The 57,671-nt window shown below is 36.2% G+C and carries 55 protein-coding genes and 1 riboswitch (2 of these 56 cut by a window edge); of the genes, 7 read left to right on the plus strand and 48 right to left on the minus strand.

What is annotated here, in order from left to right:
* The 6 genes in view from MOO47_RS00360 to parE are tightly spaced (at most 43 nt apart) and all read right to left on the minus strand, a layout consistent with a single transcriptional unit that may run on beyond the window.
* On the minus strand, nt 1–116 hold the beginning of the coding sequence (locus MOO47_RS00360) for an ROK family protein (RefSeq protein ID WP_249512875.1). It extends 793 nt beyond the left edge of the window; 116 of the gene's 909 nt are visible here — the first part of the coding sequence; it begins with the start codon at nt 114–116; its stop codon lies off the left edge, out of view.
* A gap of 18 nt (nt 117–134) precedes the next feature.
* On the minus strand, nt 135–1,367 hold the full coding sequence (locus MOO47_RS00365) for an ArgE/DapE family deacylase (protein ID WP_249512876.1): 1,233 nt from the start codon (nt 1,365–1,367) through the stop codon (nt 135–137).
* A 35-nt stretch (nt 1,368–1,402) separates the two neighbouring features.
* Nucleotides 1,403–2,332 (minus strand): manganese-dependent inorganic pyrophosphatase, encoded by a 930-nt coding sequence (locus MOO47_RS00370; protein WP_249512877.1) that lies wholly within the window; start codon nt 2,330–2,332, stop codon nt 1,403–1,405.
* A gap of 43 nt (nt 2,333–2,375) precedes the next feature.
* Nucleotides 2,376–3,344 carry a LysR family transcriptional regulator gene (locus MOO47_RS00375; protein WP_249512878.1) on the minus strand — a complete coding sequence of 323 codons (969 nt, stop codon included), beginning with the start codon at nt 3,342–3,344 and terminating at the stop codon, nt 2,376–2,378.
* Nucleotides 3,345–3,373: 29 nt separating this feature from the next.
* A complete protein-coding gene (gene parC / locus MOO47_RS00380; protein WP_249512879.1) occupies nt 3,374–5,821 on the minus strand; it encodes a DNA topoisomerase IV subunit A in 2,448 nt (815 codons plus the stop codon).
* Nucleotides 5,822–5,832: 11 nt separating this feature from the next.
* Nucleotides 5,833–7,827, minus strand: coding sequence for a DNA topoisomerase IV subunit B (gene parE / locus MOO47_RS00385; RefSeq protein ID WP_249512880.1), 1,995 nt, complete (start codon nt 7,825–7,827; stop codon nt 5,833–5,835).
* A 106-nt stretch (nt 7,828–7,933) separates the two neighbouring features.
* Between parE and plsY the strand changes: the two genes are divergently transcribed.
* Nucleotides 7,934–8,560 carry a glycerol-3-phosphate 1-O-acyltransferase PlsY gene (gene plsY / locus MOO47_RS00390; protein WP_249513575.1) on the plus strand — a complete coding sequence of 209 codons (627 nt, stop codon included), beginning with the start codon at nt 7,934–7,936 and terminating at the stop codon, nt 8,558–8,560.
* 75 nt (nt 8,561–8,635) lie between these two features.
* On the opposite strand, the gene MOO47_RS00395 is transcribed toward plsY, so the two are convergent.
* The 16 genes from MOO47_RS00395 to MOO47_RS00470 all read right to left on the minus strand — a co-directional run bounded on the left by MOO47_RS00395 (nt 8,636) and on the right by MOO47_RS00470 (nt 24,395).
* Nucleotides 8,636–9,325 carry a methionine ABC transporter permease gene (locus tag MOO47_RS00395; protein WP_249512881.1) on the minus strand — a complete coding sequence of 230 codons (690 nt, stop codon included), beginning with the start codon at nt 9,323–9,325 and terminating at the stop codon, nt 8,636–8,638.
* Nucleotides 9,325–10,380: a methionine ABC transporter ATP-binding protein gene (locus MOO47_RS00400; protein ID WP_249512882.1), complete on the minus strand. Its 1,056-nt coding sequence runs from the start codon at nt 10,378–10,380 to the stop codon at nt 9,325–9,327. The genes MOO47_RS00395 and MOO47_RS00400 overlap by 1 nt, the downstream gene beginning before the upstream one ends.
* Before the next feature lie 10 nt (nt 10,381–10,390).
* On the minus strand, nt 10,391–11,731 hold the full coding sequence (locus tag MOO47_RS00405) for a M20/M25/M40 family metallo-hydrolase (RefSeq protein ID WP_249512883.1): 1,341 nt from the start codon (nt 11,729–11,731) through the stop codon (nt 10,391–10,393).
* A gap of 10 nt (nt 11,732–11,741) precedes the next feature.
* Nucleotides 11,742–12,569: a MetQ/NlpA family ABC transporter substrate-binding protein gene (locus MOO47_RS00410; protein ID WP_249512884.1), complete on the minus strand. Its 828-nt coding sequence runs from the start codon at nt 12,567–12,569 to the stop codon at nt 11,742–11,744.
* A gap of 390 nt (nt 12,570–12,959) precedes the next feature.
* The gene (locus MOO47_RS00415; RefSeq protein ID WP_249512885.1) at nt 12,960–13,814 is read right to left on the minus strand and encodes an aldose 1-epimerase family protein; all 855 of its coding nucleotides are present in this window, start codon (nt 13,812–13,814) and stop codon (nt 12,960–12,962) included.
* A gap of 17 nt (nt 13,815–13,831) precedes the next feature.
* Complete coding sequence (gene hslU, locus MOO47_RS00420; protein ID WP_249512886.1) at nt 13,832–15,229, minus strand: ATP-dependent protease ATPase subunit HslU; 1,398 nt, start codon at nt 15,227–15,229, stop codon at nt 13,832–13,834.
* A gap of 14 nt (nt 15,230–15,243) precedes the next feature.
* Nucleotides 15,244–15,768: an ATP-dependent protease subunit HslV gene (gene hslV, locus MOO47_RS00425; RefSeq protein ID WP_249512887.1), complete on the minus strand. Its 525-nt coding sequence runs from the start codon at nt 15,766–15,768 to the stop codon at nt 15,244–15,246.
* Nucleotides 15,769–15,789: 21 nt separating this feature from the next.
* Nucleotides 15,790–17,901: a type I DNA topoisomerase gene (gene topA, locus MOO47_RS00430; RefSeq protein WP_249512888.1), complete on the minus strand. Its 2,112-nt coding sequence runs from the start codon at nt 17,899–17,901 to the stop codon at nt 15,790–15,792.
* A gap of 72 nt (nt 17,902–17,973) precedes the next feature.
* The gene (gene dprA, locus MOO47_RS00435; RefSeq protein ID WP_249512889.1) at nt 17,974–18,810 is read right to left on the minus strand and encodes a DNA-processing protein DprA; all 837 of its coding nucleotides are present in this window, start codon (nt 18,808–18,810) and stop codon (nt 17,974–17,976) included.
* 37 nt (nt 18,811–18,847) lie between these two features.
* Nucleotides 18,848–19,627, minus strand: a complete 780-nt coding sequence (locus MOO47_RS00440) for a ribonuclease HII (RefSeq protein ID WP_249512890.1) — start codon at nt 19,625–19,627, stop codon at nt 18,848–18,850.
* Entirely contained in the window at nt 19,614–20,462 is an 849-nt protein-coding gene (gene ylqF / locus MOO47_RS00445) for a ribosome biogenesis GTPase YlqF (protein WP_249512891.1), read from the minus strand. The genes MOO47_RS00440 and ylqF overlap by 14 nt, the downstream gene beginning before the upstream one ends.
* A gap of 3 nt (nt 20,463–20,465) precedes the next feature.
* A complete protein-coding gene (locus MOO47_RS00450) occupies nt 20,466–21,860 on the minus strand; it encodes a S41 family peptidase (RefSeq protein ID WP_249512892.1) in 1,395 nt (464 codons plus the stop codon).
* A 14-nt stretch (nt 21,861–21,874) separates the two neighbouring features.
* A complete protein-coding gene (locus tag MOO47_RS00455; protein WP_249512893.1) occupies nt 21,875–22,105 on the minus strand; it encodes a YozE family protein in 231 nt (76 codons plus the stop codon).
* 8 nt (nt 22,106–22,113) lie between these two features.
* Complete coding sequence (locus MOO47_RS00460; RefSeq protein WP_249512894.1) at nt 22,114–22,719, minus strand: YpmS family protein; 606 nt, start codon at nt 22,717–22,719, stop codon at nt 22,114–22,116.
* A 4-nt stretch (nt 22,720–22,723) separates the two neighbouring features.
* Nucleotides 22,724–23,497 (minus strand): GDSL-type esterase/lipase family protein, encoded by a 774-nt coding sequence (locus tag MOO47_RS00465; RefSeq protein WP_249512895.1) that lies wholly within the window; start codon nt 23,495–23,497, stop codon nt 22,724–22,726.
* Between the two features lie 52 nt (nt 23,498–23,549).
* Nucleotides 23,550–24,395 (minus strand): DegV family protein, encoded by an 846-nt coding sequence (locus tag MOO47_RS00470; protein WP_249512896.1) that lies wholly within the window; start codon nt 24,393–24,395, stop codon nt 23,550–23,552.
* A 119-nt stretch (nt 24,396–24,514) separates the two neighbouring features.
* On the opposite strand from MOO47_RS00470, the gene trhA reads away from it, so the two are divergent.
* The gene (trhA, locus tag MOO47_RS00475) at nt 24,515–25,180 is read left to right on the plus strand and encodes a PAQR family membrane homeostasis protein TrhA (RefSeq protein WP_249512897.1); all 666 of its coding nucleotides are present in this window, start codon (nt 24,515–24,517) and stop codon (nt 25,178–25,180) included.
* Here the strand turns inward: trhA and MOO47_RS00480 are convergent.
* From MOO47_RS00480 to dnaE, 20 genes are all read right to left on the minus strand, one after another.
* Complete coding sequence (locus MOO47_RS00480) at nt 25,131–25,664, minus strand: dihydrofolate reductase (RefSeq protein ID WP_249512898.1); 534 nt, start codon at nt 25,662–25,664, stop codon at nt 25,131–25,133. The two genes, trhA and MOO47_RS00480, sit on opposite strands and share 50 nt — an antisense overlap.
* Before the next feature lie 10 nt (nt 25,665–25,674).
* On the minus strand, nt 25,675–26,622 hold the full coding sequence (locus MOO47_RS00485) for a thymidylate synthase (protein ID WP_249513576.1): 948 nt from the start codon (nt 26,620–26,622) through the stop codon (nt 25,675–25,677).
* Nucleotides 26,623–26,630: 8 nt separating this feature from the next.
* Complete coding sequence (locus tag MOO47_RS00490) at nt 26,631–28,511, minus strand: ABC-F family ATP-binding cassette domain-containing protein (protein ID WP_249512899.1); 1,881 nt, start codon at nt 28,509–28,511, stop codon at nt 26,631–26,633.
* A gap of 42 nt (nt 28,512–28,553) precedes the next feature.
* Nucleotides 28,554–29,741, minus strand: coding sequence for a CCA tRNA nucleotidyltransferase (locus tag MOO47_RS00495; protein WP_249513577.1), 1,188 nt, complete (start codon nt 29,739–29,741; stop codon nt 28,554–28,556).
* On the minus strand, nt 29,731–31,002 hold the full coding sequence (locus tag MOO47_RS00500) for a tetratricopeptide repeat protein (protein WP_249512900.1): 1,272 nt from the start codon (nt 31,000–31,002) through the stop codon (nt 29,731–29,733). The genes MOO47_RS00495 and MOO47_RS00500 overlap by 11 nt, the downstream gene beginning before the upstream one ends.
* A 138-nt stretch (nt 31,003–31,140) precedes the next feature.
* Entirely contained in the window at nt 31,141–31,416 is a 276-nt protein-coding gene (locus tag MOO47_RS00505) for an HU family DNA-binding protein (protein ID WP_249512901.1), read from the minus strand.
* A gap of 153 nt (nt 31,417–31,569) precedes the next feature.
* On the minus strand, nt 31,570–32,883 hold the full coding sequence (gene der / locus MOO47_RS00510) for a ribosome biogenesis GTPase Der (RefSeq protein ID WP_249512902.1): 1,314 nt from the start codon (nt 32,881–32,883) through the stop codon (nt 31,570–31,572).
* A gap of 84 nt (nt 32,884–32,967) precedes the next feature.
* The gene (gene rpsA, locus MOO47_RS00515) at nt 32,968–34,164 is read right to left on the minus strand and encodes a 30S ribosomal protein S1 (RefSeq protein ID WP_249512903.1); all 1,197 of its coding nucleotides are present in this window, start codon (nt 34,162–34,164) and stop codon (nt 32,968–32,970) included.
* A gap of 71 nt (nt 34,165–34,235) precedes the next feature.
* Entirely contained in the window at nt 34,236–34,901 is a 666-nt protein-coding gene (cmk, locus tag MOO47_RS00520; protein WP_249512904.1) for a (d)CMP kinase, read from the minus strand.
* Nucleotides 34,902–34,953: 52 nt separating this feature from the next.
* Nucleotides 34,954–35,568 (minus strand): LysM peptidoglycan-binding domain-containing protein, encoded by a 615-nt coding sequence (locus MOO47_RS00525; RefSeq protein WP_249512905.1) that lies wholly within the window; start codon nt 35,566–35,568, stop codon nt 34,954–34,956.
* A gap of 72 nt (nt 35,569–35,640) precedes the next feature.
* Entirely contained in the window at nt 35,641–36,177 is a 537-nt protein-coding gene (locus tag MOO47_RS00530; protein ID WP_249512906.1) for an ECF transporter S component, read from the minus strand.
* A 60-nt stretch (nt 36,178–36,237) separates the two neighbouring features.
* A riboswitch (FMN riboswitch) is annotated at nt 36,238–36,355 on the minus strand.
* Between the two features lie 4 nt (nt 36,356–36,359).
* Entirely contained in the window at nt 36,360–37,082 is a 723-nt protein-coding gene (locus MOO47_RS00535; RefSeq protein ID WP_249512907.1) for a pseudouridine synthase, read from the minus strand.
* 12 nt (nt 37,083–37,094) lie between these two features.
* On the minus strand, nt 37,095–37,649 hold the full coding sequence (gene scpB / locus MOO47_RS00540; RefSeq protein ID WP_249512908.1) for an SMC-Scp complex subunit ScpB: 555 nt from the start codon (nt 37,647–37,649) through the stop codon (nt 37,095–37,097).
* A 1-nt stretch (nt 37,650) separates the two neighbouring features.
* Nucleotides 37,651–38,379, minus strand: a complete 729-nt coding sequence (locus MOO47_RS00545) for a segregation and condensation protein A (RefSeq protein WP_249512909.1) — start codon at nt 38,377–38,379, stop codon at nt 37,651–37,653.
* Between the two features lie 9 nt (nt 38,380–38,388).
* Nucleotides 38,389–38,754, minus strand: a complete 366-nt coding sequence (locus MOO47_RS00550) for an N-acetyltransferase (RefSeq protein WP_249512910.1) — start codon at nt 38,752–38,754, stop codon at nt 38,389–38,391.
* A 2-nt stretch (nt 38,755–38,756) separates the two neighbouring features.
* On the minus strand, nt 38,757–39,623 hold the full coding sequence (locus MOO47_RS00555) for a CvfB family protein (RefSeq protein ID WP_249512911.1): 867 nt from the start codon (nt 39,621–39,623) through the stop codon (nt 38,757–38,759).
* Nucleotides 39,624–39,636: 13 nt separating this feature from the next.
* Nucleotides 39,637–40,098 carry a DUF441 domain-containing protein gene (locus MOO47_RS00560; protein ID WP_249512912.1) on the minus strand — a complete coding sequence of 154 codons (462 nt, stop codon included), beginning with the start codon at nt 40,096–40,098 and terminating at the stop codon, nt 39,637–39,639.
* Nucleotides 40,099–40,224: 126 nt separating this feature from the next.
* Nucleotides 40,225–41,994 carry a pyruvate kinase gene (pyk, locus tag MOO47_RS00565; protein ID WP_249512913.1) on the minus strand — a complete coding sequence of 590 codons (1,770 nt, stop codon included), beginning with the start codon at nt 41,992–41,994 and terminating at the stop codon, nt 40,225–40,227.
* 60 nt (nt 41,995–42,054) lie between these two features.
* Nucleotides 42,055–43,014, minus strand: coding sequence for a 6-phosphofructokinase (gene pfkA, locus MOO47_RS00570; RefSeq protein WP_249512914.1), 960 nt, complete (start codon nt 43,012–43,014; stop codon nt 42,055–42,057).
* 83 nt (nt 43,015–43,097) lie between these two features.
* Nucleotides 43,098–46,403, minus strand: a complete 3,306-nt coding sequence (gene dnaE, locus MOO47_RS00575; RefSeq protein WP_249512915.1) for a DNA polymerase III subunit alpha — start codon at nt 46,401–46,403, stop codon at nt 43,098–43,100.
* A 94-nt stretch (nt 46,404–46,497) separates the two neighbouring features.
* On the opposite strand from dnaE, the gene MOO47_RS00580 reads away from it, so the two are divergent.
* Nucleotides 46,498–46,689: a YjzD family protein gene (locus MOO47_RS00580; protein WP_249512916.1), complete on the plus strand. Its 192-nt coding sequence runs from the start codon at nt 46,498–46,500 to the stop codon at nt 46,687–46,689.
* Nucleotides 46,690–46,815: 126 nt separating this feature from the next.
* Here MOO47_RS00580 and rpmF read toward each other — a convergent pair whose 3' ends face one another.
* The 5 genes from rpmF to obgE form a co-directional block, all read right to left on the minus strand.
* A complete protein-coding gene (gene rpmF / locus MOO47_RS00585; protein ID WP_249512917.1) occupies nt 46,816–46,998 on the minus strand; it encodes a 50S ribosomal protein L32 in 183 nt (60 codons plus the stop codon).
* 123 nt (nt 46,999–47,121) lie between these two features.
* The gene (locus MOO47_RS00590; protein WP_249512918.1) at nt 47,122–47,928 is read right to left on the minus strand and encodes an SDR family NAD(P)-dependent oxidoreductase; all 807 of its coding nucleotides are present in this window, start codon (nt 47,926–47,928) and stop codon (nt 47,122–47,124) included.
* A 5-nt stretch (nt 47,929–47,933) separates the two neighbouring features.
* A complete protein-coding gene (rnz, locus tag MOO47_RS00595; protein ID WP_249512919.1) occupies nt 47,934–48,869 on the minus strand; it encodes a ribonuclease Z in 936 nt (311 codons plus the stop codon).
* A gap of 16 nt (nt 48,870–48,885) precedes the next feature.
* Complete coding sequence (locus tag MOO47_RS00600; RefSeq protein ID WP_249512920.1) at nt 48,886–50,796, minus strand: acyltransferase family protein; 1,911 nt, start codon at nt 50,794–50,796, stop codon at nt 48,886–48,888.
* A gap of 26 nt (nt 50,797–50,822) precedes the next feature.
* Nucleotides 50,823–52,106 (minus strand): GTPase ObgE, encoded by a 1,284-nt coding sequence (gene obgE, locus MOO47_RS00605; protein ID WP_249512921.1) that lies wholly within the window; start codon nt 52,104–52,106, stop codon nt 50,823–50,825.
* 171 nt (nt 52,107–52,277) lie between these two features.
* Here obgE and MOO47_RS00610 point away from each other — a divergent pair, with 171 nt between their 5' ends.
* From MOO47_RS00610 to MOO47_RS00625, 4 genes are all read left to right on the plus strand, one after another.
* Nucleotides 52,278–53,036 carry a DeoR/GlpR family DNA-binding transcription regulator gene (locus MOO47_RS00610; RefSeq protein ID WP_249512922.1) on the plus strand — a complete coding sequence of 253 codons (759 nt, stop codon included), beginning with the start codon at nt 52,278–52,280 and terminating at the stop codon, nt 53,034–53,036.
* Nucleotides 53,033–53,950 carry a 1-phosphofructokinase gene (pfkB, locus tag MOO47_RS00615; protein ID WP_249512923.1) on the plus strand — a complete coding sequence of 306 codons (918 nt, stop codon included), beginning with the start codon at nt 53,033–53,035 and terminating at the stop codon, nt 53,948–53,950. The genes MOO47_RS00610 and pfkB overlap by 4 nt, the downstream gene beginning before the upstream one ends.
* 18 nt (nt 53,951–53,968) lie before the next feature.
* Nucleotides 53,969–55,894 (plus strand): PTS fructose transporter subunit IIABC, encoded by a 1,926-nt coding sequence (locus MOO47_RS00620; protein WP_249512924.1) that lies wholly within the window; start codon nt 53,969–53,971, stop codon nt 55,892–55,894.
* Nucleotides 55,895–55,958: 64 nt separating this feature from the next.
* Nucleotides 55,959–56,579: a copper homeostasis protein CutC gene (locus MOO47_RS00625; RefSeq protein WP_249512925.1), complete on the plus strand. Its 621-nt coding sequence runs from the start codon at nt 55,959–55,961 to the stop codon at nt 56,577–56,579.
* On the opposite strand, the gene uvrC is transcribed toward MOO47_RS00625, so the two are convergent.
* Nucleotides 56,576–57,671 carry the 3' portion of an excinuclease ABC subunit UvrC gene (uvrC, locus tag MOO47_RS00630; RefSeq protein WP_249512926.1) on the minus strand. 686 nt of this gene lie beyond the right edge of the window, so 1,096 of the gene's 1,782 nt are visible here — the last part of the coding sequence; its start codon lies off the right edge, out of view — the gene reads right to left on this strand; it ends in the stop codon at nt 56,576–56,578. The two genes, MOO47_RS00625 and uvrC, sit on opposite strands and share 4 nt — an antisense overlap.

The raw sequence follows: 57,671 nt of genomic DNA on the forward strand, positions 1-57,671 counted from the left end.
AAACCTGTCAGGGGCGTTGCACATTTATCTTGACTAACAACTTGTCCCTTTCGATCTAGCAAGGCATATTTGATGTTCGTACCGCCAACATCAATGCACAAAAATTGTTTACTCATTATCTTTTAGTCACCGTTCTAATCCTTAAAAAAGGCAATAATTAATTTTTGGTAGATTTCAATAAAGTCTTGATACATCTCTAAACTAACATACTCGTTGTCTTGATGTGGATTATCATTGCCTGGACCAAACATGACATAATTAGCCCCTGTTGGTTTATCAATTAACAACTTGGAAGCATCGGTACCACCAGAAACGCCCATTGTTAATAACTGATCTTTGGAAAACTCCATACCAGATAAAGATGCCATTTGTTGCAACTTCTGTAAATTTTCCGCAGTATAATGCTGATCTTTACTATATTGTTTCAAATAAGGTTGAGCAATTTGTTGAATCAATTTAATAATCTTGGAATCTTTCTTACCTACGATTGGCACAATATCCATACCAATTTCCATACTAATTTCGCCATTTGTGGACTGATTATATTGATCAATCTGTTGTTGAATTATAGCCAAAATCTTTTGATTATCTAATTCTGGAATTGTACGAATATTCAATACTGCTTCAGCAAATCCCGGAATAGCATTATCCTGGCTACCACCATGGAAAGTATCAATATTAAAGACCGTGTCACCTAAGACTTCATTAGTAGCATCATCAATTGCTTGTTGCATGCTTTCTTTAATGTTATTGAGGACATTAATTAAATGTTCTACAGCATTATTCCCCAATTTAGGCATGGAACTATGTGCTGCTTTACCACGTGATTTAATATGCAAATCTAATTCACCCTTACTAGCATAAGGCACGCGAAAACCAGATGGTTCAGCAACTAGTAAAGTATCGACGTCATTCATATAACCGGCTTCAAACAATTTTTGAGCACCTTGTTGACCAACTTCTTCACCAGCTGTAGCTAATAAGCGCACTGTACCATTTAAAGGAACTTGTTGTTCTTTTAATTCCATTAGTGTAATCACTAAAGCGGCCAAGCCGGCTTTCATATCAGTAGATCCTCGACCATATAAACGATCGCCTTTTTGAGTCAATTCAAAAGGATCTGTTTGCCAATTTTCTCGCTCTACATCGACTACATCCATATGCCCAGTTACAGCTAGAACTGGCTTGCCAGAACCAATTTCAGCAACTAAATTGGCCCGATCACCATCTAACGGTAAAATTTCACTATTAATTCCCACCGTTTGCAATAATGATTGTAAATATTCTGCAACTTGTTTTTCATGATCATTGACTGAAGGGATACTAATTAATTTTTGTAAAATCTCTAACTTTTGTGAATTTTTCATTATTTTCGCCTACTTTTTATCAAGATATTTAGATTTTAAAATTGTTCTTGTAAAGGAGGGACAATTTGTTTCTTACGTGAAACTACACCAGGTAATTCCATTAAATTATCATTTAATTGCTTGCCAAAAGCTTGCTCAGCCTTAGCTAATAAAGTATGTTCACCAACAGCAAGTAATGTCGTCTCACTGTTTAAAACATTAGTAATAGCTAATAAAAACAGATCATAATTATTATTAGTAGAACTATTATTCATAGCTTGTACAAATTCATTTTTGCGTGCTACAGCTTCGGGTAAATCGACCACATTAATCTGGGCAATACGAACTTGGGCAGTACTCATTTCAAAAGTCTTTGCATCTTCATCAATCAAATCTTCAGCCGTTTTATCAGCAATATTGGCACCAGCTTTAAGCATTTGCAAGCCATAAGCTTGATAATCTTCGCCAGCAATTTCAGCTAAAGCACGCACTGCTGTTTTATCTTGTTCAGTGGTAGTAGGAGATTGCAACAACAAAGTATCAGAAATAATTGCTGATAGCATCAAACCCGCTAACTGAGCCGAAATGGTGATCTGTTTTTCATTGTACATTTCCCACAAAATCGTGCTAGTACAACCTACTGGTTCAGCACGATAATATAAGGGTGCCACCGTTTCAAAATTAGCAATTCGGTGATGATCTACCACATTAGTCACCGTCACGTTAGCAATGTCTGCCACACTTTGTTGAGCTTCATTATGGTCAACTAACATCACAGCGGTGACTTCTGGGGCAGCATTTTCAATGATGCGCGGAGCTTTTTGATCAAAATGATCCAAAACAAACTTGGTTTCGTCGTTCAATTCACCTAGAGCTACCGCCTCTACATCTTTGCCTAATTTATTTTGCAAATTGGCTAGTGCAATTGCCGCTACAATTGCATCTGTATCTGGATTCTGATGTCCAAAAACTAGTTCTTTACTCAAAAAAATCCCTCCAAATAAAATTATTCATAATCATACAACAATTTTAACGCATTACAGAATCTTTTAAACGTTGTTGATACGATTTATCATGTACAAATTGGTCCCACGCATTCAAAAAAGTAGCAATCCGCGGAATATTAGCCTTTTCTTTACGATAGACAAAATCTAATTCGAAATCAAACTGTGGTTCAATATAAGTTTTATGCAAACTAATTTTTGAACGGTTAGCTCGAACAAAACTTTCAGGTAAAACAGCACAAGCTTTTTTCTCACGCGCAAAGCGTAATATTTGATGTGGTGAAGCAAAAAGCGCTAAACTACGAGGTGGATTCACTAATTTATTCTTGAATTGTTCGTTTAATAATTCTGTTAAATAATAATTACTTGGATAACTGACCCACGGTTTAGAAGCGGCATCTTCTAAAGTGATCGTGTCAGCATTCTCCCATTCAGAATTATTGTGCAATAAGATGAGCTGTTCATGATAGATACTTTTTGTCCGATAAGGCTTCCAGTTCTTAATGGAAGAATCGGGCAAATACATAATAGCTAAATCTAATTGATTATTCTCCAGTTCATCCCAAAGTTCACGCCGAGTCAATAACATCAATTCCACCACGACATCGGGTTGCAAATTGTTATACCAAATAATAAATTCTTCAAACACACTATCTTCTATAGTCGATAACATGCCAATTTTAATAGCACCAGTGGATGATAATGTGGATTTTTGAATCTTGTCAATGGCGGTATACATCGTAGTGTACATCTCGCCAACTGATTGCAAAAGAATGCGTCCGGCATCAGTCAGATGGATTTGCTTACCTACCGAATAAAACAGGGGGGTACCAATATTTCGTTCAATTTTTTTAATTTGTTGTGTTAACGCTGGCTGCGTAATTCCTAGGGAACGCGCCGTTTTTGTGTAGTTTAAATTTTCTGCCAATTTAGCAAAATAACTTAAAGATTTAGATGTAAAAACATGTGTAAAATTATCTTTACCAACAGTCATATACTAATTACATACCTCACTTATTTTTCTTACACCGTAGGTGAAGATTTTTTCACTTGGATTATTGTTCCATCATGAGCAATATCAACTACAAAAGAGCCATTTGAATAACGATCAACCGTTGAAAATTCTGTCATTGCTAAATGGACTTGATAATTATTTGCAGTCTTAATATCTAATATATCATTTTTCGCAAATAATGAAACAAATTTTATCATGTGAGGATTTTTTTTCAATTCACGTAAAGTTAATATACCTCGACGACCACGAGTCGTTAATGGCAATTCTGTCAATCTCATTTTTTTGAAAGCACCACGTTGCGTCAAAATACCGATAAATTCAGTATCACTTTCTGACGTAACTAAAACAAAACTCACAATTTCATCTGCCGGTTTCAAAGCTAAAAATTTGACTCCGGCAGCTTTTGGTCCAACTGTTGGTACTTCCGTGAGCAAAAAACGCAATGCGTAAGCGTGCTTAGTAAAGCCAATTATTTCTATAGCTGGATCTATAGTAGCAATATAACTAACTTGTACTACTGCACTACTGTCTTGGTGCATTTTCATTGCCATTGTGGGACGCGAACGATAAGTTCGACCTGGCAAAAGTTCATTAAAACTAACTTGCTTAATGTAGCTATCATTAGTAGCTAAAACAAAATTACCAGCTTGCTCTAAATCTGCAAAAATAAATGCATTCACAATAATTTCATCTTTAGCCAAAGACATTAACTGGGAAATATGTTGCCCTGTTTCTTTCCACTTAGTATCGATTAATTCATGAATTGGTCGATAAATAAGATTTCCCTTATTAGTGAATAAATAAAGATGCGACAAGGTGGATGCTTCACTATTTAAAACAATCTCATCGTTATCTTTCAAACCATTATCTTGTGGCGTTGAAGCTTGATAGGAACGCAAACTACTACGCTTCAAATAACCTTGTTGACTCACTAGAACACGCACTGTTTCATCACCCACAAGTACACGTCGATCAATTTTGATTTCTTCTACTTGATCTTGTACTTGGGTCAAGCGTGGCATAGCAAATTCTTTTTTCAAGGCTTTGATTTCTGTTTTAACTACTAATAATAATTCTTTTGGATCTGCAATTATTTTTTGAAAATGCGTAATTTTAGCTTGTAGTTCCGCCTGTTCTTTTTGTAACTCACTAACATCAGTATTCGTTAAACGATAAAGTTGCAAAGACACAATAGCTATAGCTTGTTCTAGCGAAAAATTATAAGTTTTCGCCAAATTATTTTGCGCATCTTGCTTGTTTTTGCTAGTTCTTATTGTAGAAATTACTTGGTCTAAAATATTCAAAGCTTTAATCAAACCATCCACAATATGCAACCGTTGTTGCGCTTTGGTTAGATCAAATTGCGTGCGTCTCAAAACAACATCTTGCTGATGTTTAACATAGGCTTTTAAAATTGGTAATAAACCTAGCTGTTGTGGACGCATGCCTAAAATAGCTACCATATTAAAATTGTACGTAATCTGCAAATCAGTATTTTTGTACAAATAATTCAAAACACTTTGAGCATCAACTTCGCGCTTCAATTCAATCACAATCGATAATCCGTGGCGATCTGTTTCATCACGTACTTCCGCAATACCTTCTATTTTATGCGCCAAGCGAATTTCATCTATTTTTTTGACTAATTGAGCCTTATTAACTTCATAGGGAATTTGCGTAATTACAATTTGTTGGCGATGCCCGCGCAACTCTTCAATATTAGTTTTCGAGCGCAGCACCACTTTACCGCGACCACTTTTATAAGCCTGTTTAATACCTTCAATCCCTTGTAAAATACCTCCAGTGGGAAAATCCGGTCCCTTTACATATTTCATAGCCTGCTCTAGCGTTAAATTAGGATTATCTATTAAAGCAATTGCAGCATCGATTACCTCACCCAAGTTATGTGGCGGAATTTCTGTAGCATAGCCAGCCGAAATACCAGTGGCACCATTAACCAATAAATTTGGCAATCGCGCCGGTAATACAGTTGGCTCTTCTTGCGTATCGTCAAAATTGAGTACCATATCGACAGTATTTTTATCAATATCTTGTAACATTTGTTGAGAAATTTTGCTGAGACGTGCTTCCGTATAACGCATGGCAGCAGGTGGATCACCATCCATAGAACCATTATTACCATGCATTTCAATCAAAGGAGCGCGTAATTTCCAGTCTTGACTCATCCGAACCAATGCTTCATAAATCGAACTATCACCGTGCGGATGAAAATTACCCATTACGTTTCCCACAGATTTAGCAGATTTTTTAAAAGACTTCTCATAGGTATTATGATCTTGAGCCATTGCATACAAAATCCGACGTTGTACTGGTTTTAAACCGTCACGAACATCAGGTAAGGCTCGTTCTTGAATAATATATTTGGAATAACGTCCAAAACGATCACCCATAATTTCTTCGAGGGACAGCTCTTTAATTCTTGCATCATCAACCATTATTTTGCCTCTTATTTATGATTTAATTGTTCTTTCAAATCTTGTTCACCGATACCAGCAGTTTTAGATTCATCGCTATCTAAAATACTGCCGTCGTCTTCTAAATTAAATTTAACGTTTTCTTCTATCCATTGCCTACGCGGTGCTACCTTGTCACCCATCAAAGTGGTGACCCTTCTTTCTGCTAATGCAGCATCATCAATGCGCACACGCACCAAGGTTCTAGTTTGCGGATTCATAGTCGTTTCCCACAATTGATCTGCATTCATTTCACCCAAACCTTTAAAGCGCTGCAAATTATAACCATTGCCAATCTTTTTAGTGACCTGAGTCAACTCTGTATCTGTCCACGCGTATTCAATTTGGGTTTTACCAGCACGACTTTTTTGTAATTTATATAGCGGTGGTAGTGCAATATACACTTTGCCAGCTTCTACTAAAGGACGCATATATCGATAAAAAAAGGTCAACAACAAAATTTGGATGTGTGCACCATCAGTATCCGCATCAGTCATAATAATAATTTTATCGTAATTGCTGTCATTCACGTTAAATTCAGCACCAACACCAGCACCGATAGTATAAATCATCGTATTAATCTCTTCATTTTTGAAAATGTCATCCAATTTAGCTTTTTGCGTATTCAAAACTTTGCCCCGCAACGGCAAAATTGCTTGAAATTTTCGATCGCGACCTTGTTTAGCCGAACCACCAGCAGAATCACCCTCAACTAAATATAATTCATTTTTTTTGGCGTTATGGGATTGCGCTGGTGTTAATTTACCAGATAAAACACCTTGATCTTTTTTCTTTTTTTGACCGCGACTATTTTCTCGTGCTTTACGAGCCGCTTCACGCGCTTGCCGAGCTTTCAATGCTTTTTTAACTAAAGTTTGTCCAAATTCACCATTTTCCAGTAAATAAAAGGTCATTTTTTCATAAACTAAATTATCGACTGCACTGCGCGCTTCTGGTGTTCCCAACTTACCCTTAGTCTGTCCTTCAAATTGCAACAAATCTTCCGGAATTCGCACCGATAAAATCGCACTTAAGCCTTCACGTACGTCGCTGCCTTCCAAATTCTTATCGTTATCTTTGAGCAAACCACTTTTACGAGCATATTCATTAAAAGCTTTTGTCAGCCCAGAGCGCATTCCAACTTCATGGCTACCGCCGTCATTAGTGCGCACATTATTGACAAAAGATAAAACACTTTCAGAGTAACCGTCATTGTACTGTCCAGCAAATTCAATTTCAATCTTGTTTTTGGTGCCTTCAAAATAAAAAACATCTTCAATAGTATCCTTGCCTTCATTGAGATACTTAACAAAAGATTGAATTCCATCTGCATAACAATAATTTTCAGTTGTCTCTTGTCCAGCGCGTTCATCAGTTAAAGTTATCTTAACTCCTTTAAGTAAGAAAGCTGATTCCCGCAGACGTTCTGCTAGCGTATTAAAATTGAAAGTAGTAGTTTGAAAAATCGTATCATCAGGCTTAAAAGTAATTGTCGTTCCGTTAGCTTTTTTAACCTCGCCAATTTTTTTCAGTGTCCCGACTGGTTGACCGCCATTTACAAATTCTTCTTCATATGCAATGTGCTCACGCACTACTTCAACTTTGAGCCATTTAGACAGTGCGTTAACTACTGAAGAACCAACTCCATGCAAACCACCAGAAGTTTTATAATTATTCTCAGAGAATTTACCGCCAGCATGTAGCACCGTCAAAATCACTTCAATGGTTGGAATACCTGACTCGTGCATCCCTGTTGGCATACCTCTTCCCTGATCTTCAACTTTAACCGAATTATCGATTTGAATGGTGACCTTGATCTCGCGACCAAAGCCAGCCAAAGCTTCATCGACCGCATTATCAAAAATTTCATACACTAAATGATGTAAGCCACGTGCGTCAGTAGAACCTATATACATTCCCGGTCTTTTTCGCACCGCCTCTAAACCATGTAAAATTTGGATCGATGAATCGTTATAATTACTTGTCATATAAACTCACTTTCAAAAAAAACAGAATATTTAAGCATTTTGTATTAAAATATAGCTTTAGGATTAGTATCAATCAGGCTAGTTCCTGATCACGGAGGTTTTATTGTTGTTAAAAATCGCAATCTGTTTTATTTTAGCATATCTGATTGGATCATTTCCCTCAGCTTATGTTATTGGCAAAGTATTTTTCAAACAAGATGTTCGCCAGCTTGGTAGTGGTAATATTGGTACGACAAATACTTTTCGAGTTTTTGGTGTTCTACCCGGAATTACAGTATTAGCTTTAGATATTTTTAAGGGAACTTTAGGTGCCAGTTTACCGATGTTTTTCCAAGTTCCCGGCAAACAATGGATGATTATTATTGGTTTAGCAGCCGTTTTAGGACATTGTTTTCCCATCTTTTTGCATTTTCATGGTGGCAAAGCAGTGGCTACCGCTTCTGGTATTTTATTAGCCTACAATCCACCATTATTTTTGTTTGCCTTTTCAATGTTTACAATCATTGTATTATTGACTAGCACAGTCAGCATTGCCAGTTTAATTTCTTTGCCGGTTTTAACCATTGCCATTATCCCTACACATGATCCGTATTTTTTAGCTGCAGGCATTTTGGTGACGATTATTGTTTATTGGCGTCATTTATCCAACATTAAGCGTATTTTCAGTCATCAAGAAAATATTATTCATGTTGGTTTAGTTTACTATTTAAGTCAAAAAAAAAGTAAAAAATAGCAATATTATAGTTTTATTTTGATAAAGAACAATTAAAAATGATGTGCTGGTTTAAAAAGCCAACACATCATTTTTTTAATGTTTCAATCTTCTAATCAGCCAATCTCCTAAACCTTGTACAATAAATACTAAGACTAAAATTAAGATCATAGCAACAAACGTTACATCATTTTGAAACCGCTGATAACCTACTGCAATAGCCATATTGCCCAGACCGCCTCCTCCGACAGCCCCAGCCATCGCTGTTAAGCCAATCAAACTAATCAAAGTTAATGTCCCTGATCGTACCAACTCAGGTAATCCTTCTTTTAAATAGACATGATAAATAATTTGCCATGAAGTCATTCCCATTGCTTGTGCCGCTTCTAAGACACCTGGATCAACTTCTAAGAGCGCTAATTGTACTTGACGAGCAAAAAAAGGTGCCGTCCCAACAATCAAAGGCACTAAAGCTCCAGTTGGTCCAATAGTCTGCCCAACAATTAATTTAGTAAAAGGACCGATAACCGCTAACAAAATGACAAATGGAATGGAACGAACCAGATTGACAATCTTATCTAAACAATAATAAAAACGTGGATGCGGTAAAATACCGTCATCAGCAATGACTACCAAAATAATTCCCAAAATCAAACCCAAAATACCTGCGAAGAGCGCACTCACAAAAGTCATATAAAGGGTTTGGTAAATGGCACCTACAAAACCATTATCACCACTCCAATTTACTACAACATTAGGAAACCAAGAATTAATTATTTTTTGCATTAGTGTACCTCAATTTGTGTTAAATCAATTTTTTGTACGCTGATCCCTAGCTGATCTAAATAAGCTAAAGCTGCCACAATGTCTTCTTTAGAACCAGCAAACTCAACTAGCATAATGCCAACAGTCGTGGCCTGCAATTGTTCAATATTACTAAATAAAATATTCGCTTGTAAATTAAACTTTTTATATAGTTCAATTACGATTGGATCATTAGTTACTTGCCCAACATAATTGAGCTGATAAACTTCTGTAGCTAGATTAGATTGCTTGATTTCTTGAAGCGCGGAAGATAATTGCGTCGCTGAATTAACAAATTGCTGAGCAATCTTAGTTTGTGGATGCCCAAAAATTTGAAGCAAACTGCCGCGTTCGATAATTCTACCTTGGTCCATGACGGCTACGTTTTGACAAATTTGCTTAATAGCATCCATTTCATGCGTAATTACCACAATTGTAATCTGTAATTTTTTATTCAGATATTTTAATAAATTTAAAATTTCAGTCGTGGTCTCTGGGTCTAAGGCACTAGTCGCCTCATCAGAAATCAAGATTTGTGGATCATTAGCTAAGGCTCGAGCAATTGCTACTCGCTGCTTTTGCCCACCAGACAACTGACTTGGATAACTAGTTGCTTTATCACTTAAACCAACTAATTCTAATAAATGAGTAACTTTTTGTTTACGTTGTTTAGCGGTAAATTTTGAACCCAACAATGGAAAAGCAACATTACTAAACACTGTACGGGCTTCCATTAAATTAAAATGTTGAAAAATCATACCAATTTTTTTACGCGCCTGTCGTAATTCAGCAACAGACAATTGTAAGAGATCTTGACCATTCACGTGCACTGTTCCATGAGTTGGTGTTTGTAATAAGTTAATTACTCGTACTAAAGTACTTTTACCAGCACCAGAATAACCAATAATACCGTAAATATTGCCTTGTTGAACAGTTAAATCCACTTGGTTGACAGCCCGAACAGTTTGCTCATGACTATGACTACCAAAATCTACATCAATATTTCTCAATTTAATAATCGCATTATTTTCTGTCATCTAACTTTTCCTATACTTTGTTTAAAAAATCAACAAAAAACTCAATAAATTCTAAATAATCACGTAATCTAATATTTTCATTAGGTGCATGTGGACCTGATTTGCTATAGCCCACACCACAAGATAAAATATCGGCTTGCGTATAGTAATGCAACAAATGCATCGGGCCCGTTCCTGCACTAGATGGCAGTACTGCAACTTGTTGATCACCATAAAATTGTTTGGCAGTAGTAATTAATTTTTGTGCCATATCACTCTGCAAGTCCCAACGATAAGCTTTCTCACCTAACAAATATTGCACTTTAATATCTGTGAAGCCTTGACTAGCTAAATAAGTAGTTAACTTGTCAAAAATAACTTGTGGATCTTGATCTGGGACCAGACGAAACTCCAGTTTCGCTTGTGCTTGCTTTGGAGTCACCGTTTTAACACCGGATCCCTGCCAACCACCGCTCAGACCCTCAATATTAATTGTCGGTGCAAAAGCTAAATTATAATTAATGCTCTTATTTTGTAATAGTGGTACTTGTAAATTCCACTTGTTAGTTAGATTAGGCACTTGATTTTCTTGCACTAATAGTTCTTCTGTCACAGAAGGTGGAACCACTTCATCATAAAATCCCGGAATTTTAATTTGTCCGTCAACACTTCGCAAACTTTTAATAGCTTCTACCAAACGCCAAGCAGCACTGTCAACTACTGCAGCATACGATGAATGTAGATCAATATCAGCAGTGACAGCAGTCAGTTCAAAACAAAGAACCCCCTTATTGCCACCTTCAATCGTAAACTGTTCAAATTCATTTTTAGCGCCCGACTCCCACAAAATCAAGTCGGCAGCTAATAAATCATGATATTTTGCTAAGTAATCACCTAAATGTTGACTAGCAATTTCTTCTTCACCTTCCAACAAAAACTTAATATTACAAGGCCAATCATGGTGCTCTTGATAATATAATTGCAACGCTGCTAAGCGGCTGATAAAGTCGCCTTTGCAATCAGCAACTCCTCTGCCAAATAACTGCTGCGCAGTTTGCCTCAATATGAAAGGATCGCTTTGCCATAAATCTAATGGCTCTTCTGGTTGAACATCATAGTGATTATAAATTAAAATTGTAGTTTCACTCGGTTGTTTGGGCTGTAATTGAGCAAAAACCAGTGGCGCCTGATAATCATTAAAAAGTTGCACCGTCGCATCCAAACGATCTTCTAAAAGTTGCTTAATAAATTGTGCCGTTTGTTTTTGAGCTTGCTGCTTAGCCGAAACTGATGCAAGTGCTACATAATTTTTCAAATCTTTTAATGATTGAGCAATAATTGGTTCAGTCTGATCTAACATAATTTCCCCCATAAACTATTTTCTAAAATTTAACTTTCCAAGCAGATACAACATCTTTACCGTAAATAGTACGTTCTTGTTTTTCAACGGCTTTAGATTGGTAAGCTTTCACAATTTTCTTGTAAGTTGGATTATTCTTATCTTTCTTATTAGCAACAATTACATTAACCCAAGGCTTAGATTGCTTTGAAACTTTTTCTTTATAAATTTGCTTTTTGGGACTTAATTTAGCAGCACTCGCCACATTACCATTGATTACAGCAGCGTCCATATCTTCTAGTGAATGCGCTGTTTGAGCAGCATCTAAAATTTCTAATTTCAAGTGTAGTTTATTATCTTTTACGTCTTTAATATCAGGCAATTTTCCTTTGGTATTAGATAATTTGATCAAACCAGCACTTTCTAGTAATTCTATAGCCCGCGCCTCGTTAGAAGCATCATTAGGAATAGCCACTTTAGCGTTTGATTTAAGTTGTTTGAGACTAGTTAATTTATTGGAATAAACTGTCATAGGCTGAATAACCGTATCACCAATCGCCACTAAATCGGTATGATGCGTTTGATTCCAATTCTTCAAGAAATAACGATGTTGAAAAGCATTGATGTTCAATTCCCCTTGTGATAGAGCAGTATTAGGTTGATTATAATCAGAAAATTCAACGATTTTTAAATTGATATGTTCTTTTTTAACTTTTTGCTGGACAATTTTCCAAATTGAGGCATCCGCATTATTAATACCCACTTTTACAGTTTCTTCTTTAGCTTGCTGTTTTCCACAACCAGCCACGACAACTAAAAAGCTTAAAAGACTAAGCCCTAATAAAATACGTAAAAATTTATTTTTTTTCATTATCTTCACCTCATTTATTTTGACTAATAATATTGCCAACAAAAAAAGCTTCCAGAACTTAATTCCCTTACAGAACTAATTCTAGAAGCGACTTTCACCGTGGTACCATTCTAATTCAAAACAAGCTAATGCTAGTTTTCTCAGCAACGTACAAATATAAAAATATAAATACGCGTGTACAATAAAGAGTACCAACCATTACAACCTTATCTACTACTAGACTCGGCGTACCAATTACAGGTCATTTACAGTTACAACATCGCCTTCTCTCAACCAATGAAGGCTTTCTGTATGATATTCAAGTAAACTGCTACCCCTGATCAACTTGTTTAACAAATATTATTAATCTATGGTGAGAATCATATAATTACTCTCCACAAATGTCAACCATTAATTAAAACAAACTTGCCAAAATGCGTTGAACACTTGCTTTGGTTGCAACTGATTAATGCCAAACTTATGACCTAACTGACCATCATTATTAACAGTATCAGCAACTCCCCACCATGGTTCAATACAAACAAAATCAGCTGGCGTATCATAAGGTGACCAAACACCAATATATGGAGCATTAGTGGTTAATGTAACTTGTGTTTGGCCATCCTGGACTAGCGCCACAATATTATTGACCGCATTTTGAAAAATATGCGTATCATTCACAAAACTTTGTGCTGACAGATCCATGATACTTGGCACCGCTTTTGCTATCGAAATATCTACTAAATTATCTGCAGTAAAACCTAATTCTCGCATTGATTCAGGTTTTGCAAAGCGTAATTGTGCCATCTTAGAACGGTAAGCAAAATTAAAAGCAGGATGTCCTCCAATAGAAAAATACATCAGGTCCGCTATAGATAAATTTTGCACATTGTAACTAACTTGAATGATATTAGCATATAGTTCATAACTAATCTGCAAAGAATAACAAAAAGGATAATCTTTTTGCAATTGTAGCTGACGCAATTCAAAAGTTACACTAGTTTTATTTTGAGCAATAATATTAAATTCTTGATCTCGCGCAAAACCATGCTGCGTCAAATGATAAGTTTGTCCTTGATAAACATATTGATCATCAACTAATCGACCAACGATAGGAAACAAAATCGGCGCATGTCGTCCCCAAATTTTAGGATCTGCTTGCCAAATACGTTCTCGTTTGTTCTGATCAAAAACACTAATAATTTGTGCGCCGAAACTTTCAATAGCCACTTGTAACTGGTCATTACTTAATCTAACTTCCGTCACGATACCAGAACTCTTTTCTACAGAATGTATTTGGTCAAATCACTATCAGCTACAATATTACCAACTTTTTGATCAACGTAATCTTGTGTAATTGTAATATCGCCCATTTGCATATCTGGCGCTTCATACATAATATCAGCAAGCACAGTTTCCAAAATTGTTGCTAAACGCCGGGCGCCGATATTTTGGCTGTCATGATTAACTTGATCAGCTAAGCGGGCAATTTCTTCAATTGATTCTTTAGTGAAAGTCAAATGAATTCCATCACTGCCTACTAATGCAATATATTGTTTGACCAAAGCATTATTTGGTGCTGTCAAAATGTGCACAAAGTCAGCTTCTGTTAAATCATCTAATTCTACTCGGATTGGAAAACGCCCCTGCAACTCGGCAATGAGATCACTAGGCTTACTATCTGCAAACGCTCCTGAACCAATGAACAACATATGATCAGTATTGACACTACCATATTTTGTATTAATTCTGGAACCTTCCACTATTGGCAAAATATCTCTTTGTACACCTTCACGAGATACTTCGCCCGAATTCTTCTTGTTGCCAGCAGTAATTTTGTCAATCTCATCAATAAAAATAATGCCATTGTTTTCTGCTCGCTTAATGGCCGCTTGATAAATTGCATCGTGATCTACTAATTTATCCGATTCCTGTTCAATCAAAACTTCTCGGGCATCTTTAACAGGTAAAGTACGTTTAACTTTTTTCTTGGGTACTAAAGAATCTACAGCACTATTTAAATCAATACCCATTTGCCCCATCAAATCATTCATCGGATTCACTTTACCAGTTTCAGGAACTTCAATCGTAACATCTTGATCTTCCAATAAACCGCGATCCAACTGTTCTTTAACACTCAAGCGTTGATTGCGGACTTCATCAGTCACTTCTTCTTGTTCCGCCATTGGATTCTCACCACGACTGAAAGCATTGAAAACAGACATCATATCTTGAATACCACTAGGTTGTTTGGGTTTAGATTTAACACCGGGTACTAGTAACTTAACTAATAATTTATCGGCTTGCTTACGCGCTTGGGCACGAACATCTTTAAATTGGGCTTCTTCTTCCAATTTAACCGCCACATCAACCAAATCGCGTACCATCGATTCGACATCACGACCTACATAACCTACTTCAGTGAATTTGGTAGCTTCCACTTTAACAAAAGGAGCTTGCACAATATCTGCCAAACGCCGTGCAATTTCTGTTTTACCCACCCCTGTAGGTCCAATCATTAATAAATTTTTCGGCGTAATATCTTTTTGCATCTTTTCGGATAGTTGTGTCCGCCGATAACGGTTATATAAAGCAATTGCAACCGCCTTTTTAGCCTTATTTTGTCCGACAATATATTGATCTAAAGCAGCTACAATTTTTTTAGGTGTCATTTCTGCCAAAATTTAAATCCCCTTTACAATTGGTCTGTAATAATACTTTTATTAGTGAAAATATCAATGTCTGAAGCAATATTAATTGCTTCTTGTGCAATTTGACTAGCTGTCAAGTTAGCACCGTGACGAATCATAGCCACTGCTGCCGCTTGTGCAAAATTACCGCCAGAACCAATTGCAATAACATCTTCATCAGGTTCAATAACTTCCCCGTTGCCAGAAATCAATAATAGATCCTTTTGATCAAAAACAATCATCATAGCTTCTAATTTTTGTAAAGTTGGATCTTTACGCCAATCTTGTGCTAATTCTACTGCTGCACGCTTCAAATTACCGGAATATTTTTGTAATTTTTTTTCAAACCAATCTTCTAAAGTAAAAGCATCAGCAACGCCACCAGCAAAACCAATCACTACTTGATCATCAAAAATACGTCGTACTTTATGAGCTGTAGCTTTCATGATTGTTTTCTCGCCAGCTGTTACTTGTCCATCACCTGCAATCGCAATCTGATCTTGATATCTTACTGCACAAATTGTTGTCATTTGAATACCTCAAGTATTATTTTATTTTTGAATTTCTTCTTGGTAATCACCATTAGGACAAATTACTTGGCGACCACCTTTAACCTTTTTCTCGACTAGATAATGTCCATCTTTAGGACAATTACGATTAATTGGCTTATCCCAATCAACAAAATCACATTCTGGATAACGCGAACAACCATAGAAAATACGATTTTTCTTAGATTTACGTTCCACCACTTGACCTTCGCCGCATTTAGGACAAGTCACGCCAATTTCTTTAATGATTGCCTTAGTGTTCCGACAGTCTGGAAAACGACTGCAAGCGTAGAATTTACCGTAGCGCCCCAATTTAATAACCATTGGCGCACCACAAATATCACAATTCATACCAGCAGGTTCATCTTTAATTTGTAATTTTTCAATTTTTTCATCAGCATCTTTTAATTCTTTAGAGAATGGTTGGTAATACTCATCGACCACTTTAGTCCATTTTTCTTTACCAGCTTCAATGCCATCTAATTCATCTTCTAAATGTGCGGTGAAATCCATGTTCACAATATCTGGGAAATACTTCTCAATTAAATCATCTACAATCTCCCCTAACTCAGTCGGTTCAAAACTGCGTCCATTCAACTTAACATAATAACGCCTTTGAATCGTATCAATGGTTGGCGCATAAGTAGATGGGCGACCTACACCATTGACTTCCAGAGCCTTAACTAAAGAAGCTTCCGTATAACGTGCCGGTGGTTGTGTGAAATGCTGTTCTGGATTAGTATCCACCATTTTGACTGATTGACCTGCAGTTAAATCCGGCAACCAATTATCTTTGGTTTTTTTATCATCCTTATACAACTTCAAAAAACCATCAAATTTAATTTTAGAACCATTAGCCCGAAATTGTACTTGATTTTGTTCAATCGTTACTGTCATTGTATCTAACACGGCCGGTGTCATTTCACTAGCTAAGAAACGATTCCAAATAAGTGTGTATAACCGGAATTGATCACGCGTTAATACTTTTTTCAAAGACTCTGGGGTTCGCTTTACTGAAGTTGGGCGAATAGCTTCATGGGCATCTTGCGCACCTTCTGGATTTTTCGTTTTCTTGATTTTAGTAGCCGCATAGCGTTCACCATACTCATCATGCAAAAATTGCGAAGCTTCATGCTTAGCAACACTAGCTATTCTAGTAGAATCCGTCCGCATATAAGTAATCAATCCCACACTACCTTGGCGTGAACCTAAATTAATTCCCTCATAAAGTTGTTGCGCTAGCATCATCGTTTTGCGTGTCTTGAAGTTTAATTTACGATTAGCTTCTTGCTGCAAAGAACTCGTCGTAAATGGTGCACTCGGATAACGTTTACGCTCCTTTTTTACAACTTTAGCTACTGTAAAATCAGCTTTTTGATCTAATTTTTGTAAAACTTGTTGCACATCAGTTTGTGATTTTAACTCTTTTTTCTTATCATTAACGCCATAAAAAGCTGCTTCAAAAATATCCTTTTTCTTAGTACCTGATTGAAAATGAGTCGGGATACTCCAATATTCTTCTGGTTTAAAGTTATTAATAGCTTTCTCGCGATCAATCACTAACTTTAAAGCAACCGACTGCACACGACCTGCACTCAAGCCCTTTTTGACTTTTTGCCATAAAATGGGACTGATTGAATAACCTACAAGCCGATCCAAAACCCGCCGAGCTTGTTGGGCATCAACTAGCTTCATATCAACACTGCGTGGACTTTTAAAAGATTCTTTCACCGCATCTTTCGTGATTTCATTGAAAACCACCCGATTGTTATCGTTTAAATCTAAATCTAACAAATGGGCTACATGCCAAGCAATGGCCTCTCCTTCACGGTCCGGATCGGCTGCTAAATAAACCCTTTTAGCCTTTTTAGCTTCTTTTTTTAATTCCTTAATGGTATCGCCCTTACCACGAATAGAAATATACGTTGGTTCATAATCATGTTCAATATCGACACCCATGCGACTTTTAGGTAAATCACGAACATGTCCTTTACTGGCTAAAACTTTATAATTTCTACCTAAATATTTTTCAATCGTTTTCGCTTTAGCAGGCGATTCTACTATGACCAAACTCTTCTTAGCTGGCTTACGTTTGGTTGTTTTTGAGCTTACCAAAGAAAAGCTCCTTTCATTATTAAGTTGCCACAAATAATATGCTAACTTTTTTAGATTTGTCAACTCTTTAAATTAATTTATCAATTCATTGATTAAATCATATGCTTCATAATATGGACTAGCTCCCGCAGCGATCAACTGGTTACACCCCTTTGATAGTGCACTATCAATCGGACCCGGTGCTGCCCAAACATTTCGATTTTCCTGCAATGCCAGTTGCGCAGTAATTAAACTGCCACTACGCTGTTTAGCTTGCGTTACTAATAGACTATCACAAAGTCCAGCAATAATGCGATTACGCTGTGGAAAATAAAATTTTTTAGGACGCGTACTAGGTGGATATTCGCTCAACAATAAGCCTTTAGCAGCAATTTGCTTTTGTAAAACTTGATTTTGCTGCGGATAAAAATAATCTATTCCATTACCCAAAACGGCAATTGTCTTGCCCTGCTGTTCCAAAGTTATTTGGTGACAACATGCATCTGCTCCTAAAGCCAGTCCACTAACTGAAACTAACTGATGTTGAACCAATTGTGGAACCAGACTATGAACAATCGTTTGTGTGTAAGAAGTACTCAAACGCGCACCTACAATTGCCACACTTTTAATTTGTAAAAGAGTTAAATCACCTTGATAATACAAAATAGCGGGCGGATTGTAAATTTGTTGTAACTTTTTAGGATAAGCAGCATCAAAAAAAGTTATAAAGGGAATTGTCATATCTAAAGGTTGCGCTAACTTTTGTATAAAAGATTCCTGTTTAGCGACTGGCAATTGCTGTTTAACCCAATGCAATAACTTATGATAGTCGGTCGTTTCTTGATAATATTGACCACAAACTTTTAAAATCAATTGATTACTAACACAGCCAGTTTGTGACAATTGGCGAATTAAATAGTTTAGTCCCATAAAATATCTCTCCGTAATTTTTTAAAAATTACGTAAACTATTTTAAATATTGTTTAACGGGATTAAAACTATGCCGATGAATTGCACAAGGTCCCAATTTTTGCAAACCTTGCAAATGCACTTTTGTACCATAACCAGCATTGTCACTAAAACCAAATCCAGGATAAACTTTATCATAATTTTTCATTAATTCATCGCGATAAACTTTAGCCACAATGCTAGCTGCACCAATAGAAATACTCCGAGCATCGCCTTTGATCAACTTAGTTTGCGGGATGTTTACGGGAACAACCATCGCATCAACTAACAAATGTTGTGGTAAAACGCGCAAATTATTCACAGATTGTGCCATGGTCAATTCCGTCGCATGATAAATATTTTCAGTATCAATTAATTGATTACTACCAACAGCTATACTAATGTCTACAGCTTCAGACAATATTTTGGGATATAATTGATGCCTTTTTTCATCACTCAATTGCTTGGAATCGTTGATTTCTAAAATATCTACAGTGGGTGGCAAAACTACTGCTGCCGTTACTACCGGACCAGCTAAGGGTCCCCTGCCAACTTCATCAATGCCCGCTACTAATTGTCCTTTTTGCCAATACTTTTTTTCAAATTGCAAACGCTGTTCAAAAGACTGCTGTGCTTTTAATGTACGTTCAAGCTGTTTTTGATGCTGACGAACCAAATTCTGCACACCTCGTCTTGAATCCTGTGCTAAAGTTTGCCAAGCAGCATCGTCTAATTCGGTACTAGTTAATAAATCTTTAATTGTTGGAATACTTAATTGCTGCCAATTATAACTGGTCATTGACTACCTCGTCTAATGTATATTGACCTAAATTACCCTGCCGGACATCTTGAATGACTCGCTGTGCCGCTCGCTCATAATCTTCTTGAACTCCCCATTTATTAGTTAAATGAATTAATAGATCACTAGGTGTTAACTGTAACTCAGCTTCCGACAAATGGTACTTTGTTAATAAAAGATCCGAATAATTTTGTTGCCAAAATTGTAAGGCAAAAATAGCCAAATCTTCCAAATTAACTAATTGATCTTTGACAGCCCCACTCAAAGCTAATTTTAAACCAATTTGTTCATCTTCAATTTTAGGCCATAAAACCCCTGGTGTATCTAACAATTCCAAATTATTTTTTGCTTTTAACCAATTTTGATTTTTCGTAACTCCCGGTTTATTTCCCGTGACTGCAATGTTTTTACCAACTAACTTATTCAAAATCGTGGATTTGCCAACATTGGGTATACCAATACACATTGTTCGAATAACATAGTTTTTAACACCATTACGTTGATACTTATTGATTTTGGCTTGTAAAGTTTGTTCAATAATCGTACGAATTTGCTGTAATTTATTATGATGTTGCGCATCTAAAGCTATGGATGGTTGTTTTTGATTATTAAAATAATCCAACCATGCTTGCGTCAACTTAGGATCTGCTAAATCAGCTTTATTTAAAATAATAATTCGCGGTTTGTTATTAATAATTTGATCTAAAACCGGATTACGTGAAGATAATGGCAAGCGTGCATCACGAATTTCTAAGACAATATCTACCAATTTCAAGCGTTCTTGAATCTGATTTTTGGCCTTATTCATATGACCAGGGTACCATTGCACCACCATAAATTATTTCTCCTTTAATATAGTAACGGCTTTTTGCTGCATTGGATCATCAGCCTGCGCTTTTTTGACTAAATCCTGGGTCAAAGATTGACGCGTTGACACATCTAAATTGCCACTAGGATCAACTTTATTTTGCATTTGCCATAGTTTTAATTGTTGTACTGTTTGATCATCTAAAACGCCCGATTTAGGCACATCATAACCTAAAGCCTGTAAAATCTGTTGCGCAATCTTGACATCATTATTATGACTATTTAAGCTTAAAATCTGCGTATCAGTAAACGGCTTAATATTCATATAGCTAGGATATTTAACTTTGACATTAGGACTTAAGCCTTTTTTATTTATCCAATCGTGATTAGGTGTCAGCCACTTAGCAGTGGTAATTTTCATTTCTGAAGTATCGTTTAAAGGCGTCATTGTTTGCGCAACACCTTTACCGAAAGTATTCTCACCAACCACTGTCAGATGACCTGATTGCTGCAAAGCTGCGGCAAAAATTTCTGCGGCACTAGCCGTTTCTTTATCCACCAAAACAACCGTTGGCAATTTAACTTTATAATTATTTAAATACTTACTGGAAGCTTTATACGTAATATTGCCATCCGCACGAGACGCCAAAGTCATGATATTTCTACCATTAGGTAAAAACATGCTAGCAGCTTCAATTGCTTGATCCATCAAACCGCCATTATTACTACGCACATCAATAATTAACTTTCTAGCACCCTTATTTTTTAATTTTTTCACTTGTTGCTGCAATTCTTTGGCAGTGCGTTCAGAAAATTGTGTAATCGTAATCTGACCAATCATTCGATCATCTGTTAATAATTTACCTGAAACGGTAGGTACCTTGATTGGTTGGCGCTGCAAAGTTTTGTTGAAAGTCAATTGCTGCCTTTTCAGTTGCAATTTAACTTTGGTGCCTTTCTTACCACGCGTTAATGTAGTGGCTTTTTCAGTACTCATTTTATTAGTTGAGTGACTTGCAATCTTTGTGATTAGATCATTGACCCGCAAACCAGCTTTTTGCGCAGGCGAATTTTTCACTACAGAAACAATTTTAATACCTTGATCAGCTTTTTCAATCGTAACTCCAATTCCCGAAATTTCACTTGCAATATCTTCATTAAAGGAAGTTTGTTCTTCGTCAGCGAGAAACTGCGAATAAGGATCATCCAAAGAGTTAACCATTCCTTTAATAGCACCATTTTTGAGTTGTTTAGGTGATACTTTTTGATAATAATTGTGATTGATATTTTGGTAAACTTGGCTAATGTCACCCAATGTACTGAAATTAAAACGACTATTTAAGACAATAAATGTCAGTATCATTCCGACTAAAAAGCTTCCACCAATTGATAATATCAATGTTGTTTCTGAAAATTTTCGCTTCATCAATAATCAATTCCTTAGTTAAAATTAGCCTCTGACTCACGATACAAGTCATAAGCTTGGTCAAAAATATCCATGTTCGGCAAATAAGAGCCATTTAATTCCAAATATTCAGATAAAGTATTATAATCTTTGGATTGCTTTGGAAAAGTATGATCAAAAAACGCAGCATCTGCAAAATGCGCTAATGGTTGTGAACTATTAGGATCTCTTTGTGTCATTAAAAATTCGTAAAATGTTTTTTCCATAGTTACCCCTAATATTTACTGGAATAGACGCTGACCTTAATTTTATCCTGTTTCAGATCAAATTGTTTCAATTTAAAATAATAGCCATCATCATTTTTATAATTTTGTAAATTAATATCAATTACTTTGCGATTACTGTCAATTTGCACCCAATTAGGAAAATGATAATTATGTTGAATATAAAACATTACAAATCCTAAAGGAATCCCTAGTTTACCAACCTTTAATTGTTGTGCTTTCAATTGGATTCCACCTTTATTTGTTGGGTAAGGATCTGAAATCAATTGAAAATCAATAGTAGAACCTAAAAATTTAGCACTACCTAATAAAGAAACATCTTTGCCAAATTGTAAGTGATATTTGATATCTTTATTATTAAGATATTCATTAATATAATGATTAGTTAAGCGTTGAGCCTGTTTTTTAGTTAGTGTAACTTCAAATACTGGTGAAGTATCTTTAACAGATTGACTGACTGGCGTCAATTCTTGAGCATCTTTGATCGGACGAGTAGCTTGATAAGAAATAAAACCACCCACTACGAAAATTAATAGAATAACTAACCAAAAAGCCCACTTCCAAACATTAACTTGTCGTTTTTGCTTATGTTGCAAAATATTACCTCCACTGTGCTTTTGTCCTTTTCATTTGTTGCCACAATAAATTAGTCATTAACCGATAGCCTTGATTATTTGGATGAAAATAATCCTTTTTATACAATAATGGGTTCGTCGTTGTTTTATCTTTTTTAGAATAAACTATTTTTTTTGGTGTAGCCAACTTTGTAATATCAACATAATGAACCCGATAATTATCTTGTGCAATTTGTCGGGTACTCTTATTCCAATTTTTCACTGCTGCTTTCATACCTTGCGCTTTTTTGAAATAAATTTCGTAGGGATTATAGATGCTAAAAACATAAATCGGCGCGTGTGGATTAAAATGACGACTGATCTGAATCATTTTATTTAAATGCGCATCATATTGATTTTGATAGCTAAGTAATTGTTTGGCAGATAAATCAACGCCGTGTTTTCGCAAAGCTGCCATCACATCATTACCACCAGCAGTAATAGTAATTATTTTACTCTTTTGCAATGATTTTTGAAGTTCCCTATCTTTTTGAAAACGTTTCACAATTTGTGCACTAGTTTGACCACTAATACCATAATTATTCACTATTACTTTAGCCTTAGTTGCCTTTTTCAAGGGCTTTTTAATTAAGTAAGTGTAACCACCACGTTTTGTACTGTCACCAACACCATAAGTTAATGAATCTCCCACTGCCGTTAGTACAAAAGTTTTGTTATGAGCTTGTAAAACAGTACTATTATTATGCCAAAATAATATTCCAGCAAATAAAAATGCCAAAATTAACTGTAATTTTTTCAAATGAGCAATCCCCTGAATTAAATTTATATAAAAAGCCGACAATTTGTCAGCTTTACTTGCGGTAAAAGATCATGGCAAAAGCACCTTTGCCAGTATGCGTCATAATAATCGGACTAGTTAATTCAATCACCGTATTCAACTCCGGCCAATCTTGATGTAAGCGAGCGGCAATTTCATTAGGAATAGTGGCATCATTAACATAAGCCATACCTAATTCATCAATCTGCGCCCCGTCAGCAGCGATTTCTTCAACAATCCCGTCAACAAACTTATTAATAGTTTTAATCCCACGACCTTTTTTAACAACTTTCAGTTTAGAATCAGCCAATTGCACTACTACATTAATGTTTAATAAAGTAGTTAATGATGACGCCACATTGCCTAGACGACCGCCTTTTAATAAGTTTTCCAAATTAGGTACTGCCACATAAAGTTCGGTTTTGTCCCGAATTTTTTGAATTTCTAGCAAAATATCATTTATGCTTGCACCTGCCTGCGCCATTTTGGCAGCAGCAATAACTTGAAAAGCTAAGCCACGATCGGTAAAGCCACTATCTACCACCGTGACTTTACTATCTACTAAATCAGCTGCTTGGCTAGCAGCATCTGCTGTACCACTTAATCCTTTAGTCATCATAATCGCTAAAATTGGACTGCCATCCTGGCCCAATTCATTAAAGACATCTACAAAACGGCCCAATGGTGGTTGACTAGTCTTAGGGAGATCTGTCGAAGAGAGCATTTTCTGTGAAAACTCGGCCCGCGTAATATCTTGACCATCTATATATTGTTGACCATCAATTTCCACCGTTAAGGGTATAATTGTTACATGATATTTTTCAACCTCTTCAGGTGTCATTTGGATTGAAGAGTCTGTCACGATCTTCACATTTGTCATTTTAATTCCTGCCTTTAACCTTTAAAGTGTTTAAGCTATAATCATTTAATACACTATTGCTACTTACCGATTGTAACAAACGAGAAGTAATTTGGCACTTTTTATTTGAGGAGAAACATATGAACAAACTTTTTGCAACACCCCAAACGACGACAAAAGTGTATCGCATCACTAATGAAGTCTTTAGCGCCATAACGCATGGCATTGGTATCATCTTGGCCGTTACTGGGACAGTACTTTTATTAATTAAAGCCTGTACTCAGCCACATATTAGCACAGCTCAAGTGATTTCTTATATCATTTATAGCTTTACATTAATTTTCTTATACCTATGTTCAACTCTTTTTCACAGTCTTTATTTTACCAAAGCTCGCCACGTCTTTCAGATTTTAGACCACAGTTCTATCTTTTTACTTATCGCCGGCACTTATACCCCTTATTGTGTTCTAGGAATTCCCAAGCCGATGAACTGGCTTTTGTTAAGCATAATCTGGTTAATCACTATCGGCGGTATTATTTATAAGTCATTCAATATTGGCAATCACCCTATTATTGATACGGCTTTATACGTAATCATGGGCTGGATGGTCATCTTGGCGATGAAACCATTACACAAATCACTAGGTAGCACCGGCATTGCCTTATTATTTTGGGGCGGTGTAGCCTTTACAGTAGGTGCCTTACTCTATACCATGCGGGGATTAAAATATATCCATGTCATTTGGCATGTGGTAGTTATGATTGGAACAACTTTAATGTTTCTTTCCGTGTATTTGTATTTGTAAGTCGTCTATAAACCAAAAATTCGTGTTTAAAAGTGTTGTTGTCATCAACAATACCTTTTTTTTGATCAATTAACGTAAATTGCTGGTAATCAATGGGAATCATCCACGTATCACCGACAAAAGTATGCGCAATTTTGGTTACATACAAATAACCAACCTCTGGCAAAAACATTTCAAATAATGATCGTCCACCAAAAATAAAAACTTGTTGGTCATTAGCAATTAATCGTTCTATTTCAGCTTTATTTTGTGCTACCAGTACGTTTTGTCCTTGTAATTTTTCTGTCTGATGCGTTAAGACGATATTTTTACGCTGTGGTAGTGCACCATTAGGAAAACTTCGAAAAGTGCGATATCCCATGACAATAGTAGTATTTAAAGTGGTTTTTTTTAAATAATGTAAATCGGAAGGCAAGTGCCACGGCAAATGTCCATTTTGTCCAATCAAGTGATTTTGATCTTCCGCCCAAATAAAAGCTAACAATAAAATCCTCCTAAACAGCGACCGGTGCTTTAATAGCTGGCGCGTAATGATAATTATTTACTTTAATTTGTTCCATTTGCAAATTATCCAAAGATGTAATTTGCGGATCTAACCACAATTGCGGTCCTGATAACAAAGGTCGTTGCAACTGTAATTTAACTTGCTCAACATGATTTTGATAAATGTGGGCATCACCAAAAGTATGAATAAATTCACCAACTTTTAAATTAGTTACCTTAGCAATTAATTGCGTTAACAAGGCATAACTGGCAATATTGAAAGGCACACCTAAAAACATATCAGCACTACGTTGATACAACTGACAGGACAAAGTACCATCATTAACATAAAATTGGAACAAAGTGTGACATGGTGGCAAAGCCATTTGCGCCAATTCACCAGGATTCCAAGCACTAATAATTAAACGGCGCGAATTAGGATTGGTTTTAATTTGCTCAATAACATCCGCAATTTGATCAATCGGCTGATTAGCAGTCGGCCATTTGCGCCACTGTTTACCATAAACTTCACCCAAATCGCCATATTGCACAGCAAAATCATCATCAGCTAAAATTCGCTCACAAAATAATTTTTTTTGCTCATAATATTGTTGTGCAAAAATAGGATCTTGTAGAGAACGCTGTCCAAAATCTGTCATATCGGGACCTTGATAAGCAGCACTTTTGACATAATTTTCAAAAGCCCATTCATCCCAAATATGATTATTATGTTTCAATAAAAAGCGAATATTAGTATCACCCCGTAAAAACCAAATCAATTCTGACTTGATTAAACTAAAAGGAACTTTTTTAGTCGTTAACAAGGGGAAACTATCCTGTAAATCAAAGCGCAATTGATAACCAAAAAGACTAATTGTGCCAGTATTTGTCCGATCATTTTTATGATGTCCATGTTGTAAAACAGTTTGTAGCATATTTAAATATTGTTGTTCATTAATTGTGCCCATTATTCATCTCTTTCTGCTAATTCAAGCCATCTTTCACTGGCTTCATCCAATTCATCTGTAATATCATTTAGTTGTTTTTGCAGCTTTAACAACTTTTGATAGTCATTGCCAACATTGCTTAATTGATTTTGCAAATCTTGTTGCTGCCTTTCCAAAGTAGTTATTTGGGGTTCTAATTCTTGCAACTCTAATCTTTGAGCATAAGTTAACTTATTTTTAGAACTATTTTCTTGGCTTTGCTTGGCTACTTTTATTTTTGTGACTTCTTTATGCTGCGAAGTTGCACGCTGTAAATAGTCAGAATAAGTGCCCCAATAACGTTCAATGTGACCATGCCCATGAAAAATCAAAAGATCATCCGTTATTTTATCCAAAAAATAACGATCATGGGATACTGTAATCACAGCACCAGCAAAATGTTCAATGTAATTTTCTAAAATCGTCATTGTTTCAATATCCAAGTTATTCGTCGGTTCGTCTAACAATAATACATTAGGTTGCTGTATCAAAATAGCTAATAAATACAAGCGCCTTTTTTCTCCGCCCGATAAATCTCTGATGAAAGCACCTTGTTGTTGGGGTGAGAATAAAAACTGTTCCAATAATTTTGATGCAGACATTGTTACACCAGCAGTGTTAGGTACATTTTGCCCAATATCCTCTAAATAATTAAACACACGTTGATTTGCATCCATCGCTTCAATTTGCTGGGTGTAATAGCCTACTTTAACGGTTTGACCAACTTCTAGTAGTCCGGAAGTTAATTGTTGTCTTTGAGCTAAAATATTCAAAAAAGTAGATTTTCCTGCGCCATTAGCACCAATGATACCTAAATGCTCGCCTGAATTAATTCTTAAAGATAAGTTCTTTAACAAAACTTGCGTACCAAATTGTAAACTGCTATTTTCCAAATTAAAAACGTCTTTGCCCAAACGTTGCTGGGCAATATCAATCGTTAATTCCTTAGATTCAGTATTTTGTTGGTGCTTAACTTTTTGACTCAATTCTTTAAAACGTTCCACACGGGCATTTTGTTTAGTTCCTCTTGCTTGAACGCCTGCCTTGACCCAAGCCAATTCATGCCGATACAAATTACGCTGATGACGATTGGTAGCTGCCAAAGTGGCTTCATTTTGGGCTTTTTGCTGCAAATAAGTTTCATAATTACCTGTATACTTATTTATTTTCTGTTGCGATATTTCTAAGATTCGATTGGCTACCGCATTTAAAAAATAGCGATCATGCGTCACAAATAAAACTGCACCAGCATAATTATTTAAAAATGTTTTCAACCATGCAATTGCTTCCTCATCTAAGTGATTAGTCGGTTCGTCCAAAATTAATAAATCAGAATTGGAAACTAAAACTTGTGCTAAACTAACCCGCCGTTTTTGACCACCAGATAAAGCAGCAACTTTTTGTTGAAATTGTGTAATCCCAAGTTTTGTCAATATAGTCTCAACTGTCGACTGAAATTCCCAACCATCTAAGCGATCCATTTGCTCTTGTGCTTTAAAAAAGCGCTGATAATTTTGCGGATTATCTGAATCTTGGCTGTAGTGCATTAAAGCGAGTTCATATTGTCGAACAGTCTCATACAAAGGCTCTTTGCCTTGTAAAATAGCTTCTAAAACTGTCGAATCTTCTTCAAGTTGCGGATTTTGTCGTAAATAACTAATTTGATAATCATTTTGATGTTCGATCGTTTTATTTTTATTTAGGCGCTCATCAACTAGTGAATTCAATAGCGTTGTTTTACCAACCCCATTTAAACCTACTAAACCAATCCGATCTTGATCACCAATTTTAAAACTAACATCACTAAATAATGTTCGTGCTCCAAACGACTGTTGTAACTTATTAACACTCAACATCTTCATTTAATCACTCAAACCTATCATAATATTTTACTAAATCTTACATTATTGCTGGGCTCGCAAATAATTGATAATAGCAACTGGTTCATTAGCCAATTTGTTAGCAACAATTTGTTGTTGTACTAAACGCAAGTTAGCACCAATTTGTGGTCCTGGCGTTAAATTTAATTGCTGCATAATTTGTTGTCCGTTAATTTTAACATCCTGCAATGAATGAATTGGTAACAAAGAATAACGTTTTTGTAATTGTTGAGCCACTACATTTTTTTGCAACACTTGCAAAAGTTGAACACAATTATCAATTGTAGCACCTTCAGTTTGATACAAATCCCAATCAGTCGGCTTTGATTGCCTCAAAAATCGCACACTCATTAAAGTTAGATGGCGAACTTCGTTGGATACTTTCCAAGTACGCAATAATCGGTTTAAAGAATTTAATGGTAAATTCCAAACTAATCCCAACAAAGTCCACACTTGGCTAGCATTTTGCAAACGCGTTAGCGAAACCTGCAATAATTTAGTGAAATCTTGCTCAGTAAATTGTGGACAATATTTGTATAGCTTTGTTGTTAACATAGATTGCAAACCCAATTGCCAATTGTCGCCACACATCATCCTTAACCACTCATCACTAATTCGTTCTATAGCAATTTTTTTTAACAAAGAGGCATTTTCAGTAATCCCCTTTAAAGTGGAGGGTACAATCGTAAAACCCAATTGAGCTTGAAAGCGAACTGCACGCATCATTCGTAAAGCATCTTCATGAAAACGCTCTTGTGCTTGACCAACCGCTTTAATCCTGTGACTCTTTAAATCTGCCACACCACCAAATAAATCAATAATTCGCCCATCTAAATCCATTGCCAACGCATTAATTGTAAAATCACGCCGCTTTAAATCCTCAGCTAAAGAGCGCACAAATTCCACATGATCAGGACGGCGATAATCTTGATAGCCTGTTTCCGTACGAAAAGTAGTGATTTCATAGTTTTGTTTAGCAGTTACTACGGTAACCGTTCCATGTTCAATGCCAGTATCCACCGTATGCGTAAAAATTTGTTTGAGTTCTTGGGGGTAAGCATTAGTAGCTAAATCTATGTCATGCAGCGGTTTATTTAACAAAGTATCACGCACACAACCACCCACAAAATATGCTTCAAAACCAGCTTGCTTAATTTTTTGTAGAATGGGTAAAGCTTCTTTTAATATGGCTGGTAATTGTTCAATTATCATTGTCAACGGCAACCTCCTGCAATAGTTCTTGCATTTGCCAGTCATCAGGTACCAATTGCAAATATTGTTGGATAGCCATCGGCAATAAATCAGTGCGTCCATTAGTTTGTAAAATATTGATCAAATCTTTCAAATACCTACTATTTTGTTTTAATTCTTGGAACACCGCCAACATTTCCGACAAAGCTTTTTGCTCTTGATCAAGTTGCACTAAAGATCGTGCCGTATTCCAGTGGGTTTTAGGTTCATCACTTAGTTGAACTTGATATTGCTCCAGTAATTGTAAACTTTCAGTAAATTTAGCTTGTTGCAAATAAAGATCGCTCAATAATAAAATTAAATCCGCAGGTGCATCTAAAGTAGCAATCCCAGTAGTTAATAATTTAATCGCAGTTGATTCATCACCCAATTTTCCAGCTGCTTTAGCACCTAATTTATATAAAAGTTGATTAAATTGATCATAGCTCAAGCCACTTTGAGCAGCTTGTACGACTTCTTGGTAATCATCATTATGCCAAGCTAATTTGGCTGTCAAAACATAAGCTGGTGAATAATCAGGACTTAATTCTAATAATTGCTGGGTGATTTTTTTTGCTTCATCGTAATGCTTCAGTTCCAGTTCTAAAGATGCGTAGTTATAGAGATTGTCTGTATTCATCAATTCCATAGCCGTTTGCTGATATTGCTCAACAGCTTGCTCGTATTGCCCATTTCCAGCATAAGCAGCAGCTAATCTTTGGTGGAGCGAGATACCAGCAAAAACAGAAATATCTTGTTCCAAAAGCCGCTCATAAAAATTAATAGCCGGCATAAATTTATTCTCATTAAAAAATAATTCTGCTAAAGCAAATTGAATTACTGGTTCTTCAGGTGCTAATTTCAATGCAGTCTGCAATTTTTGTTCGCTGACTTCATAAAAGCCTAAAGTTTGGTACATATCAGCAGCGACCATCAAAGCTGATAAATAAGCTTCTGATTCCGGTTTAACTTGGTCCAATAAATCTGTAGCTGTTTCGATTTGATCATCAGAAATTAAAATTTCCGCCAAATTAACTTTCAACAAATCTTCATCCGGATATTTCTGTAGTAAGTGTTGATAAATAATAGCTGCTTGATCACTAATACCTTTGTTTGCTAATTGCTGAGCACCATTGAATAAATCATCATCGTTATCTTGCGTTAAAGCTTGCTGAACCAATTCTTGTGTTTGAACTATATTGCCAGCATCTAAAGCAGCTAGTGCTTGGTATATAAATGACATAAATTAAACTCCTTTATTACGTGATCTCACCATAACACAAAATTGTCTAAGGGTTCAGTAATAAATAATCTTACTTATAAAAAAAATAGAAACAACAAAATTGTCGTTTCCATTCAGATAAACAAATCTTTTAAAAAATTATTTAACTGCATCCTTCAATGTTTTCCCAGGCTTAAATGCTGGAACATTGCTAGCAGGAATTGTAATTTCTGCATTTGTTTGTGGATTGCGACCCTTACGAGCAGCACGATGACGAACTTCAAAGTTACCAAAGCCGATCAATTGTACCTTTTCGCCTTTAACTAAACTTTCTTGAATTGCATCAAGAACTGCGTCGACAGCGGATGTAGAATCCTTTTTAGTTAAACCAGTCTTTTCAGCCACAGTTTGAATTAATTCTGCCTTATTTGCCATTTTACCTTCACCTCCTACAGCAATGAAGTATCATTACTGAAATATAAAGTGACGACTATCAAATCATCATTCTTAAACAAATTATCACATCAGTAGCGCTGTATCAAGGAATAATGCTATTTTAACACATATTTTTTAAACTTTAAAAAAAACTCACTTTCTTAGTCGTGCAATTACTTTAATCGGTGTTCCCGTAAAATCAAACATTTCCCGTAATTGGTTGATAATAAAACGTTCATAAGAAAAATGGAAAATTTCAGGATCATTAACAAAAGCAATAAAAGTAGGCGGATTAGTAGCTACTTGCGTTAAATAATATACTTTGAGACGCTTGGTTTTAACAGTTGGTGCCGGAGCAATTGCTGTCGCCTTAAGCAGCATTTCATTCAACAATGAAGATTGAATACGTCGATTTTGATTATCATTAATTGCTGCTACCAACTCAACAATTTGTTGTAAACGCTGATGTTTTAAAGCTGAAACAAAAATAATTGGGGCATAGCTCAAATAACGAAATTCAGTTCTAATATAAGCTTCAAATTCTTGCATTGTTTTATGATCTTTATTGGCAACAATATCCCATTTATTTACGGCAATAACGACCCCACGCCCTGCTTCGTGCGCAAACCCGGCTACACGCTTATCTTGCTCGCGGATACCTTGCTCGCCATCAATAACCATGATCACAACATCTGAGCGATCAATTGCACGCAAAGCCCGCATAACCGAGTATTTTTCCGTATTTTCATATACTTTGCCACGTTTTCTAATCCCAGCCGTATCAATCATCGTATACAGCTGTCCAGTTTCATCAATAAAACTCGTATCAACAGAATCGCGCGTCGTACCTTCTTGATTGGAAACGATGACCCGATTTTCACCTAAGATAGCATTAACCAGCGAAGATTTGCCAACATTAGGTCGACCAATAAAACTAAACTTAATTGAATCATCATCATCAATCATTTGATCATCAGAAAAGTTTTTCACTACTTCATCTAACAGATCGCCAACACCAGTTCCGTGAACTCCTGACACTGGCAGTGGGTCACCCAAGCCTAATGTATAAAAATCATAAATATCTTGTCGCTGCTCCAAATTATCGGCTTTATTCACCGCTAAAATTACTGGCTTTTGGGATTGGTATAAAATCCGTGCCACTGTTTCATCATCATCAACTACACCAACCCGCGCATCAACGACCATAATTACGACATCGGCTTCTTCAATTGCAATTTCAGCTTGATTTTTAATCTCTTGGTTAAGTTGCTGTGATTCCATGGTAATTCCACCTGTATCAATCATGCTAAATTGCTTACCTAGCCATTCAGCATGTGTATAAATTCGATCACGAGTAACCCCAGGCGTATCTTCCACAATGGAAATTCGTTCATTAGCAATTCGATTGAACAATGTGGATTTACCAACATTAGGACGTCCTACTAATGCAACTACTGGCATTGCCATAAATTCACCTTCTTTAACAATAATTTACTTTTAATAAAAAAACTGGCTCTCAGCACGAGTCAGTTTTTTTCAGAATCAATTGGTTTAATTGTCTGCTTCATCTTGCACGATATCACCCATGGAAAAACCACGTTCTTCATCAGGTAAAGTATAATCAATCTTTTCTTCTGTATCACTATCTTGTTTTTTAGCGTGGGGATTGGCTACCAAAGCTTTAATGGATAATCCTAATCTTTTCTTATCAGGTTCAACATTTAAAACTTTCAATTGTACTTTTTCACCCACTGACAGAACATCAGAAGGCTTATCAATGTGATTCCAAGAAATCTGGGAAACATGAACTAAACCTTCAATTCCTGGCAAGACTTCCACAAAAGCTCCAAAATCTGTCAAACGTTTAACAGTTCCTTCCACTTCATCACCAGTAGCAATTTTTTCGCTAATAGTGTCCCAAGGACCCGGTTGAGCAGCCTTGATAGATAAAGAAACGCGTCCATGTTCTTTATCGACATCAAGTACTTTTACTTTAACATCTTGATCAGGCTTTAAGACATCTGATGGCTTATCTACATGATTGTAAGAAATTTGTGAAACATGCACTAAACCATCCATACCGCCTAAATCAATGAATGCTCCAAAATTAGTTAAACGGGACACTTTGGCCTCGATAATATCTCCAGGCAAAATTTTAGCCATAATCTCAGCTTGTTGTTGTTGTCTTTCAGCTTGCGCAATTTCACGATGTGATAAAACAAAACGATTCTTGGCAGGATCTACTTCAACAATTTTTAATTCTAAAGTTTTACCTACGTAAGCTTTCAAATCACGTACAAAATGATCAGAAATCATCGAAGCAGGAATAAATCCTCGCAAACCATCAACATCAACTAATAAGCCACTTTTAACAGTTCCGCTAACTTGACCTTCTACATGTTGATCTGCCGCCATTAATTGTGCCATTTGTTCATAAGCTTTTTTGTTCTCAATTCGACGCTTGGATAAAATAAAGCTACCATCTTCTTTATCACTCGTCGAACGTCTTGTTACTAATAATTCTAATCTATCACCCGTTTTAGCTATGTCATGAATATTGGCTTTTCGATCCGCCGTCAATTCTTTAATGGGAACAACACCTTCTACACCAGAATTATCAATACCAACAATCAATTGCCCATCTTCTACAGACAATACCTCTGTAGTGACAATATCACCTACTTGAACTTGATCAAAATCATCAAGCGCTTGCTCCATGGGATTTATGCTGTTATTATCTTCAGCCATTTTTACATCCTCCTCGCCGTCATTCGCAATCTATCTTAATTGAAAATCAACTTAATTACCAGTGCTATTATTTAAATATTGGTTTTATTATAAATTAATTTTAATACTTTTTGACTCACTTGTTCGATATTAAGCCCTGTAGTATCAATTTCTAATGCATCTGTAGCCTTTTTTAAGGGTGAAGCTTTACGATGAGAATCTTTGTAATCACGTAAACTAATTTCATCTTCTAAAGTCTCTAGGGGGGTATGAATGCCCCGTTGTGTATTTTCTTGATAACGCCGTTGCGCCCGCTCAGTAACACTGGCTACCATAAAAATCTTAACGTCAGCTTGTGGTAAAACTACTGTACCAATATCGCGTCCATCCATTACAATACTATGTTGACTGGCCAAATGTTGTTGTTGTTTAACCAGCAATTGTCGCACTTGCGGTAAAGCTGATACACGCGATACATTGTTGGTAATTTCTGGCAATCTGATTTGATCACTAACATCTTGATCATTAACCAAAACAAGTTGCTTTTGATCCTCAATTTTAAAAGTGACTGGAAATTGTTTAATTAAAGCCACAATGCCAGATTCATCAACCAAAGAAACATTGTGTTGTAAAGCAACTAATGTTGCTGCGCGATACATTGCACCAGTATCGATGTAAACATAATTCAATTTATTAGCTACAATCTTAGCAATTGTACTTTTGCCAGCCGAAGCAGGACCATCAATAGCAATTTGCATATTTAAAACTCCTCAATAAAAAAACAGGCCCACTGCCTGTATTTTTGGATTATTACTGAACTTTTAATTGCATACCGGGACGTAGAATTGTTCCCCTTGATAAACCATTAAGTTGATACAATTGCTCAGTTGTTAAACCATGATTCAAAGCAATACGATAAGCATTATCATGTGGTTTTACAACATAATAATCAGCTTGGGACGTATTACTATCTGGCGCCTGTTGTGCAGTTGCCTGCTCTGAAGTTGTATTATCATCCGCAGTAGGTTGCTGTTGTGTAGCGGTATCGCTTTCTGATTCTTTAACATCGTTCTTATGGGATTTAGCGTGCTTGTTATCCAAGTGCGAAACTACTTTACGAGCTCGCTGCTTTTTTGGCCTAGCTTTAGCTGACTTAGGCTTAGAACTAACTGCTACTTGATCATGATTAACATGATCTACCGAAGTCTTGTTACTACCAGCTGAAATAGCTGACCAAGCAATCGGCAAGCACATAATAACTAAAAGTACTAAGGCTAAAGACCAAACCAAAACTTTATTACTGTTTTTTCGCTCTTTTTGCTGAACACGCGAATACTCTGTCGTTGACTGTAAATCTTCATCAGAAGAATCATTATCGTCATTACCAAAAGTAGATTCCCAAAGTTTAGGCTTTTTATCACTCACAATTTTCACCCCTAACTATTTAGTAATATAACTTATTTTAGCAGTTAAAAATAAAAATTTCATCTGAAATAGCTATCTCAAACGCTTGCTTAGCAAAAAAATTAAAAAGGAATTAATAGTGCCCTTGACTAAATTAAAGGGAATAACACCAATGATTACATATTTAGTCAGTGGCATACCAATATTGAAATTTAAAACTTTCATATAAAGTGGCATTAAAACCCAATAATTAGCCAGCGCTAAAACAATTGTCAAACTCAAAATACCTAAAATATAAGCTATTATCTGCTTTTGCCCTTTATTTAATAACCAAGCTAGCGGAACTGTAAAAGCTAAAGTTGACAATAACGATGATAAATCTCCGATTAAACCAGCCAGGCCCGCACCAGTGATCAAAAAATGAATTAAGATCTTACATAAAGCCACCAGCACACCAGTTGACATCCCGTATACCAGAAACGCTATGACCACAACCACATCACTAACGTCTAACTTCAAAAACGTAAAACCTGGAATAATCGGAAACGTGAAAAACATCAATATCGCCGATAAAGCCGCCAGTACAGCTCCGCCAACAATCTCATTACGCGCCAATTTGTGAATCTTCATTATAAAGCCTCCCACAAATCGCTGCAAGGCAAAAACAGCCAACTTAAAAAAAGTCAGTTTAAACGTTTTCTTCCATCTGGACTATCACCATCGGTTTTGGATTTACACCAATTCCACCATTGCTGGGTTGCGGACTGTTACCGCCGGTCGGGAATTACACCCTGCCTTGAAAACGATTTTTTCTATAATTTTTTGAGAGCAGTTATTTCATCTTGTGTTAAAAAGCGCCATTCACCAGAAGTTAAGCTATCCAACGTCAGAAAAGCAAACCGCTCACGCTTTAATTTTACCACATTAAACCCAATATATTTAAACATTTGTTTAACTTGATGATTCATTCCTTCATGAATAGTCAACTTCACAATCGAATACTGTTTTTTGCGATCAATAGAAATGATTTCTGCCTTAGCAGGTGCTGTTTTACGACCATTAAGCATAATACCATGGCGTAATTTTTCTAGTGCGGCTGATGTAACAATTCCTGACAATTTAGCCACGTACACTTTATCAATCTGGTTTCGCGGATGCAGCAAATGATTAGTCAACTCACCATCGTTAGTCATGATCAGCAAACCAGAAGTATCATAATCTAAGCGACCTACTGGATAAATGCGTGTATTAATGATATCTGTAAAATAATCACTGACTACTTTTCTATTCTTTTCATCATGAACCGAACTAATGACCCCGCGCGGCTTATAAAACAAGATATATACTTTCGGCTTTTTCTCTATAGCAATCCCGTCTACTTCAATCAGATCATGTGTTGAATACTTACTTCCCAGTTGTGTTTCTACTTGACCATTAACTTGCACGCGACCAGCAGTAATTAACTCTTCTGCCTTACGTCGAGAAGTAACTCCAGCATTAGCAATTAATTTTTGTAATCTTTCAGTTTTTTTCATAAAAAAGTTCCTTTAACTAAATAAATCAACATTACCTTGTCGATCTAAATTCTGTTCTTGAAATTCCTGTAAATCTGGTAATTCATCCAAAGATGTCAAGCCAAAATAATCCAAAAATTGTTCCGTCGTGGCATACATTAATGGATGTCCTGGAGCATCTTTATGACCAGTAATTTTAATCATTTGTCGAGTTACTAAAGTTTGTAAAGAACTGCTACTACTTTTAACACCCCGAATTTCATCAATTTCGATTCTAGTGACGGGTTGCTGATACGCAATAACCGCTAAAACTTCCAACGCTGCTTGACTCAAATTAACCACTTGTTCTGTCTGAAAGAAATTTTTTATTAATGAATGATACTGCTTCTTAGTTAGTAATTTATAAACCGAACCAAATTGCTTTAAGGTGACCGGAATTTGTTCATTTTCATCTAAAATAGCTTTGATTTGTGCTAATTGCTGGCGCACAGCAGTTGGTTTAATCTGTAGTAATTGCGCCAGTGTTTGTAAATCAATCCCCTGATCACCAGCCACATATAATAGTGCTTCAATTTGTGATTTTAACAATTTAAGACCTCAGTTCCACCATAATATCAGCGCGATAATTCAGCTGTTGTGCAGTTAAAACTTGGCTTTTGATTAGCTCCAGTAAGCCCATGAATTTGGTTACAACTTCTTCGACTGATGCTAAATCTGTTAATAATTTAGTAAAAGTTGTCGAATGCTTACTTTGTAATTGCTGTATAATCTCAATTTGAGCTTGCTCAATCGTAATTTTTTCACCGCTAATTTGTGGTTTATCAACAACTTTTTGTTGCCGATTTAACAACTCCACCATAGTAACTGCTAAATCATTCGCTATTCTCACACCAGGTTTAAGTTTAACAACCTTGGAAACTGTCTCTAAAGACATATTTTTAGCAGCCATTTGTTGACGTTGCTCTTCCAGCTGTCGCAAAGTAACAGTGACACTTTTATAAGTTTGATAAGTTAAAAGTTGTGCTACTAAATCGCTTCGGGGATCGTCTTCTTTTACAAAAACTTCCTCTTCTTCCACAAAATTAGTTTGTGGCACTAACATCTGACTTTTAATCCGCATTAAAGTAGAAGCCATTACTAAATAATCACCTGCAATATCCAATTTTAAGGTTTGCATTTGGTGAAGATAATCCAAATATTGCTGGGTAATTTGCGCAATTGGAATATCATAAATATTAATTTGTGACCGTCTGATTAAGTGTAGTAATAAATCTAATGGCCCTTGAAAATCAGTTAAAACTAATTCTAATTGTTCCATTACTGATACCTAATTTTTTTGTTGTTGCCATTTTTCCACTATTGTGGCTAAAGAAATTGTACCCATTACTTTTTTATTAGGATAATATTCCTGCAATTCATCAAAAACGGCAAATAGTGTTTGATCCATACGATACGCTGGATTAAAAGACAGATAGCGAATCATAACAGCTTGTTCTTGTAATTCAACTGCTACGATGCCAATAAAATCACCACCGTGTTGCTTGTATAAAAACAACTGATGTTGATCATCACTAGTATAAAGCTGCAACTCCATTTGTAAATGATCCAGATCTTTTAAATCGGTCATATAAGACATAAATCCCATGGCTATCTTTTGATAATTATCATTATATTTTACTAAAATAGTAGTCACCCTTAATCAGAAGCTGTTTCAATTAATTTAATTCCTGTTTTGTCTTGAACTATTAAATTTCTCTTTAACAAATTACCCAAAGCTCGTTTAAAACTACTTTTACTAATTCCAAAATAGCGTTTAATATCTTCCGGTTGACTTTTATCATTAAAATTTAAAGATTTATTTGGCTGATGCTGTAAAACAGCCAAAATCATTGCTGCATCATCACTAATTTCTTCATAGCCTCGTGGCTTCAGCGACAGATTAACACGATTGAAACTAAGTCCAACCACTCGTCCGGATACAACTTCACCTAAACGCGGCTCGCGCTCACGCTCACTTGGATGAATAAAGCCTAAATAATAATCATTTGTCAACACAAAAGTACCATTCATCTTCAATTGATAAACAGTCGCTTTCACATTTTTATTTTGCAATGTTTTTTGCGGTTGCCGACTTAATTGTTGAAAAATATTTGCATCAGCCAATTGACCCCACATTCGATCCTTGTGATCTAGTTTGACTGCCAGTAAAAGGCGATCACCTTTTTTAGGCCATAGAGACTTTATTTCAGGTAAATCATCCAAAGAAACAACCAAATCCTTATCAGCCAACCCAATATTCACAAAAACACCTAGATCACTTCTAATATCAACGACTTGTCCCCAACCATAACGACCAATACCAACATTAGGAATATCAGGGGTTAAAACTAAATTATGCGCTTTATTTTCATATAAATAACCACTAATTACTTGCTTAGGATCTAAAACGTGCTTCTTGTCCACTTGAAAAGTATGTCCAGCAATGGATACAAAATAATAATCATCATTTTGATCAATTACATTACCTTGTTGCACGGTACCCAATAAATTCGTTAAATTCAATACTCTACCTCAATTACTTAATTCCAATATTTGCTAATAATGTTATAATACAGTACGCCATTCCAGAGGCAATCACTGGTCCAGCAGCAATTCCTTTAAATACTACCACGCCAAGAATTGTACCAAAGACTAATGACACTGTAATTTCCGGTGTCGCAGACATCAGTCCGACACCTTTCTTAGATAACACAGCTACCAAAATGCCACAGAAAATGGCTACATAACCAACTGGCGATTTAAAGGCACTAATTAAATCTTTAAAGCCAATCTGACCTAGAGCAATTGGCATTAAAATAGCTACAGAAATGACTGTTACCCCAACATTAATCCCTTTGGATTGGATTAATTCCAAGATACGTTGAGAATGGGGTAACACTTTAATTACTAAAGCAATGATAGCTGCTATTTGCAACGAAATATTTTTACTCAAAAATGCAATCAAGAAAATTAGCAGTAAAAAAATCCAACTCTCCATAACTGCCTCCTATATTCCTTCAATATCTTATCATATAAACTAATTCCTTGATACTTTAGCTTTTATAAACATCAAAAAAAGTAGGAACCCAGTCCCTACTTTTCATCGACAAATAATTAATAATGGTTAAATTGTATTAGATGCACCGCGATAAACGTTTCCTTGGCGGGAATCAATTGTCACAACTTCGTTATCTTTAATAATCTTAGTAGCATCTTCAGCACCCACAATAACTGGAATACTCTTAGCAATACCAATTACTGCTGCATGAGAAGTTAAACCACCATTTTCAACTACGATAGCACCAGCTTTTTCAATTGCAGGCATGTAATCTTCATCAGTGTTTTCAACGATCAAAACGTCTTTGTCATTGATCTTATCAATGGCTTCTTGAGCGCTGTGGGCAACAACTGCTTTACCAACAACAGTTTCGTCGCCAACTCCTTGACCTTTAACTAGCTTAGAGCCAATCAATTGCACTTTCATTAAATTAGTAGTACCACTTTCACCAACTGGCACACCAGCAACGATCAAAATTAGATCGCCTTCTTTAGCAAAGCCTAATTCCTGTGCCTTTTGTGTAGCTAAGTCGAACATTTCATCAGTATTGGCTGGACGATCTGTCACAACAGGATAAACACCCCAGTTAACAGTTAAACCGCGTTGTGTTGCTTCATCAAAAGTAACTGCCAAAATATCAGCACTAGGACGATATTTAGAAATCATACGTGCGGTATAGCCAGAATTAGTAGCCGTCACAATAGTATGGATTCCTAATTCTTGTGCTGTACGTACTACAGATTCGCCAATGGATTCTGTAGTGTTAGAACCCTTGTATTCTTCAAAACGTTGTAAAGCCAAAGTGTTTGCAGAATCTAATTGTTCTTGTGTCCGCACATTGATCCGATTCATTGCTGAAACTGCTTGAACTGGATAGTCGCCATTAGCACTTTCACCAGACAACATTGTTGCATCAGTACCATCTAACACAGCATTGGCAACATCAGTAACCTCAGCACGTGTTGGACGAGGATTTTCTTGCATGGAGTCCAACATTTGCGTTGCCGTAATAACTGGCTTGCCTAGAGCATTACATTTTTTAATCAAAGCTTTTTGGACAAATGGAACATTCTCAAACGGAATTTCCACACCCATATCACCCCGAGCAACCATCAAACCATCAGAAACCTTTAAGATTTCATCAATGTTATCAATACCTTCTTGTGATTCAATCTTAGGGAAAATTTGGACATGATTCTTGTTCTTGGATTCTAAGATTTCACGAATATCCAAAACATCTTGTGCCTTCCGCACGAAACTAGCAGAAATATAATTGATGTTTTGATCTAAACCAAATTTAATATCATCGGTATCTTTTTCAGTAATACCTGGTAAACGAATCTCAACACCAGGAGCATTGACACCTTTTTTGGATCCAATCTTACCGTCATTTTGCACAACAGTAACTAATTCTTTATTAACATCATCTTTTTCAATAATTTTAAGATCCACTAGGCCGTCATCAATTAAAACATGACCACCAACATGAGTATCATCGTAAAGACCAGGATAAGTGACAGCAATTTTCTCAGGATTACCAGTCAAATTGGCATCCATTGAAACACGAATAACATCACCAGTATGTGCTTCAAACTTGCCGCCTTCTTGCTCAGTAGTCCGAATTTCTGCACCCTTAGTATCTAACATAATACCAACAGTTTTACCGGTTATTTTTTCAGCTTCACGAACCATATTCATCCGTGATAAATGTTCTTCATGATCACCATGAGAAAAATTAAAGCGAAAAACATTAGCCCCAGATTCAATCAACTTAGAAATCGTATCTACATCATTGCTTGCAGGTCCTAATGTACTAACAATCTTGGTCCTTTTCATTAATGTCTCTCCTTAAAGTAAATAAATTGAAAACACACTTGTATAGTATACCAGAAACTGTTATTTAGCTAAAGACTTGTTTATATCATATAAACTAAGATCAGGCTTGTGCTTACTATCAAATAAATCTAGCATGCCATGGTAAGTTAGCTTGTTATTTTCTGTGCCAATTGCAATACCGCCATGACCTTCATTCAATAAATCTACAGCATAAGCACCCATTTTACTAGCTAAAACCCGATCTTTAGCCGATGGTGAGCCACCACGTTGCACATGACCTAAAACTGTACCACGAGCATCAAAATCGCCATATTGTTCTAATTGCTCCATAAATTCATCAGCGTGCATGACCCCTTCAGCCAAAACAATAATAGTATGTTTCTTACCACGAGCCCGCAAATCTTGAATATTTTGCGCAATTTTTTCAATGTTAAATTCTTTTTCCGGTACAATAATTTCATCGGCACCGCCAGCAACACCAGCCCACAAAGCTATATCACCAGCACCTCGACCCATTACTTCAATCACAAAAGTCCGCTCATGACTAGCAGCAGTATCACGAATTTTATCAATAGATTCTACAACCGTATTAACAGCGGTATCAAAACCAATTGTATAATCCGTATAAGGAATATCGTTATCAATGGTACCAGGCAAACCGACAGCATTGTAACCATGTTCAGTTAACCGTAGAGCCCCGTGATAAGAACCGTCGCCACCGATTACAACTAAAGCTTCAATACCAAACTTGTTCAGTTGCTCAATTCCTTTCAATTGACCTTCTTTTTGCGCAAATTCTGGATAACGAGCAGAATAAAGCATTGTACCACCACGATTGATAATATCGCCGACATCTGAACGTTCCATCTTAAAAATATCACCAGCAACTAGTCCTGCGTAACCATAATTGATTCCGTATACTTCAATACCTAACGACAATGCCCTTCTTGTTACAGCGCGAATAGCTGCGTTCATTCCCGGAGCATCGCCCCCACTAGTCATTACACCTAATCTTTTCATCTCTACACCTCATTTAACAAAACTACATAGAAAATATACCATTATTCAAGAAAAAATGCAGATTTTTTCAGTGTTTTTTCCTTTTAATGATAAACAAAGTTAGCTTCACCAACTAAGCCTGTCAACGCCTGTTTAAAAGTAACATTATAGTTAATCCAATTACTTTTTTTCAGTAAAAACTTTTCCGTGCTGGCAGCAAAATAAATAACCACCGGTACATTGCCTGGAAAAGATTGTGCTAATTCTAGTAGGGCATTCATTTTTTGCTTATCTTTTTTCTGAAAACGAACATATAATCGCTTTTTTTTAGATGGTACCTTAATATTTTGGGCTAATTGAGCCTGTCTAGCAATATATTCTCTTTGCCGGCGCTTATTGAGTTGAGCTTTCAATGCTATCACATAGACTTGATTAGGCTGTAAATTAATTTTTTTATACAAATCAGGGAAAACTGTAATCGAATAATCTTGTACACCGTCACTACCCTTTAAAAAAGCCATATTTTTACCAGTTTTGGTGCGAATAGTCTTAATATCTTTGACAAAAAATAATACCTTTTGTACCGTATCCAATTTAATCGCTGGTGCCAACTTAATTTGTTGCGATTCCACCAAATCTTGGTATTGCGTAACTGGATGTCCTGATAGATAAACACCCAAAGTTTGATTTTCTTGTTCTAATTTTTCTAAATGACTATAATCTTCTATTCGATTTTGTTTGGGCTTTAACACATCAAATAAAGACAAACTGCCACCTGCTAGCTTTAAACTTTCCACTAAGTCTTGCACATTTAAGAACAACTGCCGTCGATTAGGATTAAATTGATCTAAACTACCGCTAAAAACTAAAGGCTGCAGAATTTCTATCTTCAAAAAGCGTTTGTCTAAAGCCGCCAAAAAATTAGTCAAATTATTAAAAGATTGTTCTTGGCGTATAGACACAATATTATCAACCAAATCGCGTCGTATTCCTTTAATAAACAGCAATCCCCAACGCAAACCATTTTTAGTAATCGTAAAATTAGCAGCACTATTATTAACATCTGGTGGTAAAATCTTGATCCGGCGTTGCCGCAATTCTTGCAAGTAAAGATTGATTTTTTGATCATTATGCAAATTAGCATTCAATAAAGCTGTATAAAAAGCTGTAGGATAGTGAGCTTTAATATAAGCCAATGAATAAGCCAAACGACTGTAAGCTACGGCGTGTGATTTGTTAAAACCATAATTAGCAAATTGCGCAATATAATCATAAACTTGTAGAACATTAACTTTTGGATAACCATTCTGCAAAGATTTTACAATAAATTCTTTTTTCTGTGCAGTCATTAGTTTCTTATCTTTTTTAGCCATTGCCCGCCGTAATAAATCAGCTTGTGCTAAACTAAAACCTGCCATTTGGGCAACCACTTGCATAACTTGCTCTTGATATACCAAAATACCATAGGTAGGTGCCAAAATAGCTTTTAAAGAATCATCAGGATACGTAATGGGTTCTTGATTACGTTTACGGGCAATAAAATGTGCAATATTTTTCATTGGTCCTGGTCTATACAACGCATTAGTTGCCACTACATCTTGAAAACTGTCAGGTTTTAATTGCTGCAAAACATTTTTGATACCGGCAGATTCAAACTGAAAAATTCCATTGGTATCACCAGTGCTAAAAATAGCTAATGTTTGAGAATCATCCAAAGGCAAATCTCGCGGATCAAAATCACTTTGAAAATATTTTTTAGTCAAATGCGTAGCAGCTGCCAAAATAGCTAAATTACGTAAGCCCAAAAAATCAATTTTTAGTAATCCTAAGGCTTCTACATTATTTTTAGTTTGTTGAGTTAATAAAGTTTCTTCACTGCCCCCTTTTTGCAGAGCAACAACATTCTCCAGTGGCTGAGCACTCAAAACAATTCCCGCAGCATGCGTGGAGAAATGACGTGGTAAACCCTCTATTTGTAAAGCTGTTTTAAAAATTAGTTGATTTTGTTTGGATTGTTGATATAAATGCTGCAAGGCTGGTGAAGCTTGATAAGCGGTTTTTAAATCAATGCCTAATTGCTTAGGAATAGCTTTAGACCACCGATTCAATTCATGTTGACTTAGCCCAAATACGCGACCAACATCACGCAAAGATTGCTTAGCAGCGAAAGTGCCGAAAGTGATAATTTGAGCCATGTGTGCATCGCCATATTTTTGTTGCATATAGTGAACTAAATCATCACGCCGATTGTCGGGAATGTCTAAATCAATATCAGGCATATCAACTCTTTCCGGATTTAAAAAGCGTTCAAATAACAAATCATATTTTAAAGGATCAATTTGCGTGATTTGTAGCGCATAACTGACTAAAGATCCCGCAGCTGATCCACGTCCAGGACCAGTCATAATTTGTAAACGATGTGCTTGTTCAATAACATCCCAAACAATTAAGAAGTAATCGGCATAGCCCATTTGAGCAATAACTTGTAATTCGTGTTGGGCACGCTTTTGATATGCAGAAGGGATCGTATTTCCTAGCAACTTGTGTAACCCTTGCTCGACTAAACTAGTCAAATAAGCTATTGAACTCAAGTTTTGCGGTGTTTCAAAATGTGGCAGTTGAGTTCGCTGAAAATTTATTTCAACTTGACATTGTGTTGCTAAAGCTTCGGTATTAGCTAAAACATCCCCTAATTGCAACGTTTTAATTTGTTGGGACACCTCTGAACTGGAGCGGAATGCAAAATCGCCACTAATATCAGAAGAAGTTATTTTTTCACCGGCAGCAATTTGCTGCAATACTTTATGAGCAAAAGCACCATCAGCTTGCAAATAGCGGATATCATCTAAAACTACGCAAGATAATTGCTGTAATTGTGCTAAACGATAATGCTGCTGTATTTGTGTTGTTGATAAATTACGCAAATCTAAGCCAATATAAAGATCTTTAGTCTTCAATTGTTTTAATATTTGCAAATAATTGGTTGCTTTGTTTCCAGAATTGTCTTGCAATAAAGCCGTTAACTCACTATTTTTTCCGGGAATAAGTAGTGCCAAATCATTTAACAAATTCTGGTGATCTACTAAATTAAAACCAGCATCTTGAATCATAATGGCAGAAGACAACTTTAATAAATTATGATAACCCAGCTGATTTTTTGCTAAGACTATTAATTGATAATTATGATCATGATCCAATAAGCCAGGAACATCTAACGTCATGCCTAAGATTGGATGCAAACCAGCTTTTTTAGCCAACTTATAAAAATCAATCAAACCATAAGTAACATTAACATCAGTCAATGCTAATGAATCATAATTCAAAGCTTTAGCTTGTTGAATTAGTTCAGGCAGTTTAATCGTACTTTGCAGTAAAGAATAGCTACTTTTAATTTGTAATTGAACCGTCATAAAAATCTCCTTCGCTAGTAATAGTTTACAATAGTTTCACATCATTGTTCGAGATTTATGGTAAAATGCAACCAGAGAAAGTGAGATGAGGACAATGAAGTATTTAATCACTTTATTTTGGACCGTTGTTTATGGTCAGATCATCGGTTATTTAGGAGCGGCTTTAACCAAAACACAGTATAGCGTTAACAATTGCTTAGTTATTTCTCTGATTTTTGGCGTTATTTTCTGTTTACTGGCAGCCATTCTTAACTCTGAAGCAAAAGACACAAAAAAGAGCAACTAATTTATAAATACTGCAAAAGTTTGCTAACTTTTGTTATGTAATTTAATTAGGTACTCTTTTTTTGTTTTTTCTATTTTAAAAAATAAAAAAGACAGTTTAGCCAAAAACTGTCTTCACATTAAATATTTAATTTTCTTGATCAGTAGCTACCACTTGTTTACCTTTGTAATATCCTTTAGGTGAAACGTGGTGGCCCATCCGATATTCACCAGTTGTAGCATCAAATTGAATATTTGGTTGGCTCAACTTGATGTGTCCACGACGTTGACGTTTCTTTTGCTTGGAAGTTTTTCTTGCTGGAACTGCCATATTTAATGATTCTCCTTTTCGCTAAACTTGCTTCTACAAATACTATTATTTTAGATAACATTCGTAAGTACTTTTCTATGTTACTATCATTTTGCCAAGAGAGCAAGGCATTTAGCTAATTTTTTATTTTTTATCGCCAATTTTCATTGTAATTAGATCCCCAAAATGAGGAAACATCTTATATAAAATGCTACCAAATTGCATAATTGAAGGCTGATTCAATTCCCGAACAGGACGACCAATACAAGCAATAATCTCATTTGCTAATTTTTGTGGATCTAAAATAATTTGACCCACATTTTGCAAATATTTCCCAGTATGATCTGCTATTTTGAAAAAATCTGTAGCTACAGGTCCAGGATTTACTGTTGTAACTTGAACATCAAAGGGTCTCAACTCCAAACGTAAGCTATCCGAAAATGCGATCACCGCCGCCTTACTAGCAGAATAAATCGCTGATTTAGGCGTAGCAATTTTTCCTGCCATGGAACCAATATTGATGATCTGTCCTAAACATTGCTCCATCATCAGCTGTGCTGTAAAACGAGTCATTAACATCGTCCCTAGAACATTTACCTTAAAAATCTTATTCCACAGCGAATAATCAGTTTCAACAAAATTAGTAAAATCACCAAAACCTGCCGCATTAATTAGCACTTCGATATGCTGATATTTAGCTTTAATCTCTGCAATTGTGGCTTCAACGCGTTTAGCAATACTGACATCTAAAACATAAACATCAACAAAACCAGATGTTAGTGCTTGACACTGCTTTTGCAGTTGCAATAATTGTTCTTGGCGCCGAGCAACCAAAATTAAGTTAGCATTCTTAGTAGCCAACTGCAAAGCTAATTGCCGACCAATACCGGATGAAGCGCCCGTAATTATAATATTTTGACTTTGAATATGCTTTAAAGCAGAAATATTCATTAGTATTACTCCTGTTTTCTAAATTTAACTTCAAAATGATCAAAATCTTTCACTACATAAGAATTAGCGAAAATTTGGCATGCCCCATTCAATAGTTCATAAAATTTCTTACCCACATATCGTGCAGAAATATGCGTCAATAATAATTGCTGTACTTGAGCTTTTTTAGCAATCTGTGCAGCTTGAGCACTAGTAGAATGATAGTGTCGATAAGCCATCTTACCTTCATTACTAGCCAACGTACTCTCATGCACTAACACATCAGCATTTTGTGCCAAACGAATGCTTTCTTTGGTGTAACGCGTATCACCTAGAATAGTAACAATCCTTCCTGGTTGGCTAGGACCGATGAAGTCCTTACCGTCTAAACTGGTTCCGTCAGCGAGCTCAACTACTTCACCACGCTTAATTTGACCCCAAATAGGTCCATTAGGAATTTGATACTGTTGCAATTTATCAACCAACAAAGCACCCACATGTGGCTTTTCTTCAATACGATATCCGTAGCACACAATTCGATGATCTAATAAACCACAAGTCACCTTAAAAGAATCATCTTCAAAAACAACTCCAGGTTGCTTAATTTCCACGTAATTAATTCTATAGCTTAAATGACTGTCAGAAAGTTCTAAAGTAGTTTGGACAAATTTTTTAATTCCTGGCGGACCATAAATAGTTAACGGCTGTTCACCGCCTTGAAAAGAACGTGATGACAAAAGACCAGGCAATCCAAAAATATGATCACCATGTAAATGAGTAATAAATATTTTATTAATTTTACGTGGTCGAATAGTTGTTGACAAAATCTGCTGCTGTGTACCTTCCCCCGCATCAAATAGCCAAATTTCGTTACGCTCATTCAATAACTTGAGCGCAACACTAGATAAATTACGTCCCTTGGATGGCACACCTGAGCCAGTTCCTAAAAATTCTAATTCCATACTTATCTTCCAATTTCTAATATTTTGTCCACTTTAAAATTTTCTGTGCCACAAAAGTACTATATTGACGAGCACCACTAGGATTAGGATGAACTTGATCACCATAAAACCAACTATCGTGGTTAGCACAATAATCATACCAATCAATAATTTTTAAATTACGATATTTAGCAGCTTGTTTTTGCAATACATCATTCACTGGATGCTCCCATGATCTAGTAGGAACATGAACATTAATCCAAAACACTTGGCGCTTCGCACCAGCAATGCTCATAACTTGTTGTACCTGTTCTGGGCTAACTGGACCATTAGTACCCATTCCAACAACTAGTGTATGTGGTAATTTATTTTGAGTTTGATAATTTTGTAATAATTCTAATGCTTTATCAACATTTCTACTCACATCAGCATCAATGACCATCTGCGGGAAAATTTTTCGCAAATCAGCTGACCCGTCAACCATTACTGAATCACCAATCGCTAAAGCTGGCAAGTCTTGTCCACGCTGTAAATCAAATTGGGACAAGCCAAGTTGTTGATATTCTTTATTGACAGGATGTTTTTTAGTCATTTTTTTCCAGTGTGCCACTTGTTTTGGATCATGTCTTTGTTCACCAGATTGCTGCTTTTGTTGCAGTAATTTCTTATTGTGACTCTGATTTTGTTTACTATTAATATTGATTTTTCGAGCTAATTCATTATGACTAGTAGAATCAGTTTTTTTATCGGTTCCGGCAGTCACTAACCCAGCCGAACCAACAATAACGATCAGGCAAACAATTAATGATACGCACCCATTAGCCAACTGTCTATACTTGGTGCCAGTCTTAACAAATAAATGGTGCCAATCTAATTTAGCCAACGGGCGCTCTACTAAATAATAAGAGAGATAGCTAACCAAAAAAATTAATACAATTTCCAATATTGGGTACAAAAAACGGTGATCTGCAATATTAGTAATTTTAGACTCAAAAAAAATCATGACTGGAAATTGATACAAATACAATCCATAACTAATCTTACCAATTTCATCAAAAACCGGATTCGTTAACGCTTTGTTCCAAAAAGAATCTGGATGAGCAATTACCCCCGCAAGTATTGCTACCGCTATAGAAAACAATAACATTCCGCCACGATAAGTAAAAGCCTGCGTATCTTTTAAACGCAAAATGCAATAAATCAATACTACAAAACTCAAAGTACCCGTCAAATTAAGCCAAACACGTTGATTTTTACCGGACTTTTTATACACCACATCTGTTGACCAAAAAAAGGCTAACAAACAACCAATCATAATTGAGAACAAGCGCGTATCGGTACCATAATAAATCCGACTAGGATCAACATTAGGTTGGTATAAAAATGCCATTAATCCGACTGACACAGTCGTTAGTAATAATGTTATTGTTATAACTGTTTTTTTAGAAAATTTCTTCAGCAAAAAAATTAAAATTATTGGCCAAAAAAAATAGAATTGCCCTTGAATTGACAAAGACCACATATGTGTAAACGGTGATTCATTATTGGCAAATCTTTCAAAATAAGACTGCCCATGATTAATCTGCCAAAAATTATAAATATTACAAATATTAGTTACAAAAATAGCTCGTAAATTATGCAATAAATTGCGTTGAAACAAAACAATATACGCACTGGCACTAAACAACATCAATAATAAGCCTGGATACAGTCGTTGTACTCGTTTACGATAATAACCCCAAAGATCAAAAACACGTCGCCTTTTTAAAGAACGTAAAATCTGATCTGTTATTAAATAACCTGTTAAAACAAAAAAGATCGGTACTCCTAAATAACCGCCGGCAAATATTTCCGGATTAATATGATATAAAATAACCCCAATAACCCCTAAAGTTCTAAGGCCATTGAACCCTGTAATAAAGGGTCTATGTTGTTGAACCTTCTCCATTCAAACAATCCCCACTTCAAAATTGATTACATAAATTCAAACTCAAATTCGTCAATAACGACAGTGTCGCCATTTTTAGCGCCAGCTTTCACTAAAGCTTCATCAACACCCAAATTCTTTAATCTACGAGCAAAACGCATCACACCATCTTGATAATTCAAATTACTGCGTTGCAGTAAAGAACTGACTGACTCACTAATCACTTCAAATGAACCATCATCTAGGCGCTTAATTTGAATAGTAGCTTTTTGATCTTGATAACGATAAACTTTTTCTTCTTCAACATCTTCTATCGGTACAACTGGTGTTTTCGGAGTATCTTGCAACAATTTAGCAGCTTCTCGTAATAATTTGGTAACACCAGCATGTGTCACACCCGAAATTTCATAAACTTCATCATCAGCTAATTGCAATTGCTTTTTAAAGTCAGCTAAACGATCTTTAGAACCAGGTAAATCCATTTTAGTAGCAACAATAATTTGCGGACGTTGCAAGATTTGGGGGTCATAACTATCTAATTCTTGCAAAATTTGTTGATAATCCGACACTGGATCACGACCATTATTTGGGTCCATATCCACCAAGTGCAAAATAACCCGCGTTCTTTCAACGTGACGTAAAAATTGAAAACCTAATCCGACTCCTTCAGAAGCACCAGCAATTAACCCTGGTAAATCTGCCAACACAAAATCTTGACCGTCAGCCAACTGCACCATTCCTAAATTAGGTTTTAAGGTAGTAAAATGATACGCTGCAATTTTTGGCTTAGCCGAAGTGGCTACTGACAACAAAGTTGACTTACCTACTGAAGGAAAACCTACTAGACCAACATCAGCAAGCACCCGCAATTCCAACTGTAATTGCCTTTCTTGACCCAATGTACCATTTTCAGCAATCTCGGGAGCCGTGTTACGCGCTGTTGCAAAATGAATATTTCCCCGACCACCATGACCGCCCTTGGCAACCAGCAATTCTTGACCATCAGTTGTTAAATCACCGATAACTTTATCTGTAGCTAGATCTTTAACGATTGTTCCAGGAGGAACACTAATATAGACATCCTTCGCATTAGCACCATGCATTGCCTTAGTCATGCCTTGACCACCGGCATCTGCTTTAAAATTGTGCTGATAACGAAAATCCATCAATGTTCGCAAACCGGAATCAACTTTTAAAATTATATTGCCACCGTCACCGCCGTCACCGCCATAAGGACCACCTTTAGCAACGTACTTTTCATGACGGAAAGCAACTGCACCGTTTCCACCTGCACCTGCTTTAACTAAAATTTTGACATTATCTACAAACATGTGTACCTCCAACAAACGTTATCAAATAGTAATTTTACCATATGTGCTACATAAAAGTGACTTAATATCTCAACAACTTCAAGGAAAATAAAATTATCTTGAATTATTTTGAATGATTATGATTGATTTTGAAAAAAAATACTGTATCATATTGATAGGGGTGAGATGTAAGTGATTACAGAGAGACGTCACCAATTGATTTTAAAGCAAATCAATCAACAACATGTCGTCAGTATTAAAGACTTGATTCAAATAACTGGTGCATCAGAATCCACTGTCCGCCGTGATTTATGTGATCTAGAAAAACAGCATTATTTAACACGTGTTCACGGTGGAGCTAAAGAAAATAATACTTCCCTGTTAGAAGAGCCTAAAGTAGCTTTTAAAGCACAAATCAAGCGCACTGCTAAGCGCTTAATTGCGCAAAAAGCCGCTGCTCTCGTTAAAGATGGTGAAGTTATTTTTATTGATTCTGGCACAACTACTAAAGTTATGATTCCTTATTTGCAAAAGCGTAAAGATTTGTTGGTTTTGACTAATAGTGTGGATAACGCTACATTATTAGCTGATCAACAGATTAATACTATTATGCTTGGCGGAAATCTTCGCATTTCAACTAAAGCTGTGGTTGGACAAGCAGTTACTAATTATCTGGCTAATTGCCATTTAGACCGTGCGTTTTTGGGTACAAATGGCTTTGATATTCAACACGGGTTTACCACGCCAGATTTGGAAGAATCGTTAGTTAAAAAGGCTGCTCTTAATAACTCTAGTTATGCTTATATTCTCACGGATAGTTCCAAATATCAGCAAATTAGGTTTAGTAAATTTGCTGACTTGAACCAAGCGCAAATCATTACCGAACATTTACCTGTTGATATAGCAACAAAACTTGCTGCATATACTAAATTACTGGAGGTTACTAAATGATCTATACCGTTACTGCAAATCCATCAATCGACTATGTTTTGCAGTTAACCCAACTAACCTTGGGTGAAGTCAATCGTGTGGCTGAAGATGTTAAACTACCTGGGGGCAAAGGAATTAACGTTTCACGGATTCTCAAAGAATTAGGACTTCAATCCAAGGCTTTAGGCTTTATTGGTGGTGCCACAGGGCAAATGTTTGAGCATTTATTAAGTAAACATCAACTGCAGACTGATTTCACCACTGTAATGGCAGACACAAGAATTAATGTCAAAATTAAAGCTAGTGATGAAGAAACTGAAATTAATGGTCAAGGACCGACCATTTCCGCCACTGAAAAAGCTGATTTTTTGCAAAAGATTGCACAAATTGGGGCTGGTGATGTAGTTGTCATGGCTGGTAGCATACCACCCCAACTTGTTGCTGATTTTTATTTAAATATTGCTAAAACAGTTACACAAAATGGGGCTGAGTTCGTTATTGATACTACTGGACAGGCTTTATTAGATACTTTGCCTTTGCATCCTTTGGTAATCAAGCCTAATCACCATGAGTTAGCTGAACTATTCCAGACAGAATTTAACGGTATAACTGATATAGTTTCGGCCGCACGTCAATTGATTGAACAAGGTGCACAACAAGCTTTAGTCTCTATGGCTGGCGATGGTGCACTGTTTGTTACCAAAGAACACGCCTACCAATGTAACGCTCCTAAAGATATTGTGCGTAATTCAGTTGGTGCCGGTGATTCAATGATTGCTGGCTTTGTTGGAACCTATATGAAACAAAATGATGCTGTAGCAAGTTTTCGAATGGGAGCTGCTTGTGGTTCTGCTACCGCATTTAGCGAAGATTTGGCCAACTTGGATAAGATTAAAGCTGTTTATGAACAGATTAATGTTACCCAAATCCAATAATAAGTAAGGAGAATTAGCATGGATCTGAAAGAATTATTACGGCAAGATGTCATGATCATGGATCTCAAGGCAACTACTAAAGAAGCTGCTATTGATGAAATGGTCAATAACTATGTCAAACACGGTGTAGTTGATGACGCTGATCTATTTAGAAAAGATATTTTAAAGCGTGAAGCTGAAACAAGCACAGGTATTGGTGATGGTATTGCTATGCCTCATGCGCGTGATAAGGCCGTCAAAAAGGCAACTGTCATGTTTGCTAAAAGTAAAACAGGGGTTGATTATGACGCTTTAGATGGTCAACCGGTTTATTTATTCTTTATGATTGCTGCACCCGATGGAGCAGATAGCTTACATTTGCAAGCTTTAGCTGCTTTATCAGCACTATTAATCAATCCACAATTAGTCGCTGATTTAAAGAAAGCTACTACTCCAGAAGAAGTGCAAAATTTGTTTGACGAAGCTGAAAAGCAAAAAGAGGCTAAGGAAAAAGCTGATCAAGAAAAAAAGCAAGCTACTAGTGTCAATCAACCAGAAGAAAAAGGTTTTATTGTCGCTGTATCTGCTTGTCCTAATGGAATAGCCCATACTTATATGGCTGAAGCTGCTTTAAAAGAAGAAGCTGAAAAATTAGGTTTAGGTATCCGCGTCGAAACTAATGGTTCTGAAGGTGTTAAAAACAAATTAACTGCTGCTGAAATCAAAAAGGCAGACGGAGTTATTATTGCAGCTGATAAAAAAGTTGACATGGGGCGTTTTGACGGCAAAAAGTTATTAAACCGTCCAGTAATTGATGGTATTAATAAGCCTAAGGAATTAATTGAAAAAATTGAAGCTGGTAATGCACCAGTTTATCACGCTGATGCTAGTGAACCTTCAGATTCTGATGAAGTAGAATCTAAGTCATTATGGTCACGCGTTTATGCTGATTTAATGAATGGTATCTCCCACATGCTACCTTTCGTTGTTGGTGGCGGTATTTTAATGGCTTTATCTTTCTTGATTGAGCAATCAGCTGGTGACAAGTCAACAGCTTTCTTGTTCTTCAATGGTATCGGTAATTATGCTTTCCAATTTTTGATTCCCGTTTTAGCAGCTTATATTGCGGTATCGATGGCTGATTTACCGGCTTTAATGCCTGGTTTTGTAGCAGGTTATATGGCTTCTATTGCAACTGCCAGCGTTATTAAATCAGATAGTCCAGCTGGATTTATCGGCGGTTTAATTGGTGGGTTCATTGCAGGTTGGATTGTAATTGGTCTGAAGAAGTCCTTCAATTGGTTACCAAAATCACTGGACGGATTGAAACCAATGATTATTTATCCAGTTTTAGGTTTACTAATTGTCGGAGCAATTATGTTCTTTGCAGTTAACCCAGTGTTTGCTAAAGTTAACCAAATAATCACTAATTTCTTGGAAAATATGGGTACTGGTAACGCGGTTATCTTAGGCGCACTGTTGGCTGCCATGATGTCTATTGATATGGGTGGTCCATTCAATAAAGCGGCTTATGCTTTTGCCATCGGTACTTTTACAACAACTCATGATGGTGCTTTAATGGCTGCCGTTATGGCTGGTGGTATGGTTCCACCATTAGCAATTGCTTTGGCAACAACTTTCTGGAAAAATAAATTTACAGAACAAGAACGTCAAGCTGGTGTCAGCAACTATGTTTTAGGTGCTGCCTTTGTTACTGAAGGTGCTATTCCTTTTGCTGCTGGTGATCCACTTCACGTTATCACTTCCAGCATCATCGGTTCTGCTATTGCTGGTGGTTTAACTCAATTTTGGCATGTTAATGTACCTGCTCCTCATGGTGGGATTTTTGTTTCACCGTTATCCAATCACCCGGGCATGTTCATTTTAGCTATTGTAATTGGTGCAGTAATTGCTGGTGTGATCTATGGTATTTGGAAACCAGCTCTAGCTAAAACTAGTGAGTAAACAAAAAAGTCAGTTTAAAACTGACTTTTTTTATACATATTAATTGATTGTAAGGAGACATTTAATGATTTTAGAAGCTTGTGTTGGCGAATTTTCACAAGTTGAACCAGCAATTAAACACGGAGCACAGCGTATTGAATTAAACAGTGATTTAAATCACGGCGGTGTTACACCAAGTTTGGGTACTATTAAGCAAGCAATTGCTTACGCCAAACCGCGCAATATTCCTGTCATTGTCATGTTGCGACCTCGTGGTGGTAATTTTGTTTACACGCGTGCAGAGTTAGAAATTATGCGTAATGACGCTCATTTGATCGAACAAGCTGGCGCTGACGGTATCGCTTTAGGTGCCCTAACAGCTGCAGATTTAATTGATACAACAGCAATTAACTTTATTTGTCAGGATCTTACTTTAGACTTAGTTTTTCACATGGCTTTTGACGCCATTCCCGAAAACGAGCAATTTATTGCGCTAGATTGGCTGATAGACCATCATTTCAAACGTCTATTAGTTCATGGCACATCTTTAGATCAACCACTAAATATTGACCATTTAAAGCAACTAATCAAATACGCCAACAACCGCCTAGAAATTTTACCCGGCGGCGGAATCACCAAAAATAACGTTCAACACATTTTGACAACTTTAAAAATTCAGCAAGCTCATGGTACTAAAATTGTTTAAAGAGATAATTTAATTGTGCGAGCTACTTTTTCTGATACACCTAAGGATATTAAATCATTTAAAGATGCTGCCTTAATTTTTTTGATTGACCCAAAATGGCGTAATAATTTTATCCGTGTTTTGGGTCCCACACCTCTAATACTTTCTAGTTGCGATGATAAAGCATTTTTACTGTGTGTTTGCCGGTGGTAAGTGATTGCAAAACGGTGTACTTCATCTTGAATCCGCTGCAATAAATAAAAGCCTTGGCTTTTACGATCCAGTGGTACATGATTGCCAGTGGTTCCTGTAATCAAATGTGCGGTATTATGATGATCATCTTTGACCATCCCGGCTACTGGAATATTAATGCCTAACTCATTATGCAAGACATCTTCAACCACGCGCAGTTCAATGAGACCCCCGTCCATCAAAATCAAATCCGGTAAAGCTTTCTTTTCTTTTAGCAAACGTGAATAACGTCGATAAACCACTTCACGCGTATTAGCTGTTTCATCAGCACCATTATGTTCTTCCAAAACATCTTTAATTTTATACTTGCGATAATTACTTTTCATCGGCTTGCCGTCAACGAAACTAACCATTGCTGATACTGCATCGGTTCCTTGAATATGCGAATGGTCAAAAGATTCAATTGTTTGGCCGTATGGCAACCCCAAAGCTGCAAAGATCTGCTTTTGGGCGCCAATGGTTTGACGATTATCTAATTCTAAAAGTCGAAATTTTTCTTCTAGGGCTAAACGAGCATTATCGTGCGCCATCGCCAAAAGATCGCGCTTAGTTCCGCGTTGCGGTGTACGCATAGGCACCTGCAAAATAGCGGATAATGAGGCAGTGTCAATATCTGAGGGCACCAGAATTTCTTTAGGAAAAACATTATTCTTGCGATTATAAAACTGCAGAATAAAAGTTGCTAATTCTTCACTAGGTGTATTAATGCAAGGAAAGATCCTTTTCTCTCGCTTCATGAGTCGCGCTTGTCTAATGAAAAAGACTTGTACGGAAATCCATCCTTTGTCAACATAATAATTAAATAAGTCACGAGGCGTATTATCATTAGAAATAATTTTCTGTTTTTCCACTGTTTGTTCA

It is taken from the genome of Bombilactobacillus thymidiniphilus (assembly GCF_023380245.1).
In the GTDB taxonomy this organism is placed as follows: Bacteria; Bacillota; Bacilli; order Lactobacillales; family Lactobacillaceae; genus Bombilactobacillus; species Bombilactobacillus thymidiniphilus.

Bases quoted from the DNA above. Each gene is read 5' to 3' on its own strand.
- MOO47_RS00405 (WP_249512883.1), bottom strand. From the start codon at position 11,731: ATGGGGGAAATTATGTTAGATCAGACTGAACCAATTATTGCTCAATCA.
- der (WP_249512902.1), bottom strand. From the start codon at position 32,883: ATGGCAATGCCAGTAGTTGCATTAGTAGGACGTCCTAATGTTGGTAAA.
- pfkA (WP_249512914.1), bottom strand. From the start codon at position 43,014: ATGAAAAGATTAGGTGTAATGACTAGTGGGGGCGATGCTCCGGGAATG.
- MOO47_RS00620 (WP_249512924.1), top strand. From the start codon at position 53,969: ATGGATCTGAAAGAATTATTACGGCAAGATGTCATGATCATGGATCTC.
- trhA (WP_249512897.1), top strand. From the start codon at position 24,515: ATGAACAAACTTTTTGCAACACCCCAAACGACGACAAAAGTGTATCGC.
- rpmF (WP_249512917.1), bottom strand. From the start codon at position 46,998: ATGGCAGTTCCAGCAAGAAAAACTTCCAAGCAAAAGAAACGTCAACGT.
- MOO47_RS00625 (WP_249512925.1), top strand. From the start codon at position 55,959: ATGATTTTAGAAGCTTGTGTTGGCGAATTTTCACAAGTTGAACCAGCA.
- MOO47_RS00505 (WP_249512901.1), bottom strand. From the start codon at position 31,416: ATGGCAAATAAGGCAGAATTAATTCAAACTGTGGCTGAAAAGACTGGT.
- MOO47_RS00560 (WP_249512912.1), bottom strand. From the start codon at position 40,098: ATGGAGAGTTGGATTTTTTTACTGCTAATTTTCTTGATTGCATTTTTG.
- MOO47_RS00395 (WP_249512881.1), bottom strand. From the start codon at position 9,325: ATGCAAAAAATAATTAATTCTTGGTTTCCTAATGTTGTAGTAAATTGG.
- obgE (WP_249512921.1), bottom strand. From the start codon at position 52,106: ATGTTTGTAGATAATGTCAAAATTTTAGTTAAAGCAGGTGCAGGTGGA.
- parC (WP_249512879.1), bottom strand. From the start codon at position 5,821: ATGGTTGATGATGCAAGAATTAAAGAGCTGTCCCTCGAAGAAATTATG.
- MOO47_RS00500 (WP_249512900.1), bottom strand. From the start codon at position 31,002: ATGTCATTTATATACCAAGCACTAGCTGCTTTAGATGCTGGCAATATA.
- MOO47_RS00375 (WP_249512878.1), bottom strand. From the start codon at position 3,344: ATGACTGTTGGTAAAGATAATTTTACACATGTTTTTACATCTAAATCT.
- pyk (WP_249512913.1), bottom strand. From the start codon at position 41,994: ATGAAAAGGACCAAGATTGTTAGTACATTAGGACCTGCAAGCAATGAT.
- MOO47_RS00545 (WP_249512909.1), bottom strand. From the start codon at position 38,379: ATGGAACAATTAGAATTAGTTTTAACTGATTTTCAAGGGCCATTAGAT.
- MOO47_RS00400 (WP_249512882.1), bottom strand. From the start codon at position 10,380: ATGACAGAAAATAATGCGATTATTAAATTGAGAAATATTGATGTAGAT.
- pfkB (WP_249512923.1), top strand. From the start codon at position 53,033: ATGATCTATACCGTTACTGCAAATCCATCAATCGACTATGTTTTGCAG.
- MOO47_RS00535 (WP_249512907.1), bottom strand. From the start codon at position 37,082: ATGAAAAAAACTGAAAGATTACAAAAATTAATTGCTAATGCTGGAGTT.
- MOO47_RS00410 (WP_249512884.1), bottom strand. From the start codon at position 12,569: ATGAAAAAAAATAAATTTTTACGTATTTTATTAGGGCTTAGTCTTTTA.
- MOO47_RS00365 (WP_249512876.1), bottom strand. From the start codon at position 1,367: ATGAAAAATTCACAAAAGTTAGAGATTTTACAAAAATTAATTAGTATC.
- ylqF (WP_249512891.1), bottom strand. From the start codon at position 20,462: ATGGTGGTGCAATGGTACCCTGGTCATATGAATAAGGCCAAAAATCAG.
- MOO47_RS00600 (WP_249512920.1), bottom strand. From the start codon at position 50,796: ATGGAGAAGGTTCAACAACATAGACCCTTTATTACAGGGTTCAATGGC.
- rnz (WP_249512919.1), bottom strand. From the start codon at position 48,869: ATGGAATTAGAATTTTTAGGAACTGGCTCAGGTGTGCCATCCAAGGGA.
- MOO47_RS00495 (WP_249513577.1), bottom strand. From the start codon at position 29,741: ATGATAATTGAACAATTACCAGCCATATTAAAAGAAGCTTTACCCATT.
- dprA (WP_249512889.1), bottom strand. From the start codon at position 18,810: ATGGGACTAAACTATTTAATTCGCCAATTGTCACAAACTGGCTGTGTT.
- MOO47_RS00450 (WP_249512892.1), bottom strand. From the start codon at position 21,860: ATGAAGCGAAAATTTTCAGAAACAACATTGATATTATCAATTGGTGGA.
- MOO47_RS00470 (WP_249512896.1), bottom strand. From the start codon at position 24,395: ATGACAAATGTGAAGATCGTGACAGACTCTTCAATCCAAATGACACCT.
- cmk (WP_249512904.1), bottom strand. From the start codon at position 34,901: ATGCAAATTGCTATTGATGGTCCTGCTTCGGCTGGCAAAAGTACAATT.
- MOO47_RS00455 (WP_249512893.1), bottom strand. From the start codon at position 22,105: ATGGAAAAAACATTTTACGAATTTTTAATGACACAAAGAGATCCTAAT.
- hslV (WP_249512887.1), bottom strand. From the start codon at position 15,768: ATGACAACAATTTGTGCAGTAAGATATCAAGATCAGATTGCGATTGCA.
- MOO47_RS00580 (WP_249512916.1), top strand. From the start codon at position 46,498: ATGAAGTATTTAATCACTTTATTTTGGACCGTTGTTTATGGTCAGATC.
- MOO47_RS00440 (WP_249512890.1), bottom strand. From the start codon at position 19,627: ATGACCAGTTATAATTGGCAGCAATTAAGTATTCCAACAATTAAAGAT.
- dnaE (WP_249512915.1), bottom strand. From the start codon at position 46,403: ATGACGGTTCAATTACAAATTAAAAGTAGCTATTCTTTACTGCAAAGT.
- rpsA (WP_249512903.1), bottom strand. From the start codon at position 34,164: ATGGCTGAAGATAATAACAGCATAAATCCCATGGAGCAAGCGCTTGAT.
- MOO47_RS00530 (WP_249512906.1), bottom strand. From the start codon at position 36,177: ATGAAGATTCACAAATTGGCGCGTAATGAGATTGTTGGCGGAGCTGTA.
- MOO47_RS00590 (WP_249512918.1), bottom strand. From the start codon at position 47,928: ATGAATATTTCTGCTTTAAAGCATATTCAAAGTCAAAATATTATAATT.
- parE (WP_249512880.1), bottom strand. From the start codon at position 7,827: ATGACAAGTAATTATAACGATTCATCGATCCAAATTTTACATGGTTTA.
- MOO47_RS00490 (WP_249512899.1), bottom strand. From the start codon at position 28,511: ATGAAGATGTTGAGTGTTAATAAGTTACAACAGTCGTTTGGAGCACGA.